The organism is Micromonospora lutea, assembly GCF_016863535.1.
Taxonomy (GTDB): domain Bacteria; phylum Actinomycetota; class Actinomycetes; order Mycobacteriales; family Micromonosporaceae; genus Micromonospora; species Micromonospora lutea.
This window is the reverse complement of sequence record NZ_BOPB01000020.1, coordinates 115,344-168,587: the sequence shown is the minus strand read 5'-3', so window position 1 is coordinate 168,587 and position 53,244 is coordinate 115,344. Positions and strand designations below refer to the sequence as shown.

40 protein-coding genes (1 of these 40 cut by a window edge) are annotated in these 53,244 nt (G+C 68.9%); 20 read left to right on the top strand and 20 right to left on the bottom strand.

Features of this window, described 5'->3' with window-relative positions; genetic code table 11:
• Positions 1 to 234: 234 nt before the first annotated feature.
• The 5 genes from Vlu01_RS18385 to Vlu01_RS18365 form a co-directional block, all read right to left on the bottom strand.
• Complete coding sequence (locus Vlu01_RS18385) at positions 235 to 1,467, bottom strand: hypothetical protein (protein ID WP_204001087.1); 1,233 nt, start codon at positions 1,465 to 1,467, stop codon at positions 235 to 237.
• A gap of 43 nt (positions 1,468 to 1,510) precedes the next feature.
• On the bottom strand, positions 1,511 to 5,095 hold the full coding sequence (pglX, locus tag Vlu01_RS18380; RefSeq protein WP_204001084.1) for a BREX-2 system adenine-specific DNA-methyltransferase PglX: 3,585 nt from the start codon (positions 5,093 to 5,095) through the stop codon (positions 1,511 to 1,513).
• 72 nt (positions 5,096 to 5,167) lie between these two features.
• Positions 5,168 to 5,581 carry a PIN-like domain-containing protein gene (locus tag Vlu01_RS18375; RefSeq protein WP_204001082.1) on the bottom strand — a complete coding sequence of 138 codons (414 nt, stop codon included), beginning with the start codon at positions 5,579 to 5,581 and terminating at the stop codon, positions 5,168 to 5,170.
• Positions 5,544 to 6,191, bottom strand: a complete 648-nt coding sequence (locus Vlu01_RS18370; protein ID WP_204001079.1) for a DUF433 domain-containing protein — start codon at positions 6,189 to 6,191, stop codon at positions 5,544 to 5,546. Before Vlu01_RS18370 ends, Vlu01_RS18375 begins: the two co-directional genes overlap by 38 nt.
• Before the next feature lie 143 nt (positions 6,192 to 6,334).
• Positions 6,335 to 6,574 carry a winged helix-turn-helix domain-containing protein gene (locus tag Vlu01_RS18365; protein ID WP_204001077.1) on the bottom strand — a complete coding sequence of 80 codons (240 nt, stop codon included), beginning with the start codon at positions 6,572 to 6,574 and terminating at the stop codon, positions 6,335 to 6,337.
• Between the two features lie 371 nt (positions 6,575 to 6,945).
• On the opposite strand from Vlu01_RS18365, the gene Vlu01_RS27620 reads away from it, so the two are divergent.
• Together Vlu01_RS27620 and Vlu01_RS18355 are read left to right on the top strand one after the other, a co-directional pair.
• Positions 6,946 to 7,170: a DivIVA domain-containing protein gene (locus Vlu01_RS27620; protein WP_239095977.1), complete on the top strand. Its 225-nt coding sequence runs from the start codon at positions 6,946 to 6,948 to the stop codon at positions 7,168 to 7,170.
• On the top strand, positions 7,167 to 7,445 hold the full coding sequence (locus Vlu01_RS18355) for a hypothetical protein (protein ID WP_239095976.1): 279 nt from the start codon (positions 7,167 to 7,169) through the stop codon (positions 7,443 to 7,445). The genes Vlu01_RS27620 and Vlu01_RS18355 overlap by 4 nt, the downstream gene beginning before the upstream one ends.
• 50 nt (positions 7,446 to 7,495) lie before the next feature.
• Here Vlu01_RS18355 and Vlu01_RS18350 read toward each other — a convergent pair whose 3' ends face one another.
• Both Vlu01_RS18350 and pglW read right to left on the bottom strand, forming a co-directional pair.
• Positions 7,496 to 8,449 carry a DUF559 domain-containing protein gene (locus Vlu01_RS18350; RefSeq protein WP_204001073.1) on the bottom strand — a complete coding sequence of 318 codons (954 nt, stop codon included), beginning with the start codon at positions 8,447 to 8,449 and terminating at the stop codon, positions 7,496 to 7,498.
• Between the two features lie 209 nt (positions 8,450 to 8,658).
• The gene (pglW, locus tag Vlu01_RS18345) at positions 8,659 to 13,083 is read right to left on the bottom strand and encodes a BREX system serine/threonine kinase PglW (protein ID WP_204001071.1); all 4,425 of its coding nucleotides are present in this window, start codon (positions 13,081 to 13,083) and stop codon (positions 8,659 to 8,661) included.
• Between the two features lie 84 nt (positions 13,084 to 13,167).
• Between pglW and Vlu01_RS18340 the strand changes: the two genes are divergently transcribed.
• On the top strand, positions 13,168 to 13,896 hold the full coding sequence (locus Vlu01_RS18340; protein WP_204001069.1) for an HD domain-containing protein: 729 nt from the start codon (positions 13,168 to 13,170) through the stop codon (positions 13,894 to 13,896).
• Between the two features lie 285 nt (positions 13,897 to 14,181).
• On the opposite strand, the gene Vlu01_RS18335 is transcribed toward Vlu01_RS18340, so the two are convergent.
• Positions 14,182 to 14,730 carry a hypothetical protein gene (locus Vlu01_RS18335; RefSeq protein WP_204001067.1) on the bottom strand — a complete coding sequence of 183 codons (549 nt, stop codon included), beginning with the start codon at positions 14,728 to 14,730 and terminating at the stop codon, positions 14,182 to 14,184.
• A gap of 99 nt (positions 14,731 to 14,829) precedes the next feature.
• Between Vlu01_RS18335 and Vlu01_RS18330 the strand changes: the two genes are divergently transcribed.
• Positions 14,830 to 16,041: a MalY/PatB family protein gene (locus Vlu01_RS18330; RefSeq protein WP_204001065.1), complete on the top strand. Its 1,212-nt coding sequence runs from the start codon at positions 14,830 to 14,832 to the stop codon at positions 16,039 to 16,041.
• 203 nt (positions 16,042 to 16,244) lie between these two features.
• Here the strand turns inward: Vlu01_RS18330 and Vlu01_RS18325 are convergent, their stop codons facing one another.
• Both Vlu01_RS18325 and Vlu01_RS18320 read right to left on the bottom strand, forming a co-directional pair.
• The gene (locus Vlu01_RS18325) at positions 16,245 to 16,688 is read right to left on the bottom strand and encodes a VOC family protein (protein WP_204001062.1); all 444 of its coding nucleotides are present in this window, start codon (positions 16,686 to 16,688) and stop codon (positions 16,245 to 16,247) included.
• A gap of 59 nt (positions 16,689 to 16,747) precedes the next feature.
• A complete protein-coding gene (locus Vlu01_RS18320; protein ID WP_204001060.1) occupies positions 16,748 to 17,407 on the bottom strand; it encodes a hypothetical protein in 660 nt (219 codons plus the stop codon).
• A gap of 258 nt (positions 17,408 to 17,665) precedes the next feature.
• Between Vlu01_RS18320 and Vlu01_RS18315 the strand changes: the two genes are divergently transcribed.
• The 5 genes from Vlu01_RS18315 to Vlu01_RS18295 all read left to right on the top strand — a co-directional run bounded on the left by Vlu01_RS18315 (position 17,666) and on the right by Vlu01_RS18295 (position 23,436).
• Complete coding sequence (locus Vlu01_RS18315; RefSeq protein ID WP_204001058.1) at positions 17,666 to 19,699, top strand: serine hydrolase domain-containing protein; 2,034 nt, start codon at positions 17,666 to 17,668, stop codon at positions 19,697 to 19,699.
• A gap of 42 nt (positions 19,700 to 19,741) precedes the next feature.
• Positions 19,742 to 21,112, top strand: a complete 1,371-nt coding sequence (locus Vlu01_RS18310; protein WP_204001056.1) for a sensor histidine kinase — start codon at positions 19,742 to 19,744, stop codon at positions 21,110 to 21,112.
• On the top strand, positions 21,109 to 21,765 hold the full coding sequence (locus Vlu01_RS18305; RefSeq protein ID WP_204001054.1) for a response regulator: 657 nt from the start codon (positions 21,109 to 21,111) through the stop codon (positions 21,763 to 21,765). The genes Vlu01_RS18310 and Vlu01_RS18305 overlap by 4 nt, the downstream gene beginning before the upstream one ends.
• Before the next feature lie 44 nt (positions 21,766 to 21,809).
• Positions 21,810 to 22,433 carry a DUF6518 family protein gene (locus tag Vlu01_RS18300; protein ID WP_204001052.1) on the top strand — a complete coding sequence of 208 codons (624 nt, stop codon included), beginning with the start codon at positions 21,810 to 21,812 and terminating at the stop codon, positions 22,431 to 22,433.
• A gap of 76 nt (positions 22,434 to 22,509) precedes the next feature.
• Positions 22,510 to 23,436, top strand: coding sequence for an alpha/beta hydrolase family protein (locus Vlu01_RS18295; RefSeq protein WP_204001049.1), 927 nt, complete (start codon positions 22,510 to 22,512; stop codon positions 23,434 to 23,436).
• Between the two features lie 35 nt (positions 23,437 to 23,471).
• Here Vlu01_RS18295 and Vlu01_RS18290 read toward each other — a convergent pair whose 3' ends face one another.
• Positions 23,472 to 23,738, bottom strand: a complete 267-nt coding sequence (locus Vlu01_RS18290) for a metal-sensitive transcriptional regulator (RefSeq protein ID WP_204001046.1) — start codon at positions 23,736 to 23,738, stop codon at positions 23,472 to 23,474.
• Positions 23,739 to 23,903: 165 nt separating this feature from the next.
• Between Vlu01_RS18290 and Vlu01_RS18285 the strand changes: the two genes are divergently transcribed.
• The 3 genes from Vlu01_RS18285 (at position 23,904) to Vlu01_RS18275 (ending at position 27,701) form a co-directional block, all read left to right on the top strand.
• Positions 23,904 to 24,491, top strand: coding sequence for a rhodanese-like domain-containing protein (locus tag Vlu01_RS18285; RefSeq protein ID WP_239095975.1), 588 nt, complete (start codon positions 23,904 to 23,906; stop codon positions 24,489 to 24,491).
• Complete coding sequence (locus tag Vlu01_RS18280; RefSeq protein WP_204001039.1) at positions 24,488 to 26,215, top strand: SulP family inorganic anion transporter; 1,728 nt, start codon at positions 24,488 to 24,490, stop codon at positions 26,213 to 26,215. The genes Vlu01_RS18285 and Vlu01_RS18280 overlap by 4 nt, the downstream gene beginning before the upstream one ends.
• 100 nt (positions 26,216 to 26,315) lie before the next feature.
• On the top strand, positions 26,316 to 27,701 hold the full coding sequence (locus Vlu01_RS18275; RefSeq protein WP_204001115.1) for an MBL fold metallo-hydrolase: 1,386 nt from the start codon (positions 26,316 to 26,318) through the stop codon (positions 27,699 to 27,701).
• A gap of 63 nt (positions 27,702 to 27,764) precedes the next feature.
• On the opposite strand, the gene hisC is transcribed toward Vlu01_RS18275, so the two are convergent.
• On the bottom strand, positions 27,765 to 28,838 hold the full coding sequence (hisC, locus tag Vlu01_RS18270) for a histidinol-phosphate transaminase (protein ID WP_204001035.1): 1,074 nt from the start codon (positions 28,836 to 28,838) through the stop codon (positions 27,765 to 27,767).
• 125 nt (positions 28,839 to 28,963) lie between these two features.
• Here hisC and Vlu01_RS18265 point away from each other — a divergent pair, with 125 nt between their 5' ends.
• The 3 genes from Vlu01_RS18265 (at position 28,964) to Vlu01_RS18255 (ending at position 33,003) form a co-directional block, all read left to right on the top strand.
• On the top strand, positions 28,964 to 29,569 hold the full coding sequence (locus tag Vlu01_RS18265; protein WP_204001031.1) for a YdeI/OmpD-associated family protein: 606 nt from the start codon (positions 28,964 to 28,966) through the stop codon (positions 29,567 to 29,569).
• 189 nt (positions 29,570 to 29,758) lie between these two features.
• Positions 29,759 to 30,859, top strand: a complete 1,101-nt coding sequence (locus Vlu01_RS18260) for a monodechloroaminopyrrolnitrin synthase PrnB family protein (protein WP_204001028.1) — start codon at positions 29,759 to 29,761, stop codon at positions 30,857 to 30,859.
• Positions 30,860 to 30,891: 32 nt separating this feature from the next.
• On the top strand, positions 30,892 to 33,003 hold the full coding sequence (locus Vlu01_RS18255) for an SAM-dependent methyltransferase (RefSeq protein WP_204001025.1): 2,112 nt from the start codon (positions 30,892 to 30,894) through the stop codon (positions 33,001 to 33,003).
• 43 nt (positions 33,004 to 33,046) lie between these two features.
• Here Vlu01_RS18255 and Vlu01_RS18250 read toward each other — a convergent pair whose 3' ends face one another.
• Positions 33,047 to 33,343 carry an NUDIX domain-containing protein gene (locus tag Vlu01_RS18250; RefSeq protein WP_204001022.1) on the bottom strand — a complete coding sequence of 99 codons (297 nt, stop codon included), beginning with the start codon at positions 33,341 to 33,343 and terminating at the stop codon, positions 33,047 to 33,049.
• 36 nt (positions 33,344 to 33,379) lie between these two features.
• Here Vlu01_RS18250 and Vlu01_RS18245 point away from each other — a divergent pair, with 36 nt between their 5' ends.
• A complete protein-coding gene (locus tag Vlu01_RS18245) occupies positions 33,380 to 33,499 on the top strand; it encodes a proprotein convertase P-domain-containing protein (RefSeq protein ID WP_204001017.1) in 120 nt (39 codons plus the stop codon).
• 226 nt (positions 33,500 to 33,725) lie between these two features.
• Here the strand turns inward: Vlu01_RS18245 and Vlu01_RS18240 are convergent, their stop codons facing one another.
• A complete protein-coding gene (locus Vlu01_RS18240) occupies positions 33,726 to 36,629 on the bottom strand; it encodes an AfsR/SARP family transcriptional regulator (protein WP_204001013.1) in 2,904 nt (967 codons plus the stop codon).
• 289 nt (positions 36,630 to 36,918) lie between these two features.
• On the opposite strand from Vlu01_RS18240, the gene Vlu01_RS18235 reads away from it, so the two are divergent.
• On the top strand, positions 36,919 to 38,052 hold the full coding sequence (locus tag Vlu01_RS18235; RefSeq protein ID WP_204001011.1) for a hypothetical protein: 1,134 nt from the start codon (positions 36,919 to 36,921) through the stop codon (positions 38,050 to 38,052).
• 338 nt (positions 38,053 to 38,390) lie between these two features.
• Here the strand turns inward: Vlu01_RS18235 and Vlu01_RS18230 are convergent, their stop codons facing one another.
• Complete coding sequence (locus Vlu01_RS18230; protein WP_204001009.1) at positions 38,391 to 40,544, bottom strand: ATP-binding protein; 2,154 nt, start codon at positions 40,542 to 40,544, stop codon at positions 38,391 to 38,393.
• 1,218 nt (positions 40,545 to 41,762) lie between these two features.
• Here Vlu01_RS18230 and Vlu01_RS18225 point away from each other — a divergent pair.
• A complete protein-coding gene (locus Vlu01_RS18225) occupies positions 41,763 to 43,010 on the top strand; it encodes an FAD-dependent oxidoreductase (RefSeq protein ID WP_204001007.1) in 1,248 nt (415 codons plus the stop codon).
• An 8-nt stretch (positions 43,011 to 43,018) separates the two neighbouring features.
• Positions 43,019 to 43,495, top strand: coding sequence for a MarR family winged helix-turn-helix transcriptional regulator (locus Vlu01_RS18220; RefSeq protein WP_239095974.1), 477 nt, complete (start codon positions 43,019 to 43,021; stop codon positions 43,493 to 43,495).
• Between the two features lie 51 nt (positions 43,496 to 43,546).
• Here the strand turns inward: Vlu01_RS18220 and Vlu01_RS18215 are convergent, their stop codons facing one another.
• From Vlu01_RS18215 to Vlu01_RS18195, 5 genes are read right to left on the bottom strand one after another with little or no spacing between them, the layout of a single operon-like run.
• Complete coding sequence (locus tag Vlu01_RS18215; protein ID WP_204001002.1) at positions 43,547 to 44,809, bottom strand: MFS transporter; 1,263 nt, start codon at positions 44,807 to 44,809, stop codon at positions 43,547 to 43,549.
• 41 nt (positions 44,810 to 44,850) lie between these two features.
• The gene (gene narI / locus Vlu01_RS18210; protein ID WP_204001000.1) at positions 44,851 to 45,612 is read right to left on the bottom strand and encodes a respiratory nitrate reductase subunit gamma; all 762 of its coding nucleotides are present in this window, start codon (positions 45,610 to 45,612) and stop codon (positions 44,851 to 44,853) included.
• Complete coding sequence (gene narJ, locus Vlu01_RS18205; RefSeq protein ID WP_204000998.1) at positions 45,609 to 46,232, bottom strand: nitrate reductase molybdenum cofactor assembly chaperone; 624 nt, start codon at positions 46,230 to 46,232, stop codon at positions 45,609 to 45,611. The genes narI and narJ overlap by 4 nt, the downstream gene beginning before the upstream one ends.
• Positions 46,229 to 47,959, bottom strand: coding sequence for a nitrate reductase subunit beta (narH, locus tag Vlu01_RS18200; protein ID WP_204000996.1), 1,731 nt, complete (start codon positions 47,957 to 47,959; stop codon positions 46,229 to 46,231). Before narH ends, narJ begins: the two co-directional genes overlap by 4 nt.
• The gene (locus tag Vlu01_RS18195; RefSeq protein WP_204000994.1) at positions 47,959 to 51,624 is read right to left on the bottom strand and encodes a nitrate reductase subunit alpha; all 3,666 of its coding nucleotides are present in this window, start codon (positions 51,622 to 51,624) and stop codon (positions 47,959 to 47,961) included. The genes narH and Vlu01_RS18195 overlap by 1 nt, the downstream gene beginning before the upstream one ends.
• 423 nt (positions 51,625 to 52,047) lie before the next feature.
• Between Vlu01_RS18195 and Vlu01_RS18190 the strand changes: the two genes are divergently transcribed.
• Positions 52,048 to 53,244: the 5' portion of a nitronate monooxygenase gene (locus Vlu01_RS18190; RefSeq protein ID WP_239095981.1), read on the top strand. Its footprint extends 231 nt past the window's final position; 1,197 of the gene's 1,428 nt are visible here — the first part of the coding sequence; it begins with the start codon at positions 52,048 to 52,050; its stop codon lies beyond the right edge, outside the window.

The following is a 53,244-nucleotide window of genomic DNA, read 5'->3' as shown; positions in this document are numbered from 1 at the left end:
TTGCACAGTAGGCGGGACCAGTCGTCCAAGATCGTCACGACAGAGCTGGACGTGTTGGTACGGCGGCAGGTGGCGCAGCGGAACGTCAGCGTCTTGTTCAGGGTGTACCGCTGCAGGTTGCTCAGCGTGGGATGGACTTTCCTGATCTGGTACCCGGAGGGGGGTCGTGATGCCATCCTGCCTTCCTCGGCAACGAGACTTCTCACGTTCGGGTATCTCTCAACGGCCCGCCGGTCAGGTTTGCGCGTCGTCCCTGCGCAGACGGGCCGCTTGCTCGGCGATCCGGTGGGAGAGCTTGCCCTTTACCGATTTGGCCCGGTCGAAGGTCTCGTTACCGAGGCGTCTGGCGGCGTCGACGCCGTCTGCTCCGGTCACCAACGCCTTGTCCCGCACCTCCTTGGCCGCGTCCGTCCACCGCCTCGCCTCCGACGACCGTCGCTCACCCTCGATCCCGAGCCGTCCCTGAAAGTCGATGATGGCGGTCGAGACGTGGTTGCTCGCCTGCACCACCGCCGGAGCGTCGAACGGATGCGTCAGCACCTTGGTGTTGGCCGTGCCGGCAGCCGCGTCCATGCGGGTCATCAGGCGCTCGGTGCACCGCGCGATGAGGTCCAACCGGCTTTTCCGGGCAGCCTTCAGGCCGAGGCGATGCCCGTCCAGCTCGGCTGGAGTCGTCTCGAAGACCCGGTCGAGTTCGAGCACGGCGAACGCGTCCTGTAGTTGGAAGCAGCGCGCCAGGACAGCGAGCCACTCCCGGACTTTGGACTCCGCTTCCCTGGCCGCCTTGGCGACATCACCGATCTTGCTCTTTCGTTCCAGCTTCTCCGCGAGTGCGTCGAGTTGCCGCAGCGCGTACGCCTGGGTGTCCGCGATCGTGGTCGGCGCGGTCTGCACCTTCGACCAGGTGACCTCGGAGACCCGACCCACCTGCTTCCGGATGGTCATGGCCTCCTCGATGACGAAGCCCACGCCTACCATCTCCGCCAGTACGGCGTCCTTCTGGGCGCGGAGCACGTCGTCGACCTTCTCGTCGATCACGGCGAGATAGTCCGTGATCTCTTCCATGGCCTGTTGCATCGCAAGCTGTGCCATAAGTCCCGCGGCACCGGACAGGACTGCAGGGTTGGAGAAAAACCCGCCCTTCACAAACTGGAGGTTCTTGGCGAACTCGCCGGAGGGTGCCCGCAGCGTGGCGTGGAGATTGCCGGTGGTCGAGTTCGTGACCAGCGGAAGCTTCGACGCGGCCCGCGCGGACTCCTCGGTCAGCTTCATCCAGCGGCCAGAATTGGCGGCGATCTCGGCACCTGCCTGTGCGACTCCCGCAGCCCTGCCGAGGAAGGGTCCGAGCCGATGCAGCTCGAGATCCTTCGACGGCAACCCCTCCGAGACCAGGAACCGTTCGACAGCCACCGGATCACCGATGACGGCCAACCCGTCGCCGTCACTGATGAGCTGAATGTCGTCCATCGTCATCTCCTGTCGGTGCGGGCAGGGGGAACCAACGACGTGCTCACTGCTTCGCCTTGCGGCCCCGGGTCGCCTTGGGCGGACGCCAGGACGTCAGCGCCTCGTCGGTGAGGTGCAGGCGGTTGGTCGTCTCGGCGAGGAAGCCGGCGTAAATGTCGGCCGGCGAGGCACCCCACTCCGCGTCGAACTCGCCGTGCCACTGGCGTACCCAGGGAAGGATCTCGCGCAGCCCCGCGACCAGCGGCAGCAGCCGGTCGGCCGCCCAGCCGTCTTCCTGCTCGCGGGCGACGATCAGGGTGGCGAGGGCCTGGGCCTGCTCGCGGTGGTCCCAGCCGGCCCAGCCGACCAGCAGCGACGGGTCACCGTCGCGGCTGGCACCCGGGTACGACACGAAACGTTCCTTGGGTACGTCGAGCTTGCCCCGATGCTTCCAGTAGCTGGCCTTGGCGAAGTCCGCCGAGGTGTACTTCGGCGGCACCGGGATCTGCTTGCGGAACTCCCGCTTCGCCGCCTCGTCGGGCAGCGCGTCCTCGGCCCGTTGCAGGTCCCACACATGCTCCCAGTCGGCGCGCTTGCGCAGGCCGGAGTCCTTGTAGCGCAGCGCGGCCAGGTGCGGCACGTGCTCGTCGGCGACCAGGTCGGCGATCACCTTGCCGAGATCCTGACCGGGCGCGTACAGCTCGGCGACGGCGAGCACGTCGGGGTCGCGGCGTAACTCGTCGGCGAGCTGCGCGGTGGTCAGCGAGCGCGGTTGCTCCAGCCCGTCGACGTGGTGGTACCACAGCTCCCGCGCCTCGCACCGGTCCAGCAGCCAGTCCCGCAGCGCCCTGGCCTGCATCTTGTCCCAGCCCTCGGTGGCCCACCGCCGCTTGCACTCCGGCCGCTCGATCAGCCCGATGTTGCGGTTGCTCTCGATCAGCTCGATCCGCCGCTGCACGATCGCCTTGTACTCGTCCGACCAGTGCGCCGGCAGCTCGGTGATCGGCGTCGAGCCGTGCCGCGCGAACCACTGCGTCTCCAGCCCCTCGTCGCGCATCTTCCGCGCCAGCACGATCTCGAACGCCCGCTGCCCCAGCGTCAGCATCGGCGGCCGAACACTTTCCGGCGCGGTCAGGTCCTCGTCCAGCAGCCCGTAGAGCGAGTAGACCTGCCAGTCCAACTCCTCCTGCAAGCAGATCATCTGCCCCCGGGTGGCATGCCAGTCGTAGGCGGCGGCATCCAGCCGCTCCCGCGTCGGCACCCCAGACCCCGCCACCGCCGCCGGACTCACCGCCGCGAGCCGCTGCGCCAGCCCATCAATCTCCCGCGCAAAATCCAATGGGTACGCCGAAGGCAGCGGAAAATCCTGCAACTTCGTACCTGTGAACTCGTATCTATCCGACCACCCCTCAGCACTGACTCTCGCCCCGGTGTCCCCCAGCGGATCCCCGCCCTTGGGATAGCTGACCTGCTTGAGCCAGAAGCAGGCGGTCGAGCTATTGAGCACCCCGAGCAGCCGCAGGTGATCGTCCTCCGACGCCCCCTCCCCCAACTTGATCACCGGCGCGGTCTGCTTAAACACCTTGCCGCCGCGTTCCAAGGCGAAATGATTGTGGGTCGAGACGAACGGCATCGCGATCCCCAGCGGTACGGTAAATCGCTCTGGATGCCATCTACTCCACTCGAACCAGGTCAGTCCGATCTCCTCGTGAGTCCCTCCCGGTTCACGCCTTAGTGCAAGCTGACTTCGCGTCCGCCACAGCTTTCGACCAAGTACCTGATCCCTGAGTGAAGGCCGCAGGTCATCCCCGTAAGGGAAGAGCGCCTCAGTGAAAGGGAGAACCTTCCAGTCACGTATAGCATCACCTTCGACAAGCTCGACGATAGATTCCGGAGAAGCGATCCATCTGCCCCATGTGCCGCGAGAGGCAAAATAGCTCTCATCTGAACCCGTGTGCGCATAGCGGCCAATTGACCGCGCATGACGGCCAAGGAGAGAAGCACCCTGCTGAGTTATTGCAGTCATAAGATCCGCAGCGCCGCCACCGGACAAGCTCACAGGAAATCGCTGCAGAACCTCCCGCGGTAGGTCCACACAACTCATCCACTGTGATTCAGATCCAGGTTGATTCAGCTGTTCAACGATCGACCGCCACACGAAACCCTGCGCCGGATTCGAGGGGGCTGTCGGTTCGCCACGGACTCCAAGAAGGGCCCGCACCGTAGCACTGCGGGAGGTGACCCGCGATCGTCCAATAAGGACGACAGTCGGCGTGCCGTGCCCAGGAATAAAGGCACCCGAACTGTCGATTACATGGGTCAAATCAGCTTCATTCGCGAAGTATGATTCCACCAATCTCTTGCCGAATTCACGCTTGAGAAGCGAATTCGCGGTGATCTGCCCAACAAAACCAGCGGCACGACTTTCAGCGTCACGCTTCGACAACTCGAAAAAACGTTGGGCAAATGGAACCGACAACGCATACTGCAAGTGGCACGAACTGTAGATCTCGCGATATAGCCGGTTCAGGCTTTTGTCTTTGACAGTGATGTAGGGCGGATTGCCAACCACAACGTGATACCGCCCCTCACGCAAGATGTCTGGGTGTTCATGTATATCATCTGTGACGTAGTGGAAGTCGGCAACATCATCGCAAAGACCGAAGAGGTCAAGCTGACGAGCCTTGATCAGAGAGTCACCCACGGCTAAATGCGTGGAGAAGGCATGGGCAGCCGAGTCTGCGAGATTTCTTACCCCGGCGGCACGGAGGGCGGCTATCAGCAGGCGGAAGCGGGCGATGGCGACCGCGAAGGGGTTGATGTCGACGCCGTGGACGGCATCGAGGGCAAGGCGTACCCGCTCGTGCGGGTCGCGGTTGGGGGCGTGTTGCTCCCACTCCTTCAGCAGCCGGTGGAAGGCGCCGAGGACGAAGTGGCCGGAGCCGCAGGTGGGGTCGATCATCTTGACCACGTCGTGGCCGAACTCATCGATCGCCGGAGTCAGCGTCAGGTCGAGGATGAACTCCTCGACGAACTCGGGGGTCTGGAGCAGGGCGTAGGTCTTGCGGGCGGCCTCGGAGAGATCCTGGTAGAGGTCGCCGAGGAAGCGGGTGTCCCACTCGGGGTCGGTGAAGTCGTGCACCAGGCTGCCAGCTTCGCCGCGACGACGCCAGAAGGCGATCAGGTTCTTCGCCTCGTCGTGAGAGAGCGGAATCTGGTAGAGCGGGTTGTGCCGCTTGTCGAAGAGTGACTTGCCGGCCTGGGTGCTAGCGATCGTGTCGAAGCCTTGGTGCAGCCAACCGCGCAGCGTCTGGTCGGGGCGGTCGCGGAAGAACTGGGCCTCGGCTTCCTCGGCGAGCACAAGGCGGTCGCCCGGCCCGGCCAGGTAGGGGTCGGGCAGCAGGCCGTTGTCCTCGCAGAAGCGGACGAAGACGGTGCCGAGCACCCAGGCCACCGCGACCTGGGTCACCCGCTCGTCGCGCCAAGCTGTCCAGGTGGCGGCGGTACGACCGACCTTGAAGGCATGGTCGTATTCGCCACGCAGCCGGGAGCGCACCTCCTCGACCGTCTCGGCCTGCTCCCGCAGGTCCTTCTCCAGGTTCTTGACCTGCTTCTGCAGGTCCGACAAGAGCAGCTTCCGGTCGACCACGCGACGACTCTAGTCGTCCCGCCGACGGGACGGTGTTACCCGTAAGGCCCGATCCCGTCGCCGAGTCGCTACCTACGGCCACCGCCGAACGACGGCGTCCTCGTAGACGACGTAGAAGCCGGCTGGGCCTTCCGCTCCATATCGCCAGATCCGGTCGCGGTGACGCTCGAAACGCTCCGCCCGCTCCGCCTGTGGAAGCTCGGCGCTGCTCAGACAATGGATGGTGAGACCGGCCGCGCGGAGGAGGTCAAGGACCTTGACCTGGTTGCGGATCTTTCTGTCCTGGGTGAGCAGCGTCCAACCCTGCTTGAGCCCGTACTCGACCCACACATCGTCACCGGTGAACTGCCCGTCCGCAGGGAAGATGTCAGTCACCAGGTGCACGGTCCAACCGGCGGCGCTGAGTGCTCGGGGTGTGCTCTTGCCCAGGCAACGATCGACGAAGAACTCAGGCGGCGACCCGGACGACGGCTTCGACTTCGTCAACGGTCAGCCCGTACTCGTCGGCAACGACTTCAGAGGGTTCACCAGCACGCCACATCCCCACAACCGCCTCGACCGGGACCTTGGTGCGTGCGACGACGGGAGCCCCCCAGCCGAACCGCGGATCGATGACCACCTGAGCGGTGTCCGGATACTGACGCAACCGCAAGCGAGCGGGGTAGGCGTCAGAGGGATCCCAGACGATGTACCTCAGGTAATCGGCGATCACTTCACGGATCGGCATCTGATGGTCGCCGGCCCGGGCCAGTTCGTCGGTGTCGACATAGTGGACGAAGACGTCGATGCCGTCCGTCGCGATCCGCCGATCCGCCAGTCCGTAAGGGTTGCCGAAGATGTTGCGAATTTCGGCAGCGACGTCGCGGATCTTGTCCTTCCCGAGCTTCAGGTCGCGGAGGGACCGAAGGACATATGCCTCGATGACAGCAACAAACGGGACGGACGGCCATCCCCGCTTTGCCGGCGGCACGCTGTGCACCAGCGGCTCCCCGGCCGCCTTCTCGGCAAGCCAGGAATACATGGTGCTACGGGGTATGCCCAGATAGCGGGCGGTGTCAGCCGGAGTGAGCAGCGCATCATGAAGTTTGTCGATCACGACTGCCTCCTTCTCCGCTGGCCGCTCCTAGCATCGCACTGCGTCCACTGGTCTACACGATCCGTTCAACCTTCGCCACTCTGGGTCGCGTCGTGTCTCCACCCGGTCGACCATGCGCCGCCCTTCGACACGCCTCCGCTCAGTCAGGGCTCGCGCATCCAGGTCTTTGGATCGGTCACGAAGACCCCCTTGCCCTGGTGTCGCCGGATGACGCGCAGCGCTTCCAGTCGCACGTAGACCATCTGGATGGTCGATGAGCTGACCTCGAATCGGTCACCCATGTCGGCGATCGAAGGCAGCTTCTCCCCTGGCTGAACCTTCCCGCTCCGCACGTCGCTAACGATCTCGTCAGAGATCCGGATGTAGTCCGGTGTCTGTGGCATGGCACTCCTCGCGTGGCACGCCTATTTGATCACGCCACGCGCTCACCAGACAACCGAGCGTTGCAATCCTCAGCTTAGGCATATATGTTTGATCCGGAGCCGGTCCTCGCGTGGCAACGAGTTCGGCTCATCCCCCTGGTCGGGACGGGTGCGCGTGCCCGTCCCGACCCAGACAAGCTGCTCTGTCGTCGTACCGCCGAATGGGGCTGCGGCGGCCGAGCGGGCGGACCGTGCGGACGCCGGCCACGCACGGCCCGCCCTTCCACGCACCACCGCACCGACCCTCCGCGCCTCCGACTGCTGAGGAAAGGAACGTCGTGGCCCAGGTGTATCGAGGTGGCCAGCCCTACGGGACCGGCCACCCGACCCGGATGACCCCGCATGAGGTACGCACCCGCACGTTCGCCCCGCGTCGCCATGGGGTCGACCCCGATGAGGTACGCGAGTTCCAGGCCACGGTCGCCGACGAGCTGGCCGACCTGCACCGGCAGTTCCGTACGCTCGCCCAGGAGAACGACCGGCTCAAGCGGGCGCTGCGCGACTGGCAGTCCATGCACGCCCGGCACTGCCGACCACCGAACCAGGGCCGCTGGTGACCGCACGCCCGGCCCCCGGCGACCTGCTCCGGATCGACGGTCGCGCCTCGGTGCAGTTCGCCGGGGGCCGGGCGCTCACCCTGCGCGTCGTCTCGGTCAGCGACCGGCACGCCTACGACGGCTGGATCTGGCTGACCGGGTACGTCATCGACCGGCGCGGCGACGCCACCGCCAAACGCGAGATCTACGTCCAACTCGCCGGCATCCGGTCCGATACCGGTGCCGCCGCACCACCACGGCCGGCGCGGCCGGTCGCCCGGTCGTCGGCCCATTGAGCGTGCCCTGTTCCGTCGACCTACGCATTACGAGTGCGTCGTTCTGGTGATCACACGGGCCGACGGCTGGCGAGGATGGCGAGGGTTTCCCGGCGTACCGCCTCCGGCTCGTGCACGAGCCGACGATGGGCGAAGCGGACGACCAGGATGCCAAGGGCGGCCAGTTGTGCATCGCGGCGCAGGTCGATCTCGCGCTGTCGTGGATCACCGTGGGTGGTGGCACCGTCGAGTTCGATGTTGACGCGTTCCGGTTCGGCGTAGAGGTCGAGGTAGACGTTGCGCTGGCCGAGCCGGATTCGCACCTGCCGCTGGAATGCCGGCATTCCAGGGCCTGTGAAGACCCGCTCGTGCCCCCAGATCTCCAGCGGACTGCGGCAGCCCTCGGCGAGCCGGGTCAGCAGGGTGCGCAGCACAACCCGGCCAGCCACCCTTGCCGTGTCGTCGAGCACAGCGTGCAAGCGACCTGGGGTGGTCAGCCGCTTGTTGACCGCCCTGATTATCGGCGTCCGTTGCTCGCCCGGCGGAAGCATCGGCCAGGAGTCGACGAGGGCTCGCTCGATGGTGGTCACGGGCAGCCCTTGTCGTACCACCACCGACGGTGGGGCGAGGGCGAGGTGGCGGCGTCGGTGGACTCGGACACCGGGCCAGCTTCGCAGGCCGCTGGCGGCCGGCGTACTCACGTGCAACAGGTCCCCGGGCAGTTGTTGGCGCAACCCCCAGAGGTCGAGGGCGGTGAGATGGCTGAGCGCGCCGCGCCCGCGTACCCAGGCGGCGACCGCACGGCGACCGAGGGCCGGGCCGATCCGGCTGAGTGGCGGGGTGGTGGCCCGCTCGATGCGAGCATTTTGGAGGTGCGCTGACGCGAACACCTCGGGTAGGACCCGCACCAGTTCACCATTGGTGCACGCCCGTTGCAGAATCCACTCCGGCACGACCTGCTCAACGATGGATCGGGTCACCAGCCCGTCCCCGCGCTTCACCAATTCCGCCAACACCGCGTCCATGCCACCGACCGTGCCGCCCGCCGCAAGGTCCCGCTACAACGAAGGGCTGCACCTGTGGACAACGACCGCGCTGTGGACGACCCACCGCTACGCGCCATCATCTGCTATGGCACGCCTCGCGCCTCATCGTGGCGGTGTGACTGTTCGCATGGCGGCGTGGCGGACAGCTACACTGCCACGCCCAAGAAGCTGCACAATCAGGGGAGCTGTCAGGCGGTCACCGCGCTGCGGTGGGCGTTGACGGCCCAGGCGTCGGGGAGGGCAATCCACTCGTTGTCGCCTACCCGCACCACGGCACCGTCCAGCTTGGGTAGCACTCCCGGGTCGTCCATCGGGCAGAGCAACCAGACGTCGCCCTCCCCGCCACGTGCGGCCTCGGCCAGCTCGTGGAGCCGCTCCATCGCCCGGTACCGCGCCAGCACCGCCGCGTCGTGCAGCAGCACCGGCCCGGCGTCGACGCGCAGCTGCGCCCGCAGCAAGGGCATTGCTAGTTGCCACGCCTGCTCGACGTACTCGCCGAGCTTGATGGCGGCTCGGGAGCCCTGCTCGGCGATGTCCGCGCCCAGCACCGTCTCCCAGGTGGGCTTCGGTCGGGCGTCGACCAGGCCGCGTAGCTCACGAAGGAACACCGCGGCCACGTTGACCGGCCGGGCGTCGAAGCGTCGGGATAGTTCCTCGCGGGCCAGCGCGTACCGGTTGAGGCGTACGGTCAATGCCCGGAACCCACCGGCGGACCTGGCGCCGGTCAGCCGCTCCTCGGCCCGCACCGCCGCCGCCAGTTCCGGCGACTCGGCCTCCCACCGGCTCGGCGCGTTCGTGGCCGACGGGCGGCGCTGGACGACCGACATCGAAGACGAGCCGGCGCGCGGCGGTGGGGGAAGGTAACGGTCCCGATCCCAGCGCAGTTCGAAACCGGCCTCGGCAAGCAACTTGTCGAGCTTCGGGTGCGACGGCAGCGACGCCGTCAGCTCGGGGAATCGGGCGGTCACCCGCTGGATGACGTGCTCCGGGGTCAGTCCCCGCCGCCCCTCGGGCGTGGTCGCGGGAGGCACCACGCCGGCTTGGGCGAGCCGCAGCGCGCGTACCGGGTCGAGGTTGCGCGGGTACAGCTCCAACCGGGCGGTCGCGGCGGCCTGGTCCGAGGCCACGGCGGCGAGCATCACGCGCCGCCGGTCGTCGACAGTGTCCGCCACGCCACCGGGCGGCGTGACCGCCGCGAGGGTACGCAACACCGTCGCCGCACTGGGCAATACTTCGCTGGCAGCCAATTCGTCGGCGGTCTTGCCGAGCGCGTCGGCGTAGTCGAGCAACGCCGGTGCGGCCGGGGCGTCCGGACTGTCGTCCTCGCCCGCCTCAAGGGCCACGAGCAGCCGGTCGCCACGCGGATTCGGCTTACCGTCGATGTCGCCCCGAGCATGCCGTCGCAGCAGCAGGCGGGGCTCCTCCTCAATGGCGTCGACCTCGACGGCCGCCCGCACGGCGGCGACCGCCACCGCGAGGCGCAGGTCGTCACCGGTACGCACCGAGCCGCGACTGATCAGCAGAGCCTCGGCCAGCTCGGCGACCCCCATCACCCGCCCACCGTCGTGCAACAGCTCGATGATCTGGGTACGCACGCTGCCCACCACCGGCATGTCGTGCCAGCGCTTGCGCTGCTTGCCGAGGATCTGGGCGATCCGGCCGGACGTGACGCCAACGGCGGCGGCGACCTGTGGCTGCTGCGGCCACAGCTGAAGCGGGGGCAACGCGCCGGTGGCGTCGGGCAGGTTCAACAGCAGCCGGGTGGCTTCCACCTCGGCGGCGTTACGGCCGTTCTTGGCCGGCACGAGCAGGGCGGCGATGGCGTCGAGGCCGACGCGTACCAGATCGGTGTCCCCGCCGGCATTTGTCGTCTCGGTGGCGACCTCGGCGGTGGCCGCCTTACGTGCTGCGGCGGAGGTGGAGATTGTCTCCCGCTCCCCCAGCCGGGTGCGCCACTGCTTGACCCGGCGCTGCAACTCCCTGCGCGTCCGGGCACCGAGGCCGGGCAGCGTGGCGAAGGTGTTGTTACCGACGGCGAGCAGCTCACCGACGGTGGTGGCCTCCACCCGATGCGCGGCGGAAACCGCCCGCGGGGTGAGCCCGGCGGCCTCCAGCGCGGTGGCGCGGGTCGCCTTGCCGGCGGCCTCCTCACGCGCCTTCTCGGCGGCCTTCTCGTCCGGCTCCTCGGTTTCGATCTCCGGATGCTCGCTACCGACCGGGGCGCTCGCGTCGGAGCGGCGGAACACCTGCTGCCAGGCGTCGCGCATCTCCTTCAGGGTGGCGAACCGGCGACGGTGGTCGCGGTGCAGGGCCCGCTGGAAGAACTCCACCAGGTCGTCGCGGATCGCCGTGTCGAACGCCTCCGCGGCCAGCACCGGCGGGCCTTCGGTGAGCTGCGGTTCGGTGCCACCGTCGCCCCACAGGGGTAGCTCGCCGGAGGCCATCTCGTGCAGCGTCACGGCCAGGGCGTACCACTCGGCGTGCTTGTCGTAGACCTGGCGGGCGGCGGTGCCGAGGAACGGGTCGAGGTAGCGCGGGGTGCCGGCGGCGATTTCCTTGACCGAGACGCCGGCCAGGGAGAAGTCGAAGAGCACCAGTTGGCGGGTGCGGTTCGGGCGGATGCGGATGGCGATGTTGTCCGGCTTGATGTCGCGGTGGTAGACGCCCTCGCCCTCCAGGTAGTCCAGGGCGCCGAACAGGTAGTCGCTGTAGGTCTCCAGCTCATCAACGGTGAGCCGGCCGTCGTCACGCAGCTTGCGTGCCAGGGTGCGGTCACCGGCATGCTCAAGCACCACGACGGTGCGGGGGCCGAGCTGCAACGGTTCCGGCCGGGCCAGCCTGATCACCCGGGAATCGGTGAGCGGCTCGAGCACCCGTGCCTCGTGGGCAAGGCGCGCCGCCTTCTCGTCGGAGAGGGCCACCTTGAGCACCTCGTCGCGCCGGGTGCGCTCGTTGAACGCCAGGAACGCCCGGCAGGTCGAGCCGGTGCCGAGGCTACGGACGATCTTCCACTCGCCGACCAGGTCGCCACCGCGCGCCTCCAGCGGGTCGACTTGCTCCGGTGCGGGTTCGGGCGGATGGGTCGAGGTGGGTGGCGGGGCGGTCAGCTCGTCCTCGACCTCCTGAAGCATCTCGACGAACTCGGCGACCGTGGTGAGTCGCTGGATGGGCACCGGGGCCGTCGCCGCCTGGATCATCTCGTCGGCGAAGGAGCTGATCGCGTCGGCGATCGATGCCGCGCGCAGCCCGTTGTCACGGGCGAGCCGGGTCAGCAGCTCCGGGCGCTTGGCCGCCGGGGGTTGCCCGGTGAGGATCAGGTACGCCAACGCGCCGAGGCCGAAGACGTCCATCGCGACCGCGTCCGGACTTGGCGCGGTCAACTCCGGCGCCAGATATGCCTCCGCCGAACGCTCGATGTGGTCGGCGGCGTGTGAGGAGGGGGTGATCGGGTCGCCGCTGCCGCTGGTGTCGGTGCCGCGGGTGGCCGCCTGCCAGTCACTGACCAGCAGTCGGGGCGTCAGCCACGCCTCGTCCTCGCTGCCACCACGCCGCCGTGGCCCGGGAGCGACCAACACGCTGCGGGCGGACAGGGCACGATGGTGCAGCTTACGGCGGTGCGCGTACGCCACCGTCTCGGCAAGCTGGCGGATCATGGCGAGTCGGGTGAGCACGTCGAGGCGCTCGCCGTACTGCGACATGTAGTGGTCGAGGCGGATCGTCCGTGGGTCATGGCGGAAGATCAGCGCGGGCCCGGCCTCGTGCTGCTCCATCGAGTCGGCTTGGACGATGCCGGGATGGCTGATGCCGTGCAGCACCGACATCTCGCGCCGGGCGGCCCGCTCGATGCTGGCCCGCGCGGCCTGGGCGGCGTTGCGCTCGACCAGGTAGATCCGTACCCAGCGGTGCTCCCGCTCCAGGTCACGGTGCCGGGCCCGGTGGTCCTGCCAGGTCGGCCCGACGTCGAAGGGCCGGGTCTCCAACTCCCACGCGCCGACCTGGTAGTGCCGGCGGCTGCGCGCGATGCCGACATCCGCGAGTAGATCCGGTAGAGCAGCCGACACCTCGCGGGTGACCCTTCGCCGCTCGTCGTCCGGCTGGCGCAGCAGCAGCGACGTGATCGGATCCAGCTCTCCTTCGCGGCCCTCGATCGGCTCGGGACCGTAGACGCCGTGCAGGTGATGTTCCGACAGCTCGATCTTCAGCCCCGGCTTGGACAGGAACACCGCCGCCTGAACGAACGGGATCCGCACCGCCTGGCCCCGGCGGCGGCTCGCGGCGACCTGGAGCAGGGACTTGAGCTTCTTGGCCTTCGCGTCGGCCAGGTGCAACGGGTTGTCGAAGGTGCGGGTGCCGTTCGGGCCGTGCAGCAGCCAGTTCGAACCGCTGGAGGTCAGCCGCCCGGACCAGCTCTTGATCTCGACCAGGTAGAGGCCGCCGGGAGCGGCGACGAGCAGATCGACCTCGTACGGATGCCCGGTCTGTGCGGTGAAGGTGAAGTTCGACCAGGCGCGGTATGGCTCGGTGTCGGGAAGCAGCGTCTGGACATGTGCCAGTGCCTCTCGCTCGTGCGAGAACTGCGACGGCGTGATCGTCGTCCACCGGCCCTCCTGCATGGGGCAGATCCTATGCGCAGCGGACGGCAGCGGCGGGCGTCGCCGGTCCGCCGAAAGGTGGGTGGGATCCGATATAAGGGACGGATGGAGTTGCCGCCGTATCTGGCCAGCATGCCGATGCACGCGATCACCGAGATGCACGGCGAGGCCGGGCTGCGGGAGCGGTTCCGGCTGGAGATCCAGGGCTTCGACAGCGCCGAGCGGCACCGGCTCGACGAGGCGTTGGAGCTGGTCACGTGGCTGCATCGCGATGATCGGCGGTCCCGGGAGCCGTACGTCAACCATCTGCTCCGGGTGGCGATCCGGATGCTGCACCATTACCAGGTACGCGACGTCGACGTGATCGTCGCCGGGCTGCTGCACGACGCCGTCGAGGATCACCCCGTCGAGCTGGTTGGCGATGGGAAGATCGAGGATCCCACCGCCGCGGCGTTGGGGGTGCTCGCGGAGCGGTTCGGGGCACGGGTGGCGCGGCTGGTCGCGGCGGTCACCAACCCGTTGTGGGATCCTGGGCGGGACCGGTACGAGCAGTATCGGGAGCATGTCGCCGCCAGTCTCGAACGGGAGCCCTGGGCGCGGGTCATCAAGGTCTCCGACTTCACGGACAACGGCGTCGGGGTGATCCATTCCGTCGGCCCGAAGGTCGAGTCGTCGGCCCGCAAATATCGCCCGCTGGTGCCGGTGTACCGCGGCCTCGTCACCCGTGCCGACACTCCGCTGTCCGAGGCGGTCAAGCGACACATCCTGGACCAGCTCGACCTGGCCGAGCAGCGCTTCAGCGCCATCCTCGACCAGCCCGCCCACCCCGCCTGAACGCCCACCCGAACGACACCGCGCACACCCCACCAACACCGCGTACACCCCACCAACATCGCGCACACCTCAGCGACACCGCGCACACCCCACTGGCGCACCGCACCGCGCAGACCTCACTGACACCGGGCACACCACCCCACTGACACCGCGCACGCCGCCCCCGGCGAGGTCGCGATCGTCCCGCTGATCCGTTCGCGCCATCAGCTTCGACAGCGCGCGGCGCACACGGCATGAGCGACGCCGTCAGCCCATCGGAGCAGCGCCGCGGACCGTGGTCGGGTGTCACCGTTGCGCCGGGGTGCCCGTCTGTGCGTCGGGTCTACGGTTGAGCCTGCTCGCCAGCAGTTCGGCCTGGGCCACCGAACCGCCGCCGACGCCGAGTCCGCCACGGGCGGCGCGGTAGAAGTCGTCACGTGCCTCGTTGGCCCGGTGCAGCAACGTGGGCCGCTCGTCGTCGGCCTGACCGTCGCGCGCCAGCCGCTCGACCGCCCAGACGGTGTCCCGCCACGCCCGTGCCGCCAGCACCGTCGGCGCGTCGCCGAGCAGCAGCACGTTTTCCCAGGCCAGCGTATGCCGAAAGTCGGCCTCTGCCAGCTCGGCGAGTGCGGCGTCCCGGTCGAGGTGTCCACCGGAGAGCCGGCTGGCGATGGTGTGTGCCTCCTTGAGCGCCCGGGCGAACTCGGCGTACGCGTCGAGCCGCCGCTCGTCCCAGCGCACGGTCTGGTTGCGTCGCCACCGCGACCGGTCGGCCAGCGACGTGGCGACGATCGTGCCGATGGTGCCGACCAGCACGCCGAGTAGTGCCGGTAGCTGCGTAGCAATGCCCTCCATGACCGGACAGCCTGGCAGCAGCGGGCAAGCCGCGTACGATGCGGTTCTGTTCATGCTGGGTCGTGGAACCGGGGACCTACGGGTGAGGTGGAGCTGTCGATGGTGAACCCGCTGACCCAGCTGTCCCTGGCCGAGTTGCGGCGACGGACCAGCGTCAAGTGGCGCCAGTACGCCGATGACGTGCTGCCCCTGTGGGTCGCCGAGATGGACGTGCCGTTGGCCGCGCCCGTGGCCGAGGCGCTGCACGACGCGGTCGCGCGTGGTGACACCGGGTACGCCTTCGGGACGGCGTACGCCGAGGCGCTCGGCGACTTCGCGGCCCGGCGGTGGGGCTGGTCCGACCTGCCGGTCGACCGCGTCACAGTGGTGCCGGACGTGATGCTCGGCATCGTCGAGGTGCTCCGGCTGCTCACCGGGCCGGGCGACGCTGTCGTGTTCTGCTCACCGGTGTACCCACCGTTCTACGCCTTCGTCAGTCACGCCGACCGGCGGGTTGTCGAGGTGCCGCTCGGCGCGGACCGGCGGATGGACCTGTCGGCGCTGGACGAGGCGTTCCGGCGGGCCCGCGCGGGTGGCCGTCGGGCGGTCTTCCTGCTGTGCAACCCGCACAACCCGACGGGTGTCGTGCACCGCCGTGACGAACTCGACGCGGTCGCCGACCTCGCCGGCCGCCACGGGGTACGGGTGGTGTCCGACGAGATCCACGCCCCGCTGGTGCTGCCCGGGGCACGGTTCACGCCGTACCTCACGGTGCCCGGGGCCGAGGATGCGTTCGCGGTGCTGTCCGCGTCGAAGGCGTGGAACCTGGCCGGGTTGAAGTCGGCGCTGGTGGTGGCGGGCCGGCGCGCGGTGGCGGATCTGCGGCGGATGCCGGAGGAGGTCGGCCACGGACCGAGCCACCTGGGCGTCATCGCGCACACCGTCGCCTTCCGCGACGGCGGTGACTGGCTGGACCGCCTGCTGGACGGCCTCGACGAGAACCGCGAGCTGCTGGGGACACTGCTGGCGCGGCACGCACCGACCATTCGTTACCGCCGGCCCGAGGGCACCTACCTCGCCTGGCTGGACTGCACGGGGCTGGGCGTCGACAGCGGATCGGTCGGCGACGAGCCCGGCGTGGTGACCGACATCGCCGGGCCGGCGGCGCTGTTCCTCGACCGTGCGCGGGTCGCCCTCAGCTCGGGGCATGTCTTCGGCACCGGCGGCGCCGGCTTCGTACGGCTCAACTTCGCCACCTCCCCGGAGATCCTGACCGAGGCGGTGACCCGGATGGGGCGCGCCGTCACCGAGCACCACGCTACGACCAGCTAGCGCGGCTGCGGGTCAGACCTCGTGCACCGGACGGCTGATCCGCCCGGCGATCTTGAACCGCAGGTCCACGGCAGGCCCCTCTCGCATCGTCGACATGTTGTATACGTCCGACAAGCGGTCCAGTCACGAGCCGGGATGACCGGACGTGCCGGCGACGAGCCCGTCGGCAGGTTCCGCGTCGCTCGTCGTCGGCACCGCCCACGTCAGCCCGAACCTGCCCCTGCCACGAAGACGCAGAACGGGTGCCCCTCCGGGTCGGCGTACACCCGGAACGGCTCGTCGGGGCCGGTCAGTCGGTCGGCCAGCAGGCGACCGCCGAGGGCGAGTACGCGCTCGTGCTGCGCCACCAACTGCTCGGTGGAGGTCACACTCAGGTCCAGATGCAGCTGCTGGGGCACCTGCCCCTCCGGCCAGGTCGGTCGCGGCAGCTGGTCGACCTGCTGGAAGGCGAGTTGCGGGCTGCCCTCCGGCGTTCTCAGCACGAGCCAGTCGGTGCCGCGTTCGTCGGCCTGCCCGGGCTCGGGTGGTTCGTCGCCGGGCCGGTAGACCAGGCCCAGCAACGACCGGTAGAACTCCGCGAGCGACCTGGCGTCGGTGCAGTCGAGCACCACCTGACACAGCCTTGGTGTGTTCTCTCGCTCAACCACGCCGGGTCACCTCCGTCAACTGGGCGAATCATGGCGACGCGGGGACCCGCGCGGGGCGATCACTTTCGGTCGGGTGCTGGCCCGTTGTCGTTGAACCGGAAGCTGCTCGTCGGTGGCGCGTCGCCCAACTCCTCCAGGATCAGCCCGGAGTTCTGCGAGTTCCGCAGGTAGGCCGAGTTGGTGCTGATCAGGAAACCCTCGTCCGCGTCGGCAGCGGCGATGGTGAACTGCTGCCGTGGCTCGTCCTCCCGGCAGGCGGCACCCTCCACCACCAGCGGCCGACCGCCGCCCGGGTTGAGCAGCTGCCAGCAGACCGGCTCCCCGGTGCCGGGACCACCACCGGCCCCACGGTACGACTTGATCAAGAAGTTCTGCCCGGTCAGCGGGGTCGGCACGAACAACTGCCGGCCGCTGTCGTCGTCCACCTCGGCCAGTCGGTCGTCATCGGTCAACGACAGTCCCGCTTCGAACCCGTCGACCCGGGTGATGGTGATCTGGCGGGTGCCGGACAACACCGCCGGGGTGGCGGTCGGCGCCGGGCTGACCGACTCCGAGGCCGTGGACGTGGGTGCCCCGGTGGAGGTCACGTCGGTGATCGGCGTACCCGTGGCCGTCGGTGACGCGGAGACCTCGTCTGTCGCACTCGTTCCACCGCAGCCTGCGGTCCCGACGGCCAGCGCCACCAGCCCCGCTCCGGCGAACCAGTTTCGCATCGACATTCCTCGCTCCTCATCCCGGCCGCGCCGGTCCCTCTGGTCGGCATACCGCGCCCCCACGGCCGTCCTCCTTGATCGACGTACCCGGGAGGCAGCGCAGGTATGCGGCAGCGTCCGAGTTGCTACTCAGGTCGTAAGTCGAATGCCGTCCTGCGCCAGATGTCGCGCCGACGGCGCTCGCGCAGGCTGGCACCAGGCCCCGGGTGACGTCGTACGGAACCTCTCCGGACACCCGAGCGGCCCGGAAGGTGGCAGCGGACCGTGACCCACGAGACCGTGACCCGACCCCGCTCACCCCGACACCTGTCGCGTCGCGTACGAATCGGCGCGGCCCTGGCCACGGCGGTCGCCGTCGCCGCGACGGTGGCGGGGTGCGGCACGTCGCAGACCGATCCGGCACCACCCGCCTCCGCGCCAGCCGCCCCGGCCGCGCTTACCGGGGCGAACGTCGACACCTGGCTCGACGGGCTGCTACCGGCCGCGCTGGCCCGCACCGGCGTCGCGGGAGCGAGCGTCGCCGTGGTCCGGGACGGCGAGATCCTCACCGCCCGGGGCTACGGACACGCCGACACCGGCGACGACGGTACGGACGCGGTACCTGTCGACCCCGACCGGCACCTGTTCCGGGTCGGATCGGTGTCCAAGCTGGTCACCGCCACCGCGGTGCTGCAACTCGTGCAGGACGGCACGCTCGACCTGGACACCGACGTCGCCGAGTACCTCGACTTCGCCGTGCCGCGCCGCTATCCGCAGGCTGTCACGCTGCGGCACCTGCTGACCCACACCGCCGGATTCGAGGAGCGGATCGCCGGCCTGATCGGCACCGCCGACACCGCCGTCGACCTGCGGGCCGCCCTGACGAACGACCCGCCGGAGCAGATCTACGAGCCGGGCACGGTGCCGGCCTACTCCAACTACGGCAACGCGCTGGCCGGCTACATCGTGCAGCGGGCCAGCGGCACCCGCTTCGAGGAGTACGTCTCCGGCAACGTTCTGGCCCGTGCCGGCATGACCTCGTCCAGCTTCGACCAGCCGCTGCCGGCCCACCTGCGCGACCGGATGTCCAACGGGTACGAACGTGTCGGCGTGCCCGCCGCGCCGTTCGAGATCGTCGGTACTCCCCCGGCCGGCGCGCTCAGCGCCCCGGCGACGGACATGGCCCGGTTCATGCTCGCCCAACTGGGCGAGCGGGTGGGTGAGGCGCCGCTGCTCGACCCGGCGACGCGGGAACTCATGCAGCGTCCGGCGCTCGACGCGACGTCGCTGGGCACCCTCGCCGACGGACCCCGGATGACGCTCGGCTACTTCGAGGAGAACCGCAACGGGCACCGCATCCTCGGGCACGGCGGCGACACCCGGTACTTCCACTCCCACCTCCAGCTCTACCCCGACGACCGGACCGGCATCTACCTCTCACTGAACAGCACCGGCGAGAGCGCGCTGGACAGCCACGAACTCCGGCAGGCCGTGCTGAACGGCTTCGCCGACCGCTACTTCCCGGCCGAACCCACGCAGCCGGCCGGGAGCACGCGACCGGCCGCGGGTGTCGACGCGGCCACCTCGGCCGAGCACGCCCAACTGGCCGCCGGGACGTACGAGAGTTCGCGGACGGTGCAGAGCAACTTTCTGACCGTGATGGGTCTGGTCGGGCGTACCACCATCAGCGTCACCGACGGCGACCGGTTGCTGTTCGAGCCCGCGCCGCTGTCCGACACTCCCGCGGTGTACGAGGAGGTCTCGCCGTTGGTGTGGCGCGAGGTCGGCGGGCAGCGCACCGTGGCGATGCGGGTGGCCGACGGTCGGGTGGAAGCGATCAGCTTCGACTCCGCGTTCGCGCTGCTGCCGGTGCCGGCCGAACGCGACTCGGCACTTGTCTTGACGGTGCTCGCCACGTCCACTGTCGTGCTGCTGCTCGTGGTTCTCTCCTGGCCGGTACGGGCCATCGTCCGCCGCCGCCTCGGCCGGGCGCCCCGGGACCGGGCCGGCCGGACCGCCCGGGTCCTCACCCGGGTCGCCGTGGCCGGTGCGCTGCTCGCCCTCGCCGGCTGGACGGTGAGCGTGGTCAGCATCATGGGTCTGCGGGATGTCCCCGACGCGAGCCTGCGCGTGGTGCAGCTGATGCAACTGATCGGCCTGCTCGGCGTGCTGCCGGCCGCCGTCCGGCTGGTCGACGACCTCCGCCGCCGGGCCGGCTGGCACCGGGTCGCCGGCAGCGTCGCGGTGCTGCTCGCGCTGGCCGGCACGGCTTGGTTCGCCGTCGAGTTCATGTTGCTGGCCCCTAGCATCTCCTACTGACCGACACGAACCGGAACGCCCCGGAGCGAGGATGACCATCGCATGTCCGACCACAGCGGCACCGTCCCGGACGCCGTCGGTGTCCCGGGCCCACCCCGGCTGACCAGGTGGTTCGACGAACGGCTCACCCGGGCCGGGGTGACCGGCCGATTCGCTCGGGACTGCCTGCTCGCGGCGTTGCTCACCGTACTGACGTTCCTGGTCATGACGTTGTTGTTCCGGTTCGTGGCACCGGCGGAGGGGCTCACCTTCGGCCCGGCGCGGGTCTGGTCGGTCATCGCCCTGTGCACCGGGCAGGCGATGCTGCTGTGCCTGCGTCGGGTCCGGCCACTGCTCTGCCTCGCGCTCGTCGTCGGTGTCCAGGTGCCGGTCATCGTCCTCTCGGTGCCGGAGGCGACGGTCCGCGGCATCGCGCCGTTCGTCGCGGCGTACACAGTCGGCGTGTTGCTGCCGGTGCGCACCGCACTGCTGGCTGCCGGGGCGGCCGTGGCGGTGGAGACGTCGGGCGTGGCGGTGGCGGTGCGGGCTGCCGACGCGGCCGACTTCGCCGTCGGCGGACCAGGCCCAGGACCGCTCGCCACGACCGTCGGACACCTTGCCACCAGCGTGTTGATCTACGTCGGTCTGGTCGTCCTCGGCAGCTACGTGGCCACCTACCGGCGCTACCTGCGCCTGGTGCGGGTCCGGGCGGACGAGGCGGTGCGGGCGCAGCAGGCCACGGTACGCGCCGCGATCGGCGCGGAACGCGCCCGGATGGCGCGGGAACTGCACGACGTCGCCGCCCATCACCTGTCCGGCATGGTGGTGCAGGCGGCGGCGGCCGAGCGGCTGATCGACAGCGACCCGTCGGCGGCGAAGGCCGGGGTGGGCTGGATCCGGTCCCAGGGCAAGGAGACCCTCGACAACCTCCGACTCGTGGTGGGGGTGCTGCGCGGCCGGCCTGGCGACAGCGACGGCAACGCTCCGGTGCCCGGGTTGGCCATGCTCGACGATCTCGTACGCGACGCCCGGCAGCTCGGCAGCCCTGTCGAGTTCGTCCGGGACGGGCAGCACCGCGACGTGCCGCCGATCGCCGACGTCGCGCTGTTCCGGATCGTCCAGGAGTCGCTCTCCAACGCCCGCCAGCATGCCCCGGGCGCACCGGTCCGCGTGGAGCTGCGTTTCCTGCCCCGGAAGGTCTCCCTTGAGGTGCGCAACGACCGGCCGACCCGGCGGCCCGAGCCGAGGTCGTCGTCCACCGGCGGGGTCGGTCTGGTGGGCATGCGCGAGCGGGCGAATCTGATCGGCGCGCAGTTCACCGCCGGCCCGACGACGGCCGGCGGATGGTCGGTCGCGGTGACGGTGCCGACGACCGGAGACGATGCCCGCGCCACCGGGGCGACGGCGACCGTGAACGGAGACGACCAGAGATGATCACAGTGATGCTCGTCGACGACCAGTCGGTCGTGCGGGCCGGCTTCCGCGTCATCCTCGAACAGGCCGGCGACATCGAGGTGGTGGGTGAGGCGTCGAGCGGGTCGTCGGCCGTCGAGGTGGCCCGCCGGCTCCGCCCGGAAGTCATCTGCATGGACGTACGGATGCCCGGCGGCGACGGGCTCACCGCGACCCGCCGGATCGTCACCGAGGCGGTCGGGTCGCCGCCGGCCGTGCTGGTGGTCACCACCTTCGACCTCGACGAGTACGTCTTCGGCGCGCTGGAGTCCGGTGCCAGCGGTTTCATCCTCAAGGACTGCGAGCCGGAGGAGCTGATCGAGGCGGTCCGGCGCCTCGCCGAGGGTCAGGGGCTGGTCGACCAGGCGGTCACCCGACGCGTGATCACTGAGTTCGCCCGCCGAACGCCGGCACCGGCGACCGATGCCGCAGTGGCACATCAGCTCACCGCGCGGGAGGTCGAGATCATCGGCCTGCTCGCCCGAGGGCTGTCGAACGTCGAGATCGCCGATGAGCTGTTCATCGAGACCAGCACGGTCAAGTCGCACCTCGGGCGAGCCATGGCGAAGATCGGCGTACGGGACCGGCTCCAGACTGTCGTCTGGGCCTACCGCAACGGCGTCGCGCCACGTTGACCCCCGGCACACCGCCGGCTGCATACCCAGTATGCTCGCCTGCCATGCGATCGGAACCCGGCAACCGACACGTGGCGCTCGCCGCCGTCCTGGGTGGCATGCTGCTCGGCTCTGTCGACTTCCTCTGGATCAAATACCTGCCGTATCCCGTCGGCAACCTGGGCAACTCCAGTGCGGTGTGGGCGGTTGCCGCCTTCTGCTTCGGCTGCTGGGTCCGGACGGGCCAGCTGCGCGCGGCGATCGGCGCCGCCGTCGGGCTCGTGATCGCGGTACCCAGTTACTACGTCACGGCGGCGCTCGTGCAGGGCGACAACTGGTCGGTGCTGTGGGCACCGACGTCCCTGCTCTGGATGTGTTTCGGTGTCCTCGCCGGGGCGCTCTTCGGCGTCGCCGGGGTGTGGGCGCGTGCGCCGGGTTGGCGACGGGTGGTCGGGCCCGCCCTGCCGGCAGCGGTGCTGTTCGCCGAGGCGGGGCTGGAGATCCGCCGGATCGGCGACCCGAACCACGGCGACGATCCGATCCGGGACGCCCTGATCAGGATCGCGCTCGGCCTGCTGGTCCTCGCCCTGGCCGGGCGCACGAACCGGCAGCGCGCACTGGCTCTCGTCGCGGCGTTGCCGCTGGCGCTCGCGGGCCTGGCGGCATTCCTGCTGGCCGGCTTCCGCTGACCCACCGAGACGGACCGGCGCTGGCCGGGCCGGCGAGGGCGGGCCGGCGTTGACGGCTCCGACCACACTGCGTCCCATGGGTGCTGGCACCGGAATACACGAGGTGACGTTCCCCAACCGTGACGTGCGGCTGGCGGGCACCCTGAGCCTGCCCGATCAACCCGGCCGGCGGCCCGGCATCGTCATGATCGGTGGCTCCGGGCCGGCCAACCGACACAACGACGTGCTCTTCCCACCGATCCGTCAGCACCTGCACGAAGCCGGCATCGCGGTCCTGTCCTACGACAAACGCGGCGTCGGGGCCTCGTCCGGGGACTGGATCGAATCGACGATCGACGACCTGGCGGCGGACGCGGACGCGGCCGTCCGCTTCCTCCGGGCCCAGCCCGCGATCGAGGGGCAGGCCGTGGGCATCTTCGGTCACAGCGAGGGCGGGTGGGTCGGACTCCGGGCCGCCGCGGCACTGGCGACCGATGCGGCGTTCGTGGTCACGACCGGCTGTCCGGGGATGTCCCCGGCCGTGCAGGACCGCTACGCGCTCACCAATCTGCTGCGCTCCACCAAGGTCCCGGAGGCGGACATCGACCGGGTCATGGCGCTGCACGACCGGCTCGTGACGGCCGGGCGACGCGACGCCAGCTTCGCCGAGGCGACCCGGATCGTACGCACCGAGCTGCCCGCCGGTCTTCCCGCGTACTGGCACGACGTGGACGAACGGCTGTGGGAGTTCATGAAACGCAAGCAGGACCACGACCCGGTTCCCGACCTGGTGCGGCTGCGCTGCCCACTCCTGGCGGCGTTCGGCGGCGCCGACCGGATCGTGCCGGTTGCGGAGAGCGTCCGACTGTTCGGCGGCGCGGCCTGCCATCCTGACCGGGACCCGAGGGCGACGCTCACCGTGCAGGTCTTTCCGGGCGCCGATCATCGACTGGTCCGTCCCGACGGCACGTTCGCCGACGGATACCTGGAGACCCTCACCGGCTGGATCCTGGCGCGGGTCTGAAGCCGCCGGGGAACGCGGCTGTCCGACGGCGGCACTCAGGCGAGGGACAGGAAGAGCTTCTCCATCTGTTCGAGGTTGGCCTTGCGGTCCTCCCCGGTGGAGCCGCTGACGCACTGCTCCAGGCCACTCGCGATGATCTTGAATCCGGCTCGGTCCAACGCGCGCGAGACCGCCGCCAGTTGGGTCACCACCTCGGCGCAGTCCCGGCCGTCCTCGAGCATGCCGATGACACCGCGAATCTGACCCTCGGCACGGCGCAGTCGCTTGACCACGTCACCTACCGCGTCCTCGTCGACCTGCATCCCCCACCCCTTCCGGCTCGTCGAACAACAGTACACCGGGGGGTATCTCCTGACCGCTGGTCGAGAGCGCCACAGCCGGCCGTTTGCGATTCTCCGATCCCTGGTCAATACTCGGAACCATATACCCCCTGGGGTATATCGCCGAAGCCCAGGATGGAGTGTTCCGTGACCGCCAGCAGTTCGCCGACCATCGACGTGCCTACCGCCCGAGCCCTGATCGCCAACAACCCCGACGTGCTGATCGTCGACGTGCGTTCTCCTGGCGAGTTCGAGACCGCGCACGTCCCCGCCTCGATCAACCTGCCGCTCGACCAGGTCGACGCGCACCTGGGTCGGATCGTCAACGACGCGGGCGGCCGGATCCTGCTGATGTGTCAGTCCGGCGGCCGGGCCACCGCGGCCTGCGTCCGGCTGGCCGGCGCCGGTCTGACCGACGCCACGGTCATCACCGGTGGCATGAACGCCTGGATCGCCGCGGGCGGACCGGTCGAGCGCGGCCGGCAGCGGTGGAGCCTGGAACGCCAGGTCCGGCTCGTCGCCGGCGGTCTCGTCCTGGCAGCCGTCGTGGCGAGCATCTGGGTGCCCGCCGCCCGGTTCGTGGCCGGCTTCATCGGTGCCGGCCTGACCTTCGCGGCACTGACCGACACCTGTGCGATGGGCGCGGTGCTGTCCCGACTGCCCTACAACCGCGGCATCGGTTGTGACGTCGACAGCTCCCTCACCCGGCTGCGCAACGAGCGGCAGCAGGCGTGAACGGTACGGAGTACGTCCGGCAGGACCGCTCCGGCCCGGCCCGGGTGGTACCCCTGCTCGGGTGGTTGCGCCACTACGACCGCCGTACGCTGCGCCACGACCTGATCGCCGGGGTGACCGTGGCGGTCATGCTGGTCCCGCAGAGCATGGCCTATGCCGCGCTGGCCGGCATGCCCCCGGTCACCGGGCTCTACGCCTCGGTCGTGCCGCTGCTGGTCTACGCGTTGCTGGGCAGTTCCGGATCGCTTGCCGTCGGGCCGGTGGCCATCACCGCGTTGATGACCGGCACCGCGCTGGCTCCCCTGGCCCAGGGTGACCCCGCCCGGTACGCGGCCCTCGCCGGCCTGCTCGCGCTGCTGGTCGGCGCGATCCAGGTGCTGATGGGGGTACTCCGGCTCGGCGCCCTGGTCAACTTCATGTCCCACTCGGTGCTCTCCGGCTTCACCTCCGCCGCCGCGATCGTCATCGCGGGCAGCCAGGTAAAGGACCTGCTCGGACTCGACGCCGGGCGCGCGGAGACCTTCCCGGAGATCATCGCGTCGCTCTGGCGGTCGGCCACCACAGTGCACGGGCTGACGGTCCTGGTCTCGCTGGCAAGCGTCGCCGGCCTGCTGCTGCTGCGCCGCTACCTGCCGAAACTGCCAGGCGCCCTGCTGGTGGTAGCTGGCGTCACAGTGGTCAGCGCCGGGTTCGCCCTCGGCACACAGGGCGTACGAATCCTCACCGAGGTCCCCGGTGGGCTGCCCGCCCCGGCCGTCCCCGCGCTCGGTGGCTCGGACATGACGGCGCTGCTGCCCGCCGCGGTGGCGATCGCGCTTGTCGCCTACATGGAGGGCATCGCCGTGGCGAAGTCTCTCGCGGCGCGCAGCCGCCAGCAGATCAGCCCCAACCAGGAACTCTTGGCTGTCGGTTCGGCAAACATCGCGGCCGGCCTGTTCCAGGCGTTTCCGGTGGCCGGCGGCTTCTCCCGCAGCGCGGTGAACTTCTCCGCCGGGGCGCGCACTCCCCTGGCCAGCGTGGTCACCGCACTGATGGTGGCCCTGACAGCGGTGTTCCTGACACCTGCCTTCCACCATCTACCCAAGGCGGTGCTCGCCGCCATCGTGGTGGTGGCGGTGCTCGGACTTGTCGACCGCCGGTCGGCGGTGACCGCGTGGCGAACCCGCCGCTCGGACGGTCTGACCCTCGCCGTCACCTTCGTGGTCACTCTACTGTTCGGGGTCGAGCCAGGTCTCGCCGCCGGCGTGGCCTTCGGCCTGGCGATGTTCCTGTGGCGCTCCGCCCGGCCACACCTGGCCGAACTCGGCCGGGTGCCGGGTACGCAGATGTACCGCAACGTGGCACGCTACACCGGCCTGGTCACCGACTCCCGGGTCGCAATCGTCCGGGTGGACGGACCGCTGTACTTCGCCAACGCCCAGTTCCTGGAGGATCGGCTGCTCAGCCTGGCCGAGCAGCGGCCGGAACTGACGGCACTCGTGCTCGACGCCAGCGCGATAAGCGACACCGATGCCGACGGCGCCCATGCCCTCGCCGAGCTGCGCCAGCGTCTCGCGGCCCTCGGCGTGGCGCTGCACCTGGCGACGGTACGTGGGCCGGTGCGCGACCTGCTCGGCCGGGCTGGCGTGTGGCAGACGATGCACGGGGACGGCCAGGTGCACGCCGACCTCACCGCCGCGCTGGCGGCCACCGGTGCTGGGCACCCGAACTCGTCGCGGAGGTGACCCTGCCCGCCACCGCACCGTAACGCTTTGCCGATCAGATACCCCCGGGGGTATACATGAACCGAACCCATCAGCTGTGATCGTTGTGAAGGAGCTGACCGTGCTGTTCACCCAGTACTACCTGGACTGCCTGTCTCAGGCGTCGTACCTGATCGCCGACGACACCACCGGCCGGGCGATCCTGGTCGACCCGCGCCGCGATGTCGACGAGTACCTCACCGACGCCCAGGCCCGTGGACTGACCATCGAGGGCGTTATCAACACCCACTTCCACGCCGACTTCCTCGCCGGCCACCTCGAGGTGGCCGCGGCGACCGGCGCCTGGATCGGCTACGGCCGGCGCGCCGAGACCGAGTACCCGATCCGCAAGCTGAGCGACGGCGACCGGATCAGCCTCGGCCAGGTGACCCTGCAGATCATGGAAACCCCCGGCCACACCCCGGAGTCGGTAAGCGTGCTGGTGTACGAGCACGCCGACGACACCGTCCCGTACGGGGTGTTGACAGGTGACGCACTGTTCATCGGCGACGTGGGCCGGCCCGACCTGCTCGCCTCGTTCGGCGTGACCGCCGACGAGCTGGGCCGCATGCTCTACCACAGCGTGCACCGCAAGCTGATGGCCCTGCCCGATGCGGTACGGGTCTTCCCGGCCCACGGCGCGGGCTCGGCCTGCGGTAAGAACCTGTCGACCGAGCGGCAGTCCACAATCGGCGAGCAGCGCCGCACCAACTACGCCTGCGCGCCGATGAGCGAGGAACAGTTCGTCGCCCTGGTCACCGGCGGTCAACCGGCGGCACCGGGATACTTCGCCTTCGACGCGGTGCTCAACCGCAAGGCGCGCGAGCTGTTCGACCACGCACGCCCGGCCCGGCCGCTCACGCCCGCCGAGTTCCTCGCCGCCCGCGCCGACGGCGCCGTCGTGGTCGACACCCGCGACCCGCACGAGTACGCCGCCGGACACATCCGAGGCGCGATCAACATCCCCGCCGACGGCCGCTTCGCCGAGACCGCCGGCAGCGTCGTCGCACCCGAGCGCACCATCCTCGTCGTCGCCCAGCAGGGCCGCGAGGAGGAGATCGTGACCCGCCTCGCCCGGATCGGCTTCGACCACGTCGTTGGTCACCTGCCCGAGCCCGATGACGCGTTCCGCGAGATGGTCGCCGAGCTGACCCCGGCCAGCCGGGTGACCGCCACCGAGCTGCGCGACGCCCTCCACCGGGCCGAGCCGCCGCGCGTGCTCGACGTGCGCAACGCCGGAGAGCGCGACCAGGGCGCCATCGACGGCTCGCTGCACATCCCGCTGGCCGAACTGCCCCGGCGACTCGACGAGGTGCCCGACGACCGGCCCGTCGTCGTGCACTGCGCCGGCGGCTACCGCTCCTCCGTCGCGGCCAGCCTGTTGCGGGCGGCCGGCCGTACCGACGTCTCCGACCTGCTCGGTGGCTACGGTGGCTGGCAGACGCTGCGGCACCCCACAGCGGCCTGAGCCCCGCCGGTGGGGGCGGCCCGCCGCTCCGGCGGTCCACCCCCACCGGCACGTCCCGACCCCTCAGTCGTGGAGCTTGAGGGCCCGGAGCAGTTCGTCGTTCTCCTCGGGGGTGCCGATCGACAGCCGGACGCCGCCGTCGATCACGTTGCTGCGGTCCCGCAGCCTGATGCCCTGCGCGGCCAGGGCGGCGCACAGCCGCTGCGGGTCCTCGGTACGCAACAGCAGGAAGTTGGCGTCCGAGGGAAACACCTCGATCACGGCCGGCACCTGCGCCAGGGCGTGCCGCACCCGGTCCCGCTCGGCGACGATGCGGTCGATGGTGCGCCGTCCGTGGGCGAGGCCCTCGGGCGAGACCGCCGCGCCGATCGCGCGGATCGCCGTGACGGTGAGTGGGTACGGCGGCATGATGCGGCGGAGCACTCCGACAACCTCCGCGTGCGCGAGGGTGATGCCGCAGCGCTCACCGGCGAGGCTGTACTCCTTGGACAGCGACCGCACGACGACCAGATTGGGATGCTCGGCGAGGTCAGCGGCGAGTGACGGCCGACCCGAGTAGTCCAGGTAGAGCTCGTCCACCACCACCATCGCCCGGCCGCACAGCCGCTCGGCGAGCCGCAGCACGGACGCCCGATCCATCAGGTTGGCGGTCGGGTTGTTCGGTGAGCAGACGAAAACGAGCTTGATCCCCGGGTCGGCGTCGCAGGCGGCCAGCATCGCGTCGGCGTCGAGCTGGTACGAGCCGGGCAGCAGGGGCACCCGGTGCACCGAGGCACCCTGGATGGCCGCGGCCGTCTCGTACATGACGAAGGTCGGCGGTGTGATCAGGATGCCGTCTCGGCCTGCCGCGCAGAACGCGCGGACCAGAAGGTCGATGGCCTCGTCCGCGCCGCGCGACAGGAAGAGCTGCTCCACCGGCAGTCCGTAGATCTCGGCGAAGCGGCGCAGCAGCGACGGCGGCTGCGGTTCCGGATACCGGTTGAGGCCTTCCTGTTCGATACCCCCGGGGTACGGCGGATAGGGGTTCTCGTTCGCGTCGAGGTGGATCCGGGCGGGCTGCTCGGCCTCCACGCGCGCCGAACTGTACGGCCGCATCGCGTAGATCTCGGGCCTGACCAGCGAAACGATGTCGTCCACGAACTGCGCGATCCTTTCCGGCCGGTCCGGGTGTGCCCCGGTAGGCGCAGGGTACCGCGCACCGGGGCCGGTCTCGTCGGGGCACGGGGCCAGCGGTGCGCTGGTCAGGGAACTAGTCTGCCGTCATGGCGAGCGTGGAACTGGATGAGCTGATCGTCGGAGACGCCGAGGCGCTACGCGCCTGGTTGACGACCAACCACGCCACATCGCCCGGCGTCTGGCTCGCTCTGACCAAAAAAGGCGGCACGGTCACCACCCTGACCTGGCAGCAGGCAGTCGACGAAGCGTTGTGTTTCGGCTGGATCGACGGACAGGCCCGCAAACGGGACCACGAAACCTCCTGGATCCGGTTCACTCCTCGCCGGCCCCGCAGTTCCTGGTCCCAACGCAACGTGACCCACGTCGCCCGGCTGGAGGCACAGGGGCGGATGCTGCCCGCAGGCCGCGCCGCCGTGGAAGCCGCAAAGGCCGACGGCCGCTGGGCCGCCGCCTACGCCCCACCGTCAGAAGCCGAGGTGCCCGCCGACCTGCTCGCCGCCATCGCCGCCGAACCCGCCGCCCAGGCCATGTTCGACGTCCTCACCAAGACCAACCGGTTCGCGCTCATCCACCGCCTCAACGCCGTCAAGAGGGTGCAGACCCGCGAGCGGAAGATCGAAGAGTTCGTCGCCATGCTGGCCCGTCACGAGACGATCTATCCGCAGAAGACCCGGCCTCGACCCTCGCCGTGATCGGCGCCTCCGGTACGCCGGAGTGGAGACTGACGTACCGGCCCACCCCGCACGTCTGAGTCCTCCGACGCTGCGTCACCAAGCAGATCGTGCGGCAATCTGTCAGGGCTCTGTCTGGTGTCGGTGCGGCACGGGAACTTCCTGCTCGAATCTAGGGCATCGCTGGATCCGCCTGGGGGAAGGGTTCACGTGCACCGCAGGGCAGATGTGGATGTGATCTCCGAGGAGAACAACGAGCAGATCAGAAAGCTCGATCCGCTGAGGTTGGACGACGAGCTTCGGGTGTTGCCGACCTTGAACATGGCCGCGGACGTTCCCGCGTTGGTGCGGGTGCTCCGCGATGCACTTCCCTCCGAGGAGAGCATCGCGGCTTTCACCACCACGGAGTGTCTCGCCGCCATGCGGGACCTGGGCATGTATCTCGGCAGTCTGCAACGGCACGGGGTGTCCGCCTTCGAAGCCGTGGGCGGGGCGACCAGATCCTTTCAGCTGCTGGCGGGACGCACGAGGATGATCCCGCGCGACACGGTGTACCACTACACGTCCTGGAACCCGGTCGGTGACCGCGAACGGCTCTACACCGGGCATCCGATGGAGCGCAGCCTGATCGACGCGGTACGCACCTGCGTGCCGAACCTCGCCCGCGCCGTCGACATCGGGCGTTCACTTCTCGACATGGATCCGGCCGCGTCGACGCATGCGGACAGAATGGCGTCGCTCGCCTCGCACATCGCGGTGGCGGACACGGTCATGAGCGGTATCCGGGTGAACGTCACGCCCGAATTCTTCGCGCGTGTGCTCAGGCCGTTCTACGAGGACGTACGGGTCGCGGGTCGCGTCTACATGGGCCCGGCGGCGGCGCACATCCCGATCTTCCTCATCGATCTGCTCCTGTGGGCATCTGACCGAGGGAGCCCGGAATATCTCCAGTTCTGCACCGAGGTGTCGGCACAGACCCTGCCACAGTGGCAGGAGCGGTACACCGAGTGGGCGAGCATGCCCTCCATCACCTCCCGTGTCGTGGCGGCTCTCCAACATCCCGGTGCGTCTTCCCCGGACGGGCATGTGGAGTCCAGTGCGAGAAGCCTGCGGCGAGCCCTCCAGACACTCACGTCGTTTCGCGGAAAGCATCTGGTGATGGCGCGACGTGCCTACCACGAGGAACTCCGGCTCTATGAACTGGGCAGTGGTGGCGGAAGTGTGGGCCTCCTTGAGGAGATCCTCGCCCTCACGAGACGGAACAGCGCCATGCTCCACGCCACCGCTGCGCAGCGAGTTCAGCTGCCGTGACGTACGAGGGTGAGTTGTCGACAGTGGAAATCATGATTGTCGGGTCCGGGGTAGCGGGACTGGCGACCGCGATCAGTCTGCACGCGGCGGGATTCCGTCAGGTCAGGGTCTTCGAGTCCGAGCCGCGCCTGCGTCCACACGGCCTCGGGCTGAACATTCTGCCCAACGCCGTCCGGGAACTCGCCGAGCTCGGGTTGCTCGACGAGTTGCAGCAGCGCGCGGTGCGAAGCCAGGAACTGGCCATGTACAACACCCGTGGTGACCTCATCTGGCGTGAGGACCGCGGCACTGTGGCCGGCTACCGATGGCCGCAGATCTCGATCTCGCGCGCCGAACTCGTGGCGGTCCTGGCAGATGAGGTACGCCGACGCCTCGGTGAGCACGCCATCGTCACCGACGCGCGGCTCGTCGGCCTTCGCAGTGAGCCGGGCATGAACTACGCGACCGTCATGGGTCGCGACGGCTCGACGCGGGTCGTCGAGGCGGAACTCCTCATCGGCGCGGACGGCATCCATTCGGCCGTCCGGGCCGCGTTCTACCCGGCCGAGGGGCCACCGCCGACGAACGGCATGACGATGTTCCGAGGAACCGCCTCAGGGCCCGACTTCCTCACCGGAAGCACCATGGCGGTACTCGGGGATGACCGGCGGCGACTCGTGCTGTACCCGATCGCCCGAGACGCCTCCCCGGGGAGATCTGTGATCAACTGGGTCGCCGCTCTTCCAGCGACCGAGGTCGACCTGCTCCCAGGCCAGCAGATGGATGTCGCCGACCGGCGTGCGACCGTCCTGCGCCAGTTCGGGAGCTGGTCGCCACCCGGCGTCGACCTGCCGCGCCTGCTCGAAGACACGGCGGACGTGCAACAGTATTCGATGATCGACAGGGACCCCATCCCGCGTTGGAGCTTCAACAACGTGACGCTCGTGGGCGACGCCGCCCATGCGATGTATCCGGCCGGATCGAACGGTGCCACGCAGGCCATCGTCGATGCCCGCGTACTGTCCTGGCAGCTGGCCACCCAGGCGGACGCCGGCAGCGCTCTGCGTGCGTACGAGGACGAGCGCCGGCCGCAGATGACCGAACTGCAGAACGCCAACCGTTCCATGGGGCCCGAGAAAGTCATCACCCTGGCCCACCTGCGCGCACCCCACGGATTCGACGATGTCCGGGAGGTCTTCAGCGAGGAGGAACTCGCGGCGATCTCCCGCAACTACGCCCGGACCGGGAAGTTCGACCAGGACTGGGTCAACTCACGCCCGTCGCTCACCGTCACGCAACGGCACCGGGGGACGCCGAAGGCGGACATCGTCGTAGCCGACGACGAGTCTCAGGCGGTGAAGGAGACCGGTTTCATCACCGCCGTCATCCGAGCCATGGAACATGATCGTGCCGATGCCTACCTGGTGGATCGGTACGCGGCGCTGCTGAGCACGCCCACATCCCGGAAGATGACGCACGAGGCGCTGGCCGTCGGCGGCACCATCGGTTCCGTGATCGTCCGAGCCCGCTTCGGCGACATCGTCCTCGGCGAGGCGGCTGCCGCGGGGATCACCCAGGTGGTCTGCCTGGCGGCGGGCAGTGACACTCGCGCCTGGCGCCTCGACCTTCCGGCACGGACCCGGTTCTTTGAAATCGACCTGCCGGGCCAGTTGGAGGCCAAGGAGCGGCTGCTGGAACCGGTCCGGGACCGTCTCGTCTGCCGTCGCGTCTCCCTTGGCGAGGACCTTCGCCGTGAAACGTGGCCACAGCGCCTGGTGGCGGCCGGCTATCAACCCGACGAACCCACGGTCTGGATCATCGAGGGGCTGCTGCCCTACTTTCAGATCGAGGACTTCACCCGACTGATCGGGACCGTCAGGAAGATGTCGACGCTTGGTTCGGTCCTGCTGGTCGACGCACCGCACGCCGACTTCTACACGGATCCGGTCAACGAGACGTTCCTGACGTTCATGAAGTCGCGGGGATCGGCGTTCCAACTGGGCTTCGACGACCTCGGCGACTTCCTGCGCCACCAGGGCTGGACGGCGGAGGCGTACACGTTGCGGCAACTTCACGCCGGCGAGTGCCCGTGGTTGCCCGCTCCCCCCGGACGTCTCTGCCCACCCCACGACCATCACTGGGTGGCCCGAGCCCACCTCAGCTGAGCTGCCGCAGGCTCGGAGCCCGGCACGTCCTGGCGCGGTGTCCTCAGTGCTGAATGAGCCCGCCGGGCAGGACCGGAGGGACGTGGCCGGTCAGCGGACGCGTCCGGGTCAGGGCGATACCGACGTCGACGAGGGAGGATCGGCGCAGACGCTCGACCACCGCGTCGCAGCCGGTCTCCTCGGCGACCTCCCTGACCACCGCGTCGAACGGATCTTCCGCGTGCTCCACCTTGCCGCCCGGAAGGCTCCAGTTCGTCTCACCAGCCGGCGACACGCAACGGACCAGCAGTACCCGCTCCTGCTCGACACAGACCGCGTACGCCGCCAGCCGGGAACTCATCCCCCGCACCTTCCGATGTTCACGACAGGGTGCGCCATGCCCGCACCAACGTCTCCTGCACCGCGTAGGCCGACCGGCGGCACCTGGAAGCTGCGAATCGAGGACCTGTTCGCCGGCAACTCAGGCGTGATCGAAGGCTGGAAGCTGACCCTGTGACCCGGTGCCGCCCCCGGATCGACGCTGGGACACACCACTCACGGTGTGTCCCTGTCGGCGTCCCCTCAGCCTGCGCCGGCCCGGGTCGCGCCCCTGCCACAACACCGTCAGCGGGTAGTGGTTCCACGGCGAGGAGGCGCAGGTCGCACGGGCCCGAACAGGGTGGAAGAGGTGGCAACGGTCGACGAGACAGAGCCGCCGGCGACACAAGCCCGCACACTCGCGTCTATCCACGTGCAGTGACAGCGGCGACCGCCAGCAGGCGGTTCTTTACCGCGAGGTGGTTGTGCTCGCCGGTGTTGTTCAGGAGGTCAAGGGCTTCCCGGCAATGAGCGCGGGCGGTGCGGTGGTTTCCCTTGGCGACGAGCGCCTCTGCAAGGACGACGAGCGACCGCGCCTCACGTAGAGTGTCTGCCAATCCCTCACTGACTGCACGGGCAAGGGTTGCCTCAGACAGGCAATGTCGGTGTTGTCCCAAATGCAGTCTGGCCTCGGCGGCAACGATGAGTGCATCGCAGCGGAGGACGTCGTCTTTGACGCGGGGGTGCTGCTCCAGTGCGACTTGGGCGTGCGAAAGCGCAGCTTCGGGCTGTCCGGTTTGGGCGTTCAGTTCGGCGAGGCGTACGTGGTTGAGACTTCGTCCGCGCAGCGATCCGATCTGCTCGCAGATGGTGAGTGCTTCGTGGTAGAGGCGGCGGGCCCGATCAGGTTCGTCGAGCTGTCGATGGGCGTCTGCCAGGTGGTAGAGGGTGGAAGCCTCGCCGGCGAGGTTGCCGGCTGCCCGGCACGCATCCAGCACCTGGTTGAAAACGTCGATGGCAGTCGTGATGCGGCCCAGTCGGAGGTGGACGGAGGCAAGGTTGTGCAGACAGGCCAGCTCGATCTCGGCAAAGCCATTTTCGACGGCCAGGTCAAGGGCGCTGGTGAAGAGTTCACCGGCGTGTTGGTAGTCATGGCTGGCGAAGTGGACGGCTCCGAGGTTGGCGAGGGTGCCGGCGCAGCCGAGAAGATGACCGTCGGCGGTGGCGGCGTCGAGGGCTAGACTCAACATGTTTCGCAGTTCGCCCTGCGGGCCGGAGCGATCGTAGACCTCATGAAGTGTGTCGACGATCTGCCATGCGTGGCGTGGGAAGCCTTCTCTGCTGGCCGCGCGGATCACGCTCAACAGGTTCGTGCGTTCTACTTCGCACCATCGCAGGGCGTCACCCTCTGACGGGAAGACGAGTGGACGCACCCTGGTGGGTTCGGGTAGGTCAGGCACGGCCGGCCGTTGCGGCTCCAGCCACCGGACGGCGTTGACGGCGGTGAGCAGGTACCAGTCGAGGAGACGATGGAACGCGGCGTGTCGCTCTTCGGGCAGCCCTTCGAGGCGGTCGCGATCGATGGCGTATAGACGCAGGAGGTCGTGCATTCGGTATCGACCGACGGCATCATGGTGGATCAGGTGCGCTCGGGCGAGGCCGACGAGTGCCCGTTCGGTCAGAACCGGGTCCGCTGCCAACAGTGCGGATGCTGCCTCGACTGCGACGGTCGCGCCTGGAAACTGACCGAGGCTGCGGAAGAGCCGGGCGGGTAGCGGGGCGAGTGCGTTGACCGACCAGGCGAAGACGGTGCCTATGGTCAGTTCTTTGCTGTCGTCGCCGTCGATATCGAGTAGACGTTCCCCCAGTTCGTCGGCGAGGTCGCCGAGGGGGGTCTTGGGCTGGGAGGCGACGTGTTCACCGATGATCCGTAGTGCGATCGGTAGTCCTCCGGAGAGTTGCGCCAGCTTGTGCACGGCGGCGGGCTCGGCATCGGCGCGGTGAGGTCCAATGATCCGGGTGAGAAGGCCATGCCGATCGGCGTGTGGCAGCGGTGTGATGGTCAGGCTGCGGACGCCGTGTCGGACGCTGAGGCCGCTGAGTCGGTTGCGGCTGATCACGATAACGAGGCTGGTTGGGGACGGAGGAATAAGGTGTTGCGCCTGGTCGGAGTCGAGGACGTTGTCGAGTACGACGAGTAGGCGTCGGTCGCTCAGTAGTCGGTGGTACAGCGCGCTGCGATGCACGGGATCGGTGGGCATGCGATCTGCGGGTACGCCGAGGCCGGCGAGGAAGCGTCGTACGGCATCGTCTGGGTGTACCGGTGGCACCTGGCTGTGCGCTTCGGCGTTGAGGTAGAGCTGGCCGTCGGGGAACCAGTCGCGGCGGTGGTGCCCCCAGCGCGTGGCAAAGGCGGTTTTTCCTACCCCCGGCATTCCGGTTATGGCTATCACGTTGGGGGTTCCGCTGTCGGTGGCGAGCGTGTCTAGTTCGGACAGGAGGTCGGCATGTCCGGTGAAGTCGAATACGTCGTACGGTAGCTGTCGTGGTACCGGTGCCGTCTCGTCTGCACCGGCCCGGACGGTGTGGGTCTTGGGAGCGGGGATAGGCAGGATTTCCACGAGGTTCAAATGTGGTTCGATGCGCATCTTACGTCGGTACCGGCGCCGGAAGGCGGCAATGAATTCGCGGGCGTCGTGGGTGCGGCCGGCGCTGTGCAGCGCGCTCGCCTGCAGACGGGCGAGCGTCTCGTCGAACTGGTTGTCTGCGATCAGGGGTTCGAGCCGGGCCAGCGCTCGGTCGTGATGGCCGGTGGCCAATTCGCTTCCCGCAAGGAGTTTCTCTGCGGTGAGCAATTGTTCCCGTATGTCGCGGCGGAGATGTTCGCTGCGGGCTCCGCGGAGTTCGGCGAGTGGGTTGTTGCGCCACAGCTGAAGCGCAGTGGTGAGTAGGGCGGTGCACCGGTCGTGTTGGTCGAGGTCAGCGGCTCGGCGCGCCTGTGCTGCCAGGCGACGAAACCGATGGTAATCAACCTGGATTGGTTCGATGTCCAAGCGATAGGCGCTGACGCCGGGCATTCGCGTCAGGGCTTCGGGTATGCCGGCAGTCCGCAGGGTGGCGCGGAGGCGGCTGGCGAGGGTGTACAGCAGGTTGCGGCAGGTGTCGGGGTCGCGGCCCGGCCATAGAAGTTCCACGACTGTCGTTACTTGCACCGGGTCGCCGGCGTGGTACAGAAGAGTCGCGAGCAGGCCACGCTGCTTCGCGGTGCCAAGCGGGATCAATCGCCCGTCGATCCGGAGTTCTGTAGGCCCAAGAATCGTGAACTCCATCCCCACCCCCAGGTCTAATCGACCACCGGCTATTTCATTCTCTGCTATGTGGCAAGGTGGGCCAACCCTCTCGCCCAGAGTCCGAAATCGGACATCCCACTGCCAGTGCGGTGCAAGCCGGTTGCAAGGTGACTGGCAATGTGATCAGCACGCCGCCCTCCGATGCTGGCCTCCTCGGGCTTCACGACATGAGGGGGAAGCAATGACGTCGCGGGAATGGTTAGCCACACCCATCGGAATCGGTTCTGATCAATGGGCTACCCGGGCGGGCTGCCGAACGGTCCTCGCTGTGGCACACACGATCGCCAGCTGCCACCGGCTGCTTGACGTGATCGATTACGTCGAGGAGGACCCCCGGGTGCAGGTGGTGTTCACCGTGGCGCCAGATGTGTTCAACCAGCAGGTGGCCCGGCACCTGGAGCGGCTAGGCGCGCTCGTCCTGCCTTGGCAGCAGGCCATTCGGGAACGCTTCGACCTCGGGATCGCCGCCTCCTGGGGAGGGCTACATCAGTTGCACACGCCCCTGCTGGTGATGGCGCACGGCGCCGGCCGCAGCAAGCGGGTCCGGCCAGGACCGTACGGCGGTCCGCCGCTCGCGGATCGTGCGGTCTATGGTCTCGACGCGCAACGGCTGACCTACGGCGGACGGGTACTGCCAAGTACGCTCGCCCTCTCCCACGAACACGAACTGGAGGTGCTGCGTCTGCAGTGCCCGGAGGCCCTGGAGGTGGCTACGGTCGTCGGCGATCCCTGTTTCGACCGTCTCGTAGCCAGCCTTCCGCGCCGACCGGAGTACCGACACGGCATGGGAATCGAGGACCATCAGGAACTTCTGTTGGTTTCCTCCACCTGGGGCCCGGACGGCTTGTACGGGCACTTCCCTGACCTGCTCCCCCTGCTGATGGCACAACTGCCGGCCGGCCGGTACCGGGTCGCCGCGCTCCTGCATCCGGCGGTCTGGGACGCCCACGGGCACCGTCAGGTAAGAGCCTGGCTGCGGTCCTGCACCGAGGCAGGACTACTGCTACCCGACCCCACCCAGGACTGGCGTGCCCTGGTCGTGGCCGCCGACCACATCATCGGCGATCACGGGTCGGTCACCGCCTACGCCGCAGCCGTCGGGCGCCGGATCCTGACACTGCCCACCCCGCGGACGATGCCCGTCGCCGGCACGCCACAACAACTGGTCACCGCCGAGGCCACCCCTCTCGATCCCCACCGGGCGCTGCTACCTCAACTGGTGGCGGCCCGCGAAATCGACCGGCAGGCGGTGACGGCCGCGCTGACCGGCCACCCCGGGCAGGCCGCCAGGCTGTTGCGGCGGGCCATCTACCGACTTCTCGGCATCACCGAGCCCGGCCGCCACCGGCGGGTCACCCCCGTACCCGTGCCGCGCCTGCACCACCGGGAGGCCACCCAATGACATGTTGGCCTGACCCGGTCATCGTGGCGCTTCGACCGTCCGGACTGTCGTCCCTGCTCACCAGGTTGGCCGACGTCGTGCTCACCACCGCCGGACACGACGTCATTGCGGTCAGCGACCGACTGCTCGTTACGTATCCAGGTGTTTCCCTCGCCGTTGTACACGGATCGGCGGGCGAAGTCGTCGTACAGACCCGGGACGGACTGCTCTTCCACTACGGTCCCTGGAATTCGCTGACACGTCTGACGATCCTGCGCCTGGCAGCCGTCGCTCGGCAACTCCATGACCGGTGGGTCCTTGGCGATCTGCATGGTCAGTATGCGGCCCTAGCAGAGCTTCTATTCAGTGACGGTGCCGCCGAGCATGTCGAGCCGGCCGCGCACTTCGGCGAGCCGGGGCGAGCCGATGGCGTCGAAGACGGCGACCGCCTCGCGGTAGCGCCGCCGTGCCTCCTCCTCGTCACCCCGCCGCTCGGCGACCAGACCGAGCAGATCCAGCGCCTCTGCCCGCTCGTTGGCCGACCCGAGCTGAGCCATCCGGCGAGCTGCCTCGTCCGCCGCACGGTTGGCCGCCTCGAGGTTACCGAGACCGAGTTCGGCGCCAGCGACACCGAGCAGCACCCGTGCACCGTTGTAGGGGTCGATGTCGGTCAGCCTGAGGAAGATCTCCTCCGCCTCAGCCAGCAGCGGCAGCGCTGTGGCCGGTTGTCCCATCCGGGTCAGTAACATGGCCACGTTGAGGCAGGTCAGGCCGATGCTCCGCGGATCGGGAAGCGTCCTCCGCACCAGGAGGACCCGCTCGAACAACCGGGCCGCCTGGTGCTCGCGACCGGTGTCGGCGTACAGGGTGGCCAGCCCCTCTTCCGCGTCGACGGTGCCCAGTACGTCGCCGGCCTCCCGATACCGGTCAATCGCGGCTAGGTTGTGCTGCTCTGCCGCGTCCTGGTTGCCCAATTTGCTGTGCACCCTGCTCAGCCGCTTGAGCATGTTCGCCTCGGCCCGAAGGTTTCCCCACGCCCGGGCCGCATGCAGGCCTCGCTCGTCCACCTCCAAGCGATCCATGTAGTCCTTGGCGTACAGGAACAGCGGCCACATCACGTCGCTGAGGTGCCACGCCAGTTCGTGGTAGCCAAGCTGGAAGGCGGCTCGCCCGGCATCCAGGAGGTTGCTCCGCTCCCGTTGGAACCATGCGAGGGCGTCGGCGCGATCAGCTAACGTTGGCAGGAGTGCGGGCGGCCGTTGGAAGACGTACGGCAGGCGGCGACGGTAGGGGGTCACCACAATGTCCGCCTGGTGTGCGGCGGCGAAATAGAACTCCAGCATCGCCAGTTGAACCGCTCGCCGTTCCATCTCCGGGTCATGGTGCTCCGATACCTCGCGGGCGTACAGGCGCAGCAGATCGTGGTAGCGAAACCGCTCCTCGGCGATCTCCTCCCAGAGGCTGGCTTCCAGCAGCTCGTCAACCAGGCTCGGCACCCGGTTCTGGTCGGCTGGCGCGGTTGTCGCGGCGATCAGCTCGGCGCAGAACTCGCGCCCTGGATGTAGCGCCAGCCGCCGGAACAGGGTGGCGGCGTGCGGCGTCAGTGCCTGGTAAGAAACCTCGATCATCGCTCTGATTGACAGTCCTTCCACTGCCGACAGGCGGGTCAACCGTTGTGCCTCATCGGCAAGCTCGGATACCACCCGGCGGACGGTCAGCCTCGGTCGACCTGCCAAGCGTCCGCCGGCGATCACCAGCGCGAGTGGTAACCCACCGCAGATTCGTACCAGTTCCTCGGTTGGTCCGGATTCCTGGGCTATCCGCTCCCGACCGGCTGTGTGCTCCAACAGTTCAACCGCTGTTGTCGAGGGCAGCGGGTGGACGTCGATCAGTTGGGCGCCGTCGGGTATCAGTCCGGTCAGTCGCCGGCGGCTGGTCACGACGAGTACGGCAGATGCCGACGCTGGCACCAGAGGTCTCACCTGCGCGGCGGAGAGGGCATCGTCGAGTAGCACGAGCAACGACCGGTTCGCGGTGACCGTCCGGTAGAGCGCGACCTGCTCGGCCAGTTCCACGGGTATCCGCTGTGATGGCACGTTCAGCGATCGTAGGAACGCCGTCAGCGCCGCGCGGGGATCCAGTGGCATATCGCCACTGAATCCTCGGAGGTCGGCGTGGATCTGCCCATCCACGAACCTTCTTCGTATGGTGTGGGCCCATTGCCTGGCCAGTGCCGATTTTCCTACACCACCGGGTCCGCAGAGTACGACGACGTTTACGCCGTGGTTTAGCACACGGTCCAGCTCGGCCATTTCTGCCGCCCTGCCGGTAAAGTGCACCGAGGGTACGGGAAGTTGTCGAGGTATCACGCTTCGGTTATCTACCGGGTTGGTGACATGTACGCCGCCATGAATGACCCTGGCCTGCACGTTGGGCCCCACCACTGTCCCGGAAAGATCGTTTACCGTCGCATGGAGCACTTCGTGCTCAATCTCTGGATAACGGGGATCCAATCGCCAAAGCCTTTCGCCCGCAGGAGGTCGCAAGTTCGTTCGTCGGGGTCTAGAAGGTTATGTCTCCTCGGACATCGCCTGCTTGAACCACTCGTTCTGCGGTGCCGCTGAAATTGTTGACCACGTTGGCATTGGCGCTTTTCGGAACGGGGACTAGAAGGCGGAGCCAAGCAGCTCTCACTGCGGCATCAAATGCGGGGTCGCGTGACATTTCTTCCGCCAGGAATGAGGCTACGGCCACCTGGTGGTCTCGCTCAGAGGGGTGCGCCATAGCGGCGGTGAGGGCGTCGCCCTCCGGTGTTCCACTTCGAAGGCGGGAGCGAATCAAGCGGGCCAACGCAGCTGTCGCGGTGCGGGCCCCCGATGCGAGAGCCTCGGCGCCCTTCGCCGCCAACGCGCCGACGACCGCTACGACTAGTTGATCTTCCACCGGCGACCCCCAGCCGAGTTAAGAGATAGACAGACCTCGGTGCCGTAACGGTCACAGTACCGTGCGCACTCCAGTCTCCGTGCACCTACGCGAGCGTGCAGAATCTAGACTGTGGCCTATATGCATCTATCATCGGCGTTGTCCACCTATTGATTTTTTAGAGCTTTTGACATACCTAGTCAACCCAAAGTGTCCCATATCGTGGAATGTGACCACCCGATCGACTTCGCCACGACAACGGCGGTAGTGTGCCGTCCGTGTTATTGATCATGTCATTGATGCTCGGCGCCATCGTCGACGCCGGCGCCAACCTCATGCCCCTTCTCGTGCAAGCGACTGCACTTGATGACCCCGTCACCCAGTGGGTCAAATGGGTCTCTTCGCTACGCACAGTTGTCTCGATATCACTAAACGACTACCTGGGGTTGTTCACACCCGCATCGACTCGATAGCCGTATCGACGAAGTCGTTCCCCTGCCGCTCTACCCACCGAACAACAGCGGCGGCAATGGCGAACCATCCACGACAGCGGCCCGCCATCGCGCGTACACATGCCTGATGGCGGGCCAGTTGCCAGGTGCGACCCGTATTGCCCCGACCGAAAGCCGACCTCGACCGTGACCAACACACCCACCCCATACTCGTCGAGGCATGGATCACGGAAGTGGGCTGCTCGCCGCCCGTCTCGAACACCAGCCGGTCGAGGACCGATTCGTTGCTCTTCCAGCCAGCGGTCGTCGGCATGTCAGCAGTCTTGCCCAAGTCATCTTAGTCGTTAAGATAACTGCATGAACGCATCGAGCGACTTCTCGGTGGCGATCGCCGGTGCCGGCCTCTCCGGCCTCTGCCTCGCCCAGTACCTGATGCGCGCCGGCATCGACGTGCATGTCTACGAGCGGGATTCGGGCCCGTTCGTCAGGCGGCAGGGCTACCGGATCATTCTCAACCGGTACGGGCTGGAGGCCCTGCGCGAGAGCCTGCCCCGCCCGCTGTACCGCCTGGCGCTGACCACCGGCGACGAGCCCGGCGGGCACCTACGCTTCACCGACAGCCGGCTGCGGGACGCGTTCACCGTCAACCTCAAGGACGAGCCACACGCGACCCGGCAGGTCGACCGGCTGACCCTGCGATCGATCCTGCAGTCCGGGCTGGACGGGCGCATCCACTACGGCAGGGCCGCCGTCGCGGTGGACAGCGGCGGCCCGGCCGGGCTGCGGCTGCGGTTCGCCGACGGCGGGGCCGCCCCGGCCACAGTCGTCGTGGGTGCCGACGGCGTCGGCTCGGCGCTGCGCCGGCAGATCATGCCGGACGCGGAACCGGCGAACACCCCGATGGTGGGCATCTACGGTCGGTCACCCCTGTGGCGCAACGGTGCGAGCGTCATTCCGGAGGCACTGCGTACCAGCGGGGTCCTGGCCATCGCCGACCGACCGGGCCGCGCCTTCTTCTTCACCTCCATGCGGTTCGGCGAGAGCCCGCAGCAGGCGTTCGCACGGTTGGCCCCGGGCAGCTACGCGCCCACCGGCGACGACTACGTCATGTGGGCACTGCTGCTCCGCCAGGAGGAGGTGCCCATCGACGTACGCGGCAGCCTGCGGGCACTGTGGAAACAGGCTGCGGTGATGAGCACGGACTTCCACCCGCTCATCCGACGGCTCGTCGACACGGCCGAACTGGACGCCACGGTGCTCAATGTCTTCGCCACCGGCCAGCGCCCGCACCGGTGGGCGGTGCCCCGGGCGACGATGATGGGCGACGCCGTGCACGTCATGCCGCCGTTCGGCGCTCACGGTGGCAACACCGCGCTCCGCGATGCCGCCCTGCTCGGCCACAAGCTGGTCGCGGCCCGGGAAAACGGCACGCCGGTGGAGGAGGCGATCGCCGGCTACCAGGACGAGATGGTGCCCTACGCCTTCCGCGCCGTCGACACCGCCGCCAGGCTGATGCGGCGCCTCACCGGAGGCGCGGCCGCACCCCACTGGGTGCTGACCCGTGTGTTACCTCGCCTGCACCGGGTCACCGTCCCGGAGGCATGATTGCCGACATGTCCCACGAGCCGACCCGGGCGTCCGCGATCGCCGACCTCATGCGCGCCGGGCGGGAGACCTCGCGGCTGTCCATGGTGTTCCGGTACGCCATCGCGGAGCGGCTGGGCCTCACCGTGAGCGACCTAGAGTGCCTGGACTACCTGGCGGACGTCGGATCCGCCACCGCGGGACAGGTCGCCGAACGGACCAACCTCACCACCGGGGCCGTGACCAGCATGCTCCGCCGGCTCCAGCAGGCCGGCTACGTCACGGCCGAACGCGATCCGGCGGACCGGCGACGGGTGATCGTCACCCCGCGGCCGGAGCGGATCGCCGAGATGGCGCGACCGTACGAGCGGTTCGCCGAGCGGGCCGAGCGGCTCGTCGAGGGCTACCACGTCGAGGAGATCAGGCTGCTGGTCCGGCACTACGACCGCATGCAGGAGATGTACCTGGCCGAGTTGGACCGCCTCCGCAGCAGCGACACCACGTAGCGGTCCGCCGGAGGCGACACCGCCCGGACCGACCGCGCGGAACGGGTCTGCTCAGCCGTCCCGTTTCACCAGGTCAGCAGGTGCGTCCGCGGCGCGGGTGGCGGGCTTGTCGAGCCGCCTCATCTTGACGGCGGTGTAGACGGCGGCGGCGAGGGCCACGTCGGACAGCAGCATCAGACCGATGGCGTACGAACCCTCGATGCCGTACACCCAGCCCATGATCAGTGGTGGGACGAACCCGCCGAGGCCGCCTGCGGCACCGACCACGCCCGTCACCGTGCCCACCTTGTCGGCCGGGGCGACCCTGCCGACGAAGGCGAACACGGCGCCGCTGGCGGCGCCCAGCAGGGCGGCCATGCCGAGGAAGGCGATGGTGGCGACCGGCATCAGGGGTGGCTGGAACGCCTGGACGACAGCGAACACGGCGGTGCCGGTGAAACACCAGACGAGGACCGGTACGGGGTGCAGCCGGTCGGACAGCCAGCCGCCGACGGGGCGGGCGGCCACGGCCAGGACAACGAAACCGGCGGTGCGCAACGCGGCGTCGCTCGTGCTCAGTTCGTAGGCGGTGCGCAGGTATGCGGGCAGGTAGACGCTGAAGGCGACGAACCCGCCGAAGCCGACCGCGTAGAGGAAAGACAGCTGCCAGGTGACGGCCAGGCGGCTGACCTCGGCCGTGCGGGCGATCGCGGACCCGGCCGGTGCGGTACGTCCCGGCGGGTCGCGCAGCAGCAGGAACGCCAGCACGGCGTAGCCGGCGAGGATGACCGCCACGAGCAGGAAGGGCGTGTTCTCGCCGTAGGTGTCGGCGAGCCGCACGGTGGTGAAGTTGGCGATGGCGGTGCCGCCCATGCCGACGCCGAACACACCGAGCGCGAAGCCTTTACGGGCGGGCGGGTACCAGCCGGAGATCAGTGGTACGCCGATGGCGAAGGTCGTGCCGCCCAGGCCGAGGAAGAACCCGGTGACGATCAGCGCCGGGTAGCTGTCGACGACGGTCAGGGTCAGCACCGGGATGATGGTGGCGAGGCTGAGCAGGGGGAACATGATGCGCGCGCCGTAGCGGTCAGTGAGCGCGCCGACCGGGATGCGGCCCAGCGAGCCGACGAGCACCGGCACCGCGACCAGCAGCGACTGGGCGGCGAAGGTGAGTCCGAGGCGTTCCTTCACGCCCGGACCGAGCGGGCCGAGCAGCGCCCAGGCCCAGAAGTTGACGGTGAAGCCGATGGTGGCGACCACCAGGTTGCGCGTTGCGCCAGGACGTGGCGCGGCACCGGCCGAGTTGGGGCTCGGCGCTTCACCGGTTGTGGTCATCTCGTACCTCGCAACGGGTAGGCGGGCGGCGTCGGGGCGCGTCAGCGGCGGGTCCGGTCGGGCTTGCGTTGCGGTCGGGGGGCCCGGGGCGGTCCTTCCCACCCGGGGCGCGACGGGCGTAGGCCGGGTCGGGTGTCGCGGCTGCGGTAGGGCACGTAGGGGCGGGTGAGGTAGCCGACCGGGGCGCTGAAGGCGTGCACGAGCCGGGTGAACGGCCAGAACGCGAACAGCGCGAATGCCGAGACGATGTGGATCTGGAAGCCGACCGGTACGCCGGCCATGATCTCGGGGTCCGGGCTGAGGTAGAACAGCGACCGGAACCAGGGTGAGATCGTCTCGCGGTAGTCGTAGCCCTCGCCGAGCACGTTGGCCCGCAGCGTGCTCCACAGGCCGACCACGATGACGGCGGCGAGCACCGCGTACATCGCCTTGTCGTTGCGGGTGGTGGCGGCGAAGACCGGCCCGGTGAGGCGGCGACGGGCGATGAGGATGACCATGCCGGCCAGCGTGCAGAAGCCGGCGACGGTACCGATGAACACGGCCATCAGGTGGTAGGTGTGTTCGGTGATCCCGACGGCCTCGGTCCACGACTTGGGCACGATCAGCCCACCGACGTGACCGATCAGGACCATCAGGATGCCGAAGTGGAACATCGGGCTACCCCAACGCAGCACCGCCGACTCGTACAGCTGCGAGGAGCGGGTCGTCCAGCCGAACTTGTCGTAGCGGTAGCGCCAGATCAACCCGCCCACCAGGATCGCGATGGCCAGGTACGGGTAGACCACCCACAGCAGCACGTTCATCGCCGGCCTCCGGTGGTGTCGACGAGTCCGAACGGTTCCAGGCCCACCTGCTCGACGGGTGGACCGGTGCGGGCCAGGTGGGCGGCGGCTCTCAGCTCCGCCGGTCCGGCGGGGGGCAGCATGGCGCGTACCGCCTCGACCGCGTGCCGGTAGATCGATTTCTCCCGGCCCAGCGATTCGGTGAGCAGGTCGAGGCCGACGCGGTTGTCACGCAGCAGCCGCCAGCCCACGCCGTCGACGGCGGCCAGGTCGAGCACCGCCGGCAGGTAGTCGGGTAGTTCGCCGTCGATCACTTCGACGCCGGCCGCCTTGTACGCGGCGATGAAACCGACCAGGGCCTCGCCGCGCTTGCGGGTGTCGCCGCAGCTGTAGTAGGTCAGGTGCAGCGCACACCGGCGGCGGAAGTCGAACAGTTCCACGTACTCGGCGGCGAGTCGGGTGGGGTGCCCGTCACGGCGGTGCAGGGCCACCGGGCGCAGGTGCGAGGCCACCGTGTCGGGCAGTTCGTCGAGGGCGGCGAGCAGCGTCGGCAGCGCGTCGAGGGTGTCGACGTCGGGGTAGCGCAGCAGCAGCGAGGCGGCCCGGGCGGCGGCGGCCCGCCAGAGTGGTGTGGTGGTCATCGTCCGCTCCCGTCGGTGTCAATCACGCCCGGCTCGTCGGTTCGGGCGTCGCCGGCCGTCGCGTCCCGGCGGGGTGGGAAGAGGCCGGCGGGTCGGCCCTTGCCGTCCCAGTTGAGCAGGTTGACCCGGCGTGGTTCGTCGCCGGGATCGGTGAAGCTGTCGGAGGTCTGGCGCTCCCGCAGCATGTGGAAGGTCTCGACCTGGATCGGTGCGGGGGTGCCGGACGATTCGCCGAACGGGCCCTGGCCGTACGGTCCACCGCCGCCCATGCCGGGGCCGCCCTCGTAGTCGAGGCTGCACTCGGTGCCGAGTTGTTCCAGGCGATGCGCGTCCTCGGCGTGGGCGGTCGGAATGACGTAGCGTTCGTCGTACTTGGCGATGGCCAGCAGGCGGTACATGTCGTCCATCTGCGCACCGGTCATCCCGACCGCGGCGGCGATGGACTCGTCGGGCGGTTCTCCCAGGTTGATCCGACGCTGGTAGGCGCGCATCGCGCCGAGGCGGTTGAGCACCGCCCGCACCGGTGCGGTGTCGCCGGCGGTGAACAGCCCGGCCAGGTACTCCAACGGGATGCGCAGCGCGTCGACGGCGCCGAACAGGTTGCCCATGTCCTCGCCGTCGTGGCCGGTGTCGCGCAGCACGTCGACGACCGGGGACAGCGGCGGGATGTACCAGACCATCGGCATGGTGCGGTACTCGGGATGCAGTGGCAGGGCGACCTCGTACCGCATGATCAGGTCCCAGATCGGGGAGCGCTGCGCCGCCTCGATCCAGTCGTCGGGGATGTCCGCCTGGCGGGCGGCGGCCACCACAGCGGGATCGTGCGGGTCGAGGAAGACCGAGCGCTGGGCGGCGTACAGGTCGTGTTCGTCCTTGACCGCCGCGGCGGCTGCCACGGCGTCGGCGTCGTAGAGCATCAGGCCGAGGTAGCGCAGCCGTCCGACGCAGGTCTCGGAGCAGATGGTGGGTTGGCCGATCTCGATACGCGGGAAGCAGAACGTGCACTTCTCCGCCTTGCCGGTGCGGTGGTTGAAGTACACCTTCTTGTACGGGCAGCCGGTGACGCACATCCGCCAGCCCCGGCAGCGGTCCTGATCGACCAGCACGATGCCGTCCTCGCTGCGCTTGTAGATCGCCCCGGACGGGCAGGTCGCGGCGCAGGACGGGTTGAGGCAGTGCTCGCAGATGCGCGGCAGGAAGAACAGGAACGCCTTCTCGTACTCCTCACGGACCCGGTCGGAGACCTGCTGCAGCACCGGGTCACCGGCGGCGATCTCGTTGCCGCCGGCGAGGGAGTCATCCCAGTTCGCACTCCACGTGATCTTCGTGTCCTCGCCGGTCAGCAGCGACTTCGGTCGGGCCACCGGGGTGTCGTCGCCGGCCGGTGCGGTCAGCAGGTGCTCGTAGTCGTACGTCCAGGGCTCGTAGTAGTCCTGCATCGAGGGCAGTTTCGGGTTGGCGAAGATGCTGAACAGCTTCTTCAGCCGCCCACCGGAGCGGGGCTTGAGCCGGCCGGAGCGGGTGCGTACCCACCCGCCCTGCCACGTCTGCTGATCCTGGTAGGTGCGTGGATAGCCCTGCCCGGGCCGGGACTCGACGTTGTTGAACCAGACGTACTCCACCCCGGATCGGTTGGTCCACGCCTGCTTGCACGTCACCGAGCAGGTGTGACAGCCGATGCACTTGTCGAGGTTCATCACCATCGCCATCTGCGCCATCACCCGCATCAGTACTGCACCTCCTGGGAGCGGCGGCGGATCACGGTGACCTCGTCGCGTTGGTTTCCGGTGGGGCCGAGATAGTTGAACGCGAACGAGAGTTGGGCGTACCCGCCGATCAGGTGGGTGGGTTTGACCAGCAGCCGGGTCAGCGAGTTGTGGATGCCGCCGCGCCGGCCGGTCCGCTCGGCCTTCGGCACGTCGATGACCCGCTCCTGGGCGTGGTACATGTACACCGTGCCCTCGGGCATCTTGTGCGTCACCACGGCGCGGCAGACGACCACGCCGTTGCGGTTGACCGCCTCGATCCAGTCGTTGTCGCGTACCCCGATCTTCGCCGCGTCGGTTTCGCTCATCCACATCGTCGGACCGCCCCGGGAGAGCGTCAGCATGAGCAGGTTGTCCTGGTACTCGGAGTGGATGGACCATTTCGAGTGCGGGGTCAGGTACCGCACGGTGATTTCCAGTTCGCCGTGCGGGCCGAGCCGCGGCTCGCCGAACAGCTTGTGCATGTCCAACGGTGGTCGGAAGATCGGCAGGGACTCCCCGGCCTCGTGCATCCAGTCGTGGTCGAGGAAGAAGTGCTGCCGGCCGGTGAGGGTGTGCCACGGCTTGCGCCGCTCCGTGTTGATGGTGAACGGCGAGTAGCGTCGGCCGCCGTGCTCACTGCCGGACCACTCCGGGCTGGTGATCACCGGCACCGGCCGGGACTGGGTGTCGGCGAAGGTGATCTGCTTGCCCTCGTGCTCGGCGGCCAGGTCGGCGAGCACGACGCCGGTGCGTTTCTCGACGTCGTGGAATCCGGCGGTGGCGACCCGGCCGTTCGTGGTGCCGGACAATGCGAGGATCGCCTCGCACGCGTGCACGTCCCGGGCCAGCGACGGTCTGCCGTCGGCGACGCCGCCGCGCACCGTGCCGTTCTTGCGGCGCAGGTACTCGATCTCGGGGGTCACGTCGGTGTGCACGCCCTTGCCGGTGGTGCCGAGCGTGTCCAGCAGCGGGCCCAACGCGGCGAGTTTGTCGGCGACGGCGGCGTAGTCGCGTTCGACGACGACGAGCTTCGGCATGGTCCTGCCCGGTACCGGCATCTCACCGGTACGGGCCCAGTCGCGCACCACACCGTGCGGGGTGGCCATGGCGTCCGGGGTGTCGTGCAGCAACGGCGCCGCGACGATGTCCTTGCGGACGCCCAGGTGCGGTCCGGCCATGGTGGCGAAGGCGCGGGCGATGCCGTGGAAGGCGTCGAAGTCGGTGCGGGTCTGCCAGGGCGGGTTGATGGCCGGGGTGAACGCGTGCACGAACGGGTGCATGTCGGTGCTGTTGAGGTCGTGCTTCTCGTACCAGGTGGCGGCCGGTAGCACCACGTCGGAGAAGAGCGTCGTGGATGTCATCCGGAAGTCCAGGCTCAGCAGCAGGTCGAGCTTGCCCTCCGGGGCCTCCTCCGGCCAGACCACGTCCTTCGGTCGCAGCTCCGGTTCGGCCTCGGTGGCGAGCAGGTTGGAGTCGGTGCCGAGCAGGTGGCGGAGGAAGTACTCGTTGCCCTTGGCCGAGGATCCGAGCAGGTTCGCGCGCCACACCGTCAGCACCCGCGGCCAGTTCTGCTCCGCGTCCGGATCGGTGCAGGCGAACGTGAGCCGCCCCTCGTGCAGGGCCTTCGCGACGTACCCGGCCGGGTCGTCGGGCTGCGCGGCCAGCGCCTCGTCGGCCAGATCGAGCGGACTTCGGTCGAATGTCGGCATTGACGGCATCCAGCCCAGCCGCGCCGACTGGGCCAACAGGTCCATCGTGTGTTTGCCGTCGAACAGGCCGGTGCCGGTCGGTGCGGACACCACATCGGCCGAGTACGTGTCGTAGCGCCACTGGTCGGTGTGGACGTACCAGAACGCGGTGCCGATCATCTGCCGCGGTGGGCGTACCCAGTCCAGCCCGAACGCCAGGTTCGCCCAGCCGGTCACCGGCCGACACTTCTCCTGCCCCACGTAGTGCGCCCAACCGCCACCGTTGACCCCCTGGCAGCCGGTGAGCGTCACCAGCGCGAGGATCGCCCGGTAGGTGGCGTCCGAGTGGAACCAGTGGTTGGTGCCCGCACCGAGCAGGATCATCGACCGGCCGCCGGAGCGTTCGGCGTTGTCGGCGAACTCCCGGGCCACCCGGGCCACCTGCGCCGCCGGCACCCCGGTGATCGGCTCCTGCCACGCCGGGGTGTACGGCACCTCGGCGTCGTCGTAGCCGGCCGGCCACTGCCCGGGCAGACCGTCGCGGGCCACCCCATACTGCGCGAGTAGAAGGTCGAAGACGCTGGTGACGAGCTTGCCGGCGACCGTGCGGGTCGGCACGCCGCGACGGAGGATCTGCGGCGTGTCGGTGTCGAACCGCGGCAATGCCACCTCCACCGCGTTGCCGGCGCCCAGGCAGGTCAGCGCCGGTTGCAGGTCACCCAGGTCGAGGTTCCACTGGCCGGCCTGCTCCTGCCAGCGGTGGCCCAGCGAACCGCGCGGCACCGCGACCTCGTCGGTGGCCGAGTCCCAGAGCACCGGTTTGAACGCGTCCTCCGTGTCCTGCCCGCCGAGGTCGGCCGCGGTGAGGAACTTCCCCGGCCGGTACGACCCGTCGGCGGCCTCCTCGAGAGTGATGAGGAACGGCAGGTCGGTGAAGGTGCGGACGTAGTCGACGAAGCGGGGGGTGCGCCGGTCGACGAAGAACTCCTTGAGCATCACGTGGCCCATCGCCATGGCGAGCGCACCGTCGGTGCCCGGTTGGGCGGGCATCCACTCGTCGGCGAACTTCACGTTGTCGGCGAAGTCCGGGCTGACCACGATGACCTTCTGGCCGCGGTAGCGGGCCTCCGCCATCCAGTGGGCGTCCGGCGTGCGGGTGACCGGGACGTTCGACCCCCACATGACGAAGTACGAGGCGTCCCACCAGTCGCCGGACTCGGGCACGTCGGTCTGGTCGCCGAACACCTGCGGGGAGGCGACCGGCAGGTCGGCGTACCAGTCGTAGAAGGACAGCATGGAACCGCCGAGCAGGGACAGGAAGCGGGCCCCGACTGCGTGGGACACCATCGACATGGCCGGGATCGGGGAGAACCCGGCGATCCGGTCCGGCCCGTACCGCTTGATCGTGTGCACGTGTGCGGCGGCGATCATCTCCTGGGCCTCGTCCCAGGTCACCCGGACCAGGCCGCCCTTGCCGCGGGCCCGCTGGTACCGGCGACGCCGCTCGGGGTCACTCTGGATGTCGGCCCACGCCGCGACGGGGTCACCGAGGCGCTGCTTGGCCTCGCGGTACATCTCCACCAGCACTCCGCGCGCGTACGGATAGCGCACCCGGGTGGGCGAGTAGGTGTACCAGGAGAAGGCGGCGCCGCGCGGGCAGCCACGCGGTTCGTACTCCGGCCGGTCCGGCCCCACGCTCGGGTAGTCGACCTGCTGTTGTTCCCAGGTGATGATGCCGTCCTTGACGTACACCTTCCAGGAACACGACCCGGTGCAGTTGACGCCGTGGGTGGAGCGCACCACCTTGTCGTACGACCACCGGTCGCGGTAGAACGCGTCCGCCTCACGGCCACCGATCTGGTACAGCGCCTGGCCGTCCGGTGACACCTCCGCCCGGCGTACCAGTCCCCCGACTGCCAACAATGCCCGGCTCGCGTGCTCCCCAATGGCCGCCATGCGCCTCATTCCCTCGGTTGTGACCTTGGCCCACATTCGCGCCTTCGGCACCGTCGTGCAAGACCAAACACGCGGTTCAGGCCAATCACATCGCGATCATGAATCGCACACCCGGGTCAAAGGTCCCGATGCGGAAGGGTCGAACGGCCAAGCCGCCCACGTCAGCGGAGCTCCGTCGGGGCGGGACCAAAGGCTCTGTTGCCTCTCCAGCACGAGAACGGAGGCTGCGTCGAGCAGCTCACGTCGCAGGGCCGCGGCAATTCACTGTGTCGGCGTCAGCGTCGATCACCCCCGACAGGAGAGAACATGACGAACCCCGTGGGGTGCCCAGCCGACCGTCCGGGTGTGCGGCGGGGGCATCCGGAGACCCTGCTGCGCACCAGGCCGGCGGAGGCAGGCAATCCCGTGATCATTCAAGGTGGTATGGGCGTCGGTGTCTCCGGATGGCGGCTGGCCCGGGCGGTGGCTCGCACCGGTCAACTCGGAGTGGTTTCCGGCGTCGCCCTGGATGCGCTGCTTGCCCGCCGGCTGCAGGACGGCGACCCGGACGGACAGGTACGGCGGGCATTGGCGCGCTTTCCCGTTCCCGCACTGGCGAGTCGCGTGCTGAAGCGCTACTTCGTGCCTGGCGGATTGCCGGACGGCAAGCCCTACCGGCCGATACCACGGCTGGGCCTGCGTCCCCGCCGCGACGGGCTGGAACTCGCGGTCCTGGGCAACTTCGTCGAGGTGCTGCTCGCCACAGACGGACATCACGGCCCGGTCGGGGTGAACTACCTGGAGAAGATTCAGATGGCGACACCGGCGGCGGTGTACGGTGCGATGCTGGCCGGGGTCGATTACGTGCTGATGGGTGCCGGGCTGCCGACCGGGATACCCCGCCTGCTCGACGCTCTGGCGGAGCACCGTCCCGTCCGGCTGTCGGTGGCGGTCCAGGGCGCGGCCACCGACCAGCAGTTCCACGTCTCCTTCGATCCGCAGGATCTGTTGGGTGTCACCCCCGAGCGGGTGCGACGCCCGCGTTTGCTGGCCATCGTCTCGTCCACCACGCTCGCGACCTACCTCGCCCGCGACGACACCACCCGGCCGGACGGCTTCGTGATCGAATCACCGGTTGCCGGCGGGCACAGCGCCCGACCTCGCGGAGCATTGCGGTTGAGTCCTGACGGGGAGCCGGTGTACGGGCCGCGCGATCATGTTGACCTGCCGAAGGTGGCGGCGTTGGGGTTGCCGTTCTGGATCGCCGGCGGGCAGTGCGGCCCCGCCGAGTTGTCCGCCGCCCGCGCGACAGGCGCCGCGGGCGTGCAGATCGGGACCGCGTTCGCCCTGTGCCGCGAGTCCGGGCTCGACACGGCACTACGCCAGCGGCTACTGCACGATGCCAGGCGCGGCACCCTGGTGGTGCGTAACCATGCCGGGGTCTCGCCTACCGGCTTTCCGTTCAAGGTGGCGCATCTGCCGGGTACGACGGCAGACGAGGACATCTACGCCGACCGGCCGCGATTGTGCGATCTCGGTTACCTGCGGAGCCCGTACCAACAGCCCGACGGCAAGGTCGGTTACCGCTGTCCCGCTGAACCCGTCGGTGACTATCTCCGCAAGGGCGGAGCCGTGGAAGAC

Coding starts and splice junctions, on each gene's coding strand:
- narJ (WP_204000998.1), bottom strand. CDS start 46,232: ATGACCACCACACCACTCTGGCGGGCCGCCGCCGCCCGGGCCGCCTCG.
- Vlu01_RS18265 (WP_204001031.1), top strand. CDS start 28,964: ATGGCGAGCGTGGAACTGGATGAGCTGATCGTCGGAGACGCCGAGGCG.
- Vlu01_RS18335 (WP_204001067.1), bottom strand. CDS start 14,730: ATGGAGGGCATTGCTACGCAGCTACCGGCACTACTCGGCGTGCTGGTC.
- Vlu01_RS18290 (WP_204001046.1), bottom strand. CDS start 23,738: ATGCAGGTCGACGAGGACGCGGTAGGTGACGTGGTCAAGCGACTGCGC.
- Vlu01_RS18320 (WP_204001060.1), bottom strand. CDS start 17,407: ATGTCGATGCGAAACTGGTTCGCCGGAGCGGGGCTGGTGGCGCTGGCC.
- Vlu01_RS18310 (WP_204001056.1), top strand. CDS start 19,742: ATGTCCGACCACAGCGGCACCGTCCCGGACGCCGTCGGTGTCCCGGGC.
- Vlu01_RS18330 (WP_204001065.1), top strand. CDS start 14,830: ATGGTGAACCCGCTGACCCAGCTGTCCCTGGCCGAGTTGCGGCGACGG.
- Vlu01_RS18305 (WP_204001054.1), top strand. CDS start 21,109: ATGATCACAGTGATGCTCGTCGACGACCAGTCGGTCGTGCGGGCCGGC.
- pglW (WP_204001071.1), bottom strand. CDS start 13,083: ATGCAGGAGGGCCGGTGGACGACGATCACGCCGTCGCAGTTCTCGCAC.
- Vlu01_RS18220 (WP_239095974.1), top strand. CDS start 43,019: ATGTCCCACGAGCCGACCCGGGCGTCCGCGATCGCCGACCTCATGCGC.
- Vlu01_RS18300 (WP_204001052.1), top strand. CDS start 21,810: ATGCGATCGGAACCCGGCAACCGACACGTGGCGCTCGCCGCCGTCCTG.
- Vlu01_RS18295 (WP_204001049.1), top strand. CDS start 22,510: ATGGGTGCTGGCACCGGAATACACGAGGTGACGTTCCCCAACCGTGAC.
- Vlu01_RS27620 (WP_239095977.1), top strand. CDS start 6,946: ATGACCCCGCATGAGGTACGCACCCGCACGTTCGCCCCGCGTCGCCAT.
- narH (WP_204000996.1), bottom strand. CDS start 47,959: ATGCGGGTGATGGCGCAGATGGCGATGGTGATGAACCTCGACAAGTGC.
- Vlu01_RS18385 (WP_204001087.1), bottom strand. CDS start 1,467: ATGGACGACATTCAGCTCATCAGTGACGGCGACGGGTTGGCCGTCATC.
- Vlu01_RS18225 (WP_204001007.1), top strand. CDS start 41,763: ATGAACGCATCGAGCGACTTCTCGGTGGCGATCGCCGGTGCCGGCCTC.
- Vlu01_RS18365 (WP_204001077.1), bottom strand. CDS start 6,574: ATGCCACAGACACCGGACTACATCCGGATCTCTGACGAGATCGTTAGC.
- Vlu01_RS18195 (WP_204000994.1), bottom strand. CDS start 51,624: ATGGCGGCCATTGGGGAGCACGCGAGCCGGGCATTGTTGGCAGTCGGG.
- narI (WP_204001000.1), bottom strand. CDS start 45,612: ATGAACGTGCTGCTGTGGGTGGTCTACCCGTACCTGGCCATCGCGATC.
- Vlu01_RS18245 (WP_204001017.1), top strand. CDS start 33,380: ATGCCCGCACCAACGTCTCCTGCACCGCGTAGGCCGACCGGCGGCACC.
- Vlu01_RS18215 (WP_204001002.1), bottom strand. CDS start 44,809: ATGACCACAACCGGTGAAGCGCCGAGCCCCAACTCGGCCGGTGCCGCG.
- Vlu01_RS18250 (WP_204001022.1), bottom strand. CDS start 33,343: ATGAGTTCCCGGCTGGCGGCGTACGCGGTCTGTGTCGAGCAGGAGCGG.
- Vlu01_RS18255 (WP_204001025.1), top strand. CDS start 30,892: ATGATTGTCGGGTCCGGGGTAGCGGGACTGGCGACCGCGATCAGTCTG.
- Vlu01_RS18240 (WP_204001013.1), bottom strand. CDS start 36,629: ATGGAGTTCACGATTCTTGGGCCTACAGAACTCCGGATCGACGGGCGA.
- Vlu01_RS18340 (WP_204001069.1), top strand. CDS start 13,168: ATGGAGTTGCCGCCGTATCTGGCCAGCATGCCGATGCACGCGATCACC.
- Vlu01_RS18350 (WP_204001073.1), bottom strand. CDS start 8,449: ATGGACGCGGTGTTGGCGGAATTGGTGAAGCGCGGGGACGGGCTGGTG.